The 57343-nt window shown below is 58.8% G+C and carries 49 protein-coding genes, 1 tRNA gene, 1 other RNA gene and 3 pseudogenes (1 of these 54 running past the window's edge); 18 read left to right on the forward strand and 36 right to left on the reverse strand.

Features of this window, described 5'->3' with window-relative positions; genetic code table 11:
- Positions 1-8: 8 nt before the first annotated feature.
- Genes ybeY through miaB form a run of 3 tightly spaced genes read right to left on the reverse strand, consistent with a single transcriptional unit; the run spans position 9 to position 2841 of the window.
- Positions 9-488 carry an rRNA maturation RNase YbeY gene (ybeY, locus tag LG374_RS01670; protein WP_225756082.1) on the reverse strand — a complete coding sequence of 160 codons (480 nt, stop codon included), beginning with the start codon at positions 486-488 and terminating at the stop codon, positions 9-11.
- Positions 485-1468: a PhoH family protein gene (locus LG374_RS01675; RefSeq protein WP_225756083.1), complete on the reverse strand. Its 984-nt coding sequence runs from the start codon at positions 1466-1468 to the stop codon at positions 485-487. The genes ybeY and LG374_RS01675 overlap by 4 nt, the downstream gene beginning before the upstream one ends.
- A gap of 2 nt (positions 1469-1470) precedes the next feature.
- On the reverse strand, positions 1471-2841 hold the full coding sequence (miaB, locus tag LG374_RS01680) for a tRNA (N6-isopentenyl adenosine(37)-C2)-methylthiotransferase MiaB (RefSeq protein ID WP_225756084.1): 1371 nt from the start codon (positions 2839-2841) through the stop codon (positions 1471-1473).
- 106 nt (positions 2842-2947) lie between these two features.
- Between miaB and LG374_RS01685 the strand changes: the two genes are divergently transcribed.
- On the forward strand, positions 2948-3589 hold the full coding sequence (locus LG374_RS01685; RefSeq protein ID WP_225756085.1) for a transaldolase family protein: 642 nt from the start codon (positions 2948-2950) through the stop codon (positions 3587-3589).
- 332 nt (positions 3590-3921) lie between these two features.
- Here LG374_RS01685 and LG374_RS01690 read toward each other — a convergent pair whose 3' ends face one another.
- Positions 3922-5544, reverse strand: coding sequence for a SulP family inorganic anion transporter (locus LG374_RS01690; RefSeq protein WP_225756086.1), 1623 nt, complete (start codon positions 5542-5544; stop codon positions 3922-3924).
- Between the two features lie 94 nt (positions 5545-5638).
- On the opposite strand from LG374_RS01690, the gene ssrA reads away from it, so the two are divergent.
- Positions 5639-5987: a transfer-messenger RNA gene (gene ssrA, locus LG374_RS01695) on the forward strand.
- A 287-nt stretch (positions 5988-6274) separates the two neighbouring features.
- Here the strand turns inward: ssrA and LG374_RS01700 are convergent.
- The 11 genes from LG374_RS01700 to cysE all read right to left on the reverse strand — a co-directional run bounded on the left by LG374_RS01700 (position 6275) and on the right by cysE (position 15694).
- Positions 6275-6814, reverse strand: coding sequence for a DUF4274 domain-containing protein (locus LG374_RS01700; protein WP_225756087.1), 540 nt, complete (start codon positions 6812-6814; stop codon positions 6275-6277).
- Between the two features lie 152 nt (positions 6815-6966).
- A complete protein-coding gene (locus tag LG374_RS01705; RefSeq protein ID WP_225756088.1) occupies positions 6967-7332 on the reverse strand; it encodes a hypothetical protein in 366 nt (121 codons plus the stop codon).
- An 8-nt stretch (positions 7333-7340) separates the two neighbouring features.
- Positions 7341-8342, reverse strand: a complete 1002-nt coding sequence (locus LG374_RS01710; protein ID WP_225756089.1) for a quinone-dependent dihydroorotate dehydrogenase — start codon at positions 8340-8342, stop codon at positions 7341-7343.
- 155 nt (positions 8343-8497) lie between these two features.
- Positions 8498-9574, reverse strand: coding sequence for a 3-phosphoserine/phosphohydroxythreonine transaminase (gene serC, locus LG374_RS01715; RefSeq protein ID WP_225756090.1), 1077 nt, complete (start codon positions 9572-9574; stop codon positions 8498-8500).
- Positions 9575-9622: 48 nt separating this feature from the next.
- Positions 9623-10258: an FABP family protein gene (locus LG374_RS01720; protein ID WP_004142322.1), complete on the reverse strand. Its 636-nt coding sequence runs from the start codon at positions 10256-10258 to the stop codon at positions 9623-9625.
- Positions 10255-11043, reverse strand: a complete 789-nt coding sequence (locus LG374_RS01725; protein ID WP_225756091.1) for a hypothetical protein — start codon at positions 11041-11043, stop codon at positions 10255-10257. The genes LG374_RS01720 and LG374_RS01725 overlap by 4 nt, the downstream gene beginning before the upstream one ends.
- A 186-nt stretch (positions 11044-11229) precedes the next feature.
- Positions 11230-12633, reverse strand: a complete 1404-nt coding sequence (locus LG374_RS01730; protein ID WP_225756092.1) for a DASS family sodium-coupled anion symporter — start codon at positions 12631-12633, stop codon at positions 11230-11232.
- 18 nt (positions 12634-12651) lie between these two features.
- Entirely contained in the window at positions 12652-13128 is a 477-nt protein-coding gene (locus LG374_RS01735) for a threonine/serine exporter family protein (RefSeq protein ID WP_225756093.1), read from the reverse strand.
- The gene (locus LG374_RS01740; RefSeq protein ID WP_225756094.1) at positions 13125-13907 is read right to left on the reverse strand and encodes a threonine/serine exporter ThrE family protein; all 783 of its coding nucleotides are present in this window, start codon (positions 13905-13907) and stop codon (positions 13125-13127) included. Before LG374_RS01740 ends, LG374_RS01735 begins: the two co-directional genes overlap by 4 nt.
- Positions 13894-15042 carry a cysteine desulfurase family protein gene (locus LG374_RS01745; RefSeq protein ID WP_225756095.1) on the reverse strand — a complete coding sequence of 383 codons (1149 nt, stop codon included), beginning with the start codon at positions 15040-15042 and terminating at the stop codon, positions 13894-13896. Before LG374_RS01745 ends, LG374_RS01740 begins: the two co-directional genes overlap by 14 nt.
- Positions 15029-15694, reverse strand: a complete 666-nt coding sequence (gene cysE, locus LG374_RS01750; RefSeq protein WP_225756096.1) for a serine O-acetyltransferase — start codon at positions 15692-15694, stop codon at positions 15029-15031. Before cysE ends, LG374_RS01745 begins: the two co-directional genes overlap by 14 nt.
- Before the next feature lie 190 nt (positions 15695-15884).
- On the opposite strand from cysE, the gene LG374_RS01755 reads away from it, so the two are divergent.
- The 3 genes from LG374_RS01755 to LG374_RS01765 all read left to right on the forward strand — a co-directional run bounded on the left by LG374_RS01755 (position 15885) and on the right by LG374_RS01765 (position 18765).
- Entirely contained in the window at positions 15885-16961 is a 1077-nt protein-coding gene (locus LG374_RS01755; RefSeq protein ID WP_225756097.1) for a tetratricopeptide repeat protein, read from the forward strand.
- A 119-nt stretch (positions 16962-17080) separates the two neighbouring features.
- Positions 17081-17938, forward strand: coding sequence for a 4-hydroxybenzoate octaprenyltransferase (locus LG374_RS01760; protein WP_225756098.1), 858 nt, complete (start codon positions 17081-17083; stop codon positions 17936-17938).
- Positions 17939-18015: 77 nt separating this feature from the next.
- Positions 18016-18765 carry a hypothetical protein gene (locus LG374_RS01765; RefSeq protein WP_225756099.1) on the forward strand — a complete coding sequence of 250 codons (750 nt, stop codon included), beginning with the start codon at positions 18016-18018 and terminating at the stop codon, positions 18763-18765.
- A 404-nt stretch (positions 18766-19169) separates the two neighbouring features.
- On the opposite strand, the gene uvrD is transcribed toward LG374_RS01765, so the two are convergent.
- Positions 19170-21341: a DNA helicase II gene (gene uvrD / locus LG374_RS01770; RefSeq protein WP_225756100.1), complete on the reverse strand. Its 2172-nt coding sequence runs from the start codon at positions 21339-21341 to the stop codon at positions 19170-19172.
- 135 nt (positions 21342-21476) lie between these two features.
- Here uvrD and LG374_RS01775 point away from each other — a divergent pair.
- Both LG374_RS01775 and LG374_RS01780 read left to right on the forward strand, forming a co-directional pair.
- Positions 21477-21553: transfer RNA gene (locus LG374_RS01775), tRNA-Met, on the forward strand.
- 35 nt (positions 21554-21588) lie between these two features.
- A complete protein-coding gene (locus LG374_RS01780; RefSeq protein ID WP_225756101.1) occupies positions 21589-22278 on the forward strand; it encodes a DUF882 domain-containing protein in 690 nt (229 codons plus the stop codon).
- A 58-nt stretch (positions 22279-22336) separates the two neighbouring features.
- Here LG374_RS01780 and LG374_RS01785 read toward each other — a convergent pair.
- Positions 22337-22683 (reverse strand): annotated as a pseudogene (locus LG374_RS01785) (EthD domain-containing protein).
- Positions 22676-23260 carry an alpha/beta hydrolase gene (locus LG374_RS01790; protein WP_225756103.1) on the reverse strand — a complete coding sequence of 195 codons (585 nt, stop codon included), beginning with the start codon at positions 23258-23260 and terminating at the stop codon, positions 22676-22678. The pseudogene LG374_RS01785 and the gene LG374_RS01790 overlap by 8 nt, the downstream one beginning before the upstream one ends.
- 70 nt (positions 23261-23330) lie before the next feature.
- Here LG374_RS01790 and LG374_RS01795 point away from each other — a divergent pair, with 70 nt between their 5' ends.
- Positions 23331-23684, forward strand: coding sequence for a MerR family transcriptional regulator (locus tag LG374_RS01795; protein WP_225756104.1), 354 nt, complete (start codon positions 23331-23333; stop codon positions 23682-23684).
- Positions 23685-23779: 95 nt separating this feature from the next.
- Positions 23780-24556 (forward strand): transferrin-binding protein-like solute binding protein, encoded by a 777-nt coding sequence (locus tag LG374_RS01800; protein WP_225756105.1) that lies wholly within the window; start codon positions 23780-23782, stop codon positions 24554-24556.
- Between the two features lie 66 nt (positions 24557-24622).
- Here LG374_RS01800 and LG374_RS01805 read toward each other — a convergent pair whose 3' ends face one another.
- The 4 genes from LG374_RS01805 to secB form a co-directional block, all read right to left on the reverse strand.
- Entirely contained in the window at positions 24623-26344 is a 1722-nt protein-coding gene (locus LG374_RS01805) for a DUF945 family protein (protein ID WP_225756106.1), read from the reverse strand.
- A 129-nt stretch (positions 26345-26473) separates the two neighbouring features.
- A complete protein-coding gene (locus LG374_RS01810) occupies positions 26474-27094 on the reverse strand; it encodes a pseudouridine synthase (RefSeq protein ID WP_225756107.1) in 621 nt (206 codons plus the stop codon).
- The gene (locus LG374_RS01815; RefSeq protein ID WP_225756108.1) at positions 27094-28089 is read right to left on the reverse strand and encodes an NAD(P)H-dependent glycerol-3-phosphate dehydrogenase; all 996 of its coding nucleotides are present in this window, start codon (positions 28087-28089) and stop codon (positions 27094-27096) included. The genes LG374_RS01810 and LG374_RS01815 overlap by 1 nt, the downstream gene beginning before the upstream one ends.
- Positions 28089-28556: a protein-export chaperone SecB gene (gene secB, locus LG374_RS01820; protein WP_225756109.1), complete on the reverse strand. Its 468-nt coding sequence runs from the start codon at positions 28554-28556 to the stop codon at positions 28089-28091. Before secB ends, LG374_RS01815 begins: the two co-directional genes overlap by 1 nt.
- Before the next feature lie 488 nt (positions 28557-29044).
- Between secB and LG374_RS01825 the strand changes: the two genes are divergently transcribed.
- Positions 29045-29998: a hypothetical protein gene (locus LG374_RS01825; protein WP_225756110.1), complete on the forward strand. Its 954-nt coding sequence runs from the start codon at positions 29045-29047 to the stop codon at positions 29996-29998.
- 188 nt (positions 29999-30186) lie between these two features.
- Here LG374_RS01825 and LG374_RS01830 read toward each other — a convergent pair whose 3' ends face one another.
- Positions 30187-30618 carry a hypothetical protein gene (locus LG374_RS01830; RefSeq protein ID WP_225758031.1) on the reverse strand — a complete coding sequence of 144 codons (432 nt, stop codon included), beginning with the start codon at positions 30616-30618 and terminating at the stop codon, positions 30187-30189.
- 1443 nt (positions 30619-32061) lie between these two features.
- On the opposite strand from LG374_RS01830, the pseudogene LG374_RS12475 reads away from it, so the two are divergent.
- Positions 32062-33300, forward strand: a pseudogene (locus tag LG374_RS12475) (hypothetical protein); the annotation flags it as partial.
- A gap of 75 nt (positions 33301-33375) precedes the next feature.
- The gene (locus tag LG374_RS12450; protein ID WP_304518569.1) at positions 33376-36126 is read left to right on the forward strand and encodes a calcium-binding protein; all 2751 of its coding nucleotides are present in this window, start codon (positions 33376-33378) and stop codon (positions 36124-36126) included.
- Between the two features lie 240 nt (positions 36127-36366).
- Here LG374_RS12450 and LG374_RS01850 read toward each other — a convergent pair whose 3' ends face one another.
- Together LG374_RS01850 and gshB are read right to left on the reverse strand one after the other, a co-directional pair.
- The gene (locus LG374_RS01850; protein WP_225756111.1) at positions 36367-36516 is read right to left on the reverse strand and encodes a MerR family transcriptional regulator; all 150 of its coding nucleotides are present in this window, start codon (positions 36514-36516) and stop codon (positions 36367-36369) included.
- On the reverse strand, positions 36513-37445 hold the full coding sequence (gene gshB, locus LG374_RS01855) for a glutathione synthase (RefSeq protein ID WP_225756112.1): 933 nt from the start codon (positions 37443-37445) through the stop codon (positions 36513-36515). The genes LG374_RS01850 and gshB overlap by 4 nt, the downstream gene beginning before the upstream one ends.
- Before the next feature lie 74 nt (positions 37446-37519).
- Here gshB and gshA point away from each other — a divergent pair, with 74 nt between their 5' ends.
- Together gshA and LG374_RS01865 are read left to right on the forward strand one after the other, a co-directional pair.
- A complete protein-coding gene (gshA, locus tag LG374_RS01860) occupies positions 37520-39037 on the forward strand; it encodes a glutamate--cysteine ligase (protein ID WP_225756113.1) in 1518 nt (505 codons plus the stop codon).
- Positions 39038-39328: 291 nt separating this feature from the next.
- Positions 39329-40570, forward strand: coding sequence for a DUF945 family protein (locus LG374_RS01865; RefSeq protein WP_225756114.1), 1242 nt, complete (start codon positions 39329-39331; stop codon positions 40568-40570).
- 174 nt (positions 40571-40744) lie between these two features.
- Here LG374_RS01865 and LG374_RS01870 read toward each other — a convergent pair whose 3' ends face one another.
- The 3 genes from LG374_RS01870 to cysK form a co-directional block, all read right to left on the reverse strand.
- Entirely contained in the window at positions 40745-42010 is a 1266-nt protein-coding gene (locus LG374_RS01870) for an NAD(P)/FAD-dependent oxidoreductase (protein ID WP_225756115.1), read from the reverse strand.
- A gap of 70 nt (positions 42011-42080) precedes the next feature.
- A complete protein-coding gene (locus LG374_RS01875; RefSeq protein WP_225756116.1) occupies positions 42081-42797 on the reverse strand; it encodes a DedA family protein in 717 nt (238 codons plus the stop codon).
- Between the two features lie 209 nt (positions 42798-43006).
- The gene (gene cysK / locus LG374_RS01880) at positions 43007-43954 is read right to left on the reverse strand and encodes a cysteine synthase A (protein ID WP_006984467.1); all 948 of its coding nucleotides are present in this window, start codon (positions 43952-43954) and stop codon (positions 43007-43009) included.
- A 198-nt stretch (positions 43955-44152) separates the two neighbouring features.
- Here cysK and LG374_RS01885 point away from each other — a divergent pair, with 198 nt between their 5' ends.
- From LG374_RS01885 to LG374_RS01900, 4 genes are read left to right on the forward strand one after another with little or no spacing between them, the layout of a single operon-like run.
- Positions 44153-45127, forward strand: a complete 975-nt coding sequence (locus tag LG374_RS01885) for a LysR substrate-binding domain-containing protein (protein ID WP_006984466.1) — start codon at positions 44153-44155, stop codon at positions 45125-45127.
- On the forward strand, positions 45115-45714 hold the full coding sequence (locus LG374_RS01890; protein WP_225756117.1) for a 5-formyltetrahydrofolate cyclo-ligase: 600 nt from the start codon (positions 45115-45117) through the stop codon (positions 45712-45714). The genes LG374_RS01885 and LG374_RS01890 overlap by 13 nt, the downstream gene beginning before the upstream one ends.
- Positions 45711-47174 carry a pyruvate kinase gene (gene pyk / locus LG374_RS01895; RefSeq protein WP_225756118.1) on the forward strand — a complete coding sequence of 488 codons (1464 nt, stop codon included), beginning with the start codon at positions 45711-45713 and terminating at the stop codon, positions 47172-47174. Before LG374_RS01890 ends, pyk begins: the two co-directional genes overlap by 4 nt.
- 4 nt (positions 47175-47178) lie before the next feature.
- A complete protein-coding gene (locus LG374_RS01900; RefSeq protein WP_225756119.1) occupies positions 47179-47766 on the forward strand; it encodes an ankyrin repeat domain-containing protein in 588 nt (195 codons plus the stop codon).
- Between the two features lie 209 nt (positions 47767-47975).
- Here the strand turns inward: LG374_RS01900 and LG374_RS01905 are convergent, their stop codons facing one another.
- The 8 genes and pseudogenes from LG374_RS01905 to LG374_RS01940 form a co-directional block, all read right to left on the reverse strand.
- Complete coding sequence (locus tag LG374_RS01905; protein WP_225756120.1) at positions 47976-51698, reverse strand: phosphoribosylformylglycinamidine synthase; 3723 nt, start codon at positions 51696-51698, stop codon at positions 47976-47978.
- Between the two features lie 64 nt (positions 51699-51762).
- Positions 51763-52263: a hypothetical protein gene (locus tag LG374_RS01910; protein ID WP_225756121.1), complete on the reverse strand. Its 501-nt coding sequence runs from the start codon at positions 52261-52263 to the stop codon at positions 51763-51765.
- A gap of 19 nt (positions 52264-52282) precedes the next feature.
- Positions 52283-53026 carry a pyruvate formate lyase 1-activating protein gene (pflA, locus tag LG374_RS01915; protein WP_225756122.1) on the reverse strand — a complete coding sequence of 248 codons (744 nt, stop codon included), beginning with the start codon at positions 53024-53026 and terminating at the stop codon, positions 52283-52285.
- Positions 53027-53561: 535 nt separating this feature from the next.
- Positions 53562-53993: pseudogene (locus LG374_RS01920) on the reverse strand (pseudoazurin); the annotation flags it as partial.
- The gene (locus tag LG374_RS01925; protein ID WP_225756124.1) at positions 53990-54796 is read right to left on the reverse strand and encodes an ABC transporter ATP-binding protein; all 807 of its coding nucleotides are present in this window, start codon (positions 54794-54796) and stop codon (positions 53990-53992) included. The gene LG374_RS01925 and the pseudogene LG374_RS01920, both read right to left, overlap by 4 nt.
- Positions 54793-55851, reverse strand: a complete 1059-nt coding sequence (locus LG374_RS01930; protein ID WP_370639321.1) for a FecCD family ABC transporter permease — start codon at positions 55849-55851, stop codon at positions 54793-54795. The genes LG374_RS01925 and LG374_RS01930 overlap by 4 nt, the downstream gene beginning before the upstream one ends.
- 72 nt (positions 55852-55923) lie before the next feature.
- Entirely contained in the window at positions 55924-57021 is a 1098-nt protein-coding gene (locus LG374_RS01935; RefSeq protein ID WP_079540975.1) for an ABC transporter substrate-binding protein, read from the reverse strand.
- A gap of 79 nt (positions 57022-57100) precedes the next feature.
- A protein-coding gene (locus LG374_RS01940; protein ID WP_225756126.1) for an SMI1/KNR4 family protein crosses the window boundary here: on the reverse strand, positions 57101-57343 show its final stretch. The gene runs 342 nt beyond the window's last position; 243 of the gene's 585 nt are visible here — the last part of the coding sequence; the start codon falls outside the window, past its right edge; it ends in the stop codon at positions 57101-57103.

The following is a 57343-nucleotide window of genomic DNA, read 5'->3' on the forward strand; positions in this document are numbered from 1 at the left end:
GGAGGCGGTTAGCAGGCGTCTGCAACCGGGGCATAGGGATCGGCGTAACCGAGACGGGCGAGGATGTCGCGTTCGGCGTTTTCCATTTTTTCGGCGTCAGTGTCTTCAATGTGGTCGTAACCAAGAAGATGCAGGAAGCCGTGGATAGTGATGTGCGCCCAGTGTGCTTCAGCACTTTTTTTCTGTTCTTTGGCTTCGCGGTTGACCACGGCGGCGGCAATCACGACGTCGCCGAGAAGGCGCGGTTCTTCCGGCAGGTCCCAGTCGCAGGGGAAGGAGAGAACGTTGGTCGGCGCGTCTTTGCCCCGGTATTCGCGGTTGAGTTCCTGCATTTCGTCGTTATCCACGAGGCGCACGGTGAGTTCCAGCGCCTCGCTCAGGGCGAGGGCTTCGTAGGCGGTGTCCAGCCAGCGTTGCAGGCGTTTTTCGCTGGGGAAGCGTTCGTCGTTACCGAGTTCTTCGGTCTGGTAGTCAATGGTGAGTGTCATGGTGTGTTGTTTTCCGGTTGGTCAGCGGCAGCGTAGGCTTCGACGATGCGCTGCACCAATGGGTGCCGCACCACGTCTTGCGCTACGAAGCGGGTGAAGGAGATACCTTCGACGTTTTCCAGGATGCGTGCGGCGTGTTTGAGGCCGCTGGTCGTGCCCCTGGGCAGGTCGATTTGCGTGGTATCGCCGGTGATAACGGCGGTCGAGCCGAAGCCGAGGCGGGTCAGGAACATTTTCATTTGTTCGACGGTGGTGTTCTGCGCTTCGTCGAGGATGATGAAGGCGTCGTTCAGGGTGCGGCCGCGCATGAAGGCGAGCGGGGCAATTTCAATGACGCCGCGTTCCATCAGTTTGGCGACGCGCTCACCACCGAGCATGTCGTTCAGCGCGTCGTAGAGCGGACGCAGATAGGGATCCACTTTCTGTGTCATGTCGCCCGGCAGGAAGCCGAGACGCTCGCCCGCCTCCACAGCAGGGCGGACGAGGACAAGTTTGCGCACTTTGTCTTCGGCGAGGTACGACACGGCGGCAGCAACGGCAAGATAGGTTTTGCCCGTGCCCGCCGGGCCGATGCCGAAATTCACGGCATGCTCGAAGATGCGGCGCAAGTAGCGGCGCTGGTTACTGCCGCGTCCGCTGATGGTGCCGCGCCGTGTTTCGATGCGGATATCCTGGCCTTCGCCACGCGCGGCGATTTCACCGGATAGCGTCGCACCGGCATCGCGTAGGGCGAGGTGCACGTCATCCAGGTTGAGCACACCGCCGCCGGTCTGGCCATAAAGATGTTCGATGACGAACCGCGCTTGGGCGCAGCGGCCTTCGTCGCCGATGATTTGGAAAAGGTGGCCGCGACTTTCAATCTGCACATGCAGTTGTTCTTCGATCAGGCGCAGGTGGGCGTTCAACTGCCCAACCAGTTCGCCGAGGCGGCTATGGTCTTGCGGGCTAAGTTGGAAAGCGAGAGTGTAATGATCAGACATAATCAGGCGGTGTAACGGCGCGGCGCGGGCTGGGCTTCGGCTTCCAGCAGGCGGCCACGCAGGGAATTCTTATAAGCAGCGGTGATATGAACCTTGGCGAAGCGGCCAATCAGGCTCGCCGGTGCCTGGAAGTTGACGACGCGGTTGTTCTCGGTGCGCCCACAGACTTCGTTCTTGTTCTTCTTCGAAATGCCGTCCACCAGCACCCATTGCTCGCTGCCGACCATATCGGCGGAAATCTGCGCCGCCATCTGCAAAATGCGCGCCTGCAAGCGGGCGAGACGGGCTTTCTTCACGTCCATCGGGATGCGGTCGGGCATGGCAGCGGCGGGTGTGCCGGGGCGCGGGCTGTAAATAAAGCTGAACGAGGTGTCGTAGAACACATCCTCAATCAGCTGCATCGTCGCTTCAAAATCCTCGTCTTCCTCGCCGGGGAAACCGACGATGAAATCCGAAGAAAAACTGATATTCGGGCGGATTTCCCGCAGCCGTGCCAGCTTCTCCTTATATTCCGCCGCCTTGTGACCGCGCTTCATCAAAGTCAGTATCTTGTCCGAGCCGCTTTGCACCGGCAGATGCAAATGGCTGACGAGCTGCGGCACGCGGCGGTACACCTCAATCAAATTGTCCGTAAATTCCACCGGATGCGACGTGGTGAAGCGGACGCGGTCAATACCGTCAATCGCGGCGACATACTCAATCAACAGCGCCAAATCGGCGGTATCGCCGTCGAACATCGCGCCGCGATAGGCGTTCACATTCTGGCCGAGCAGATTGATTTCGCGCACCCCTTGGGCGGCGAGCGCGGCACATTCGGCAATCACATCATCAAACGGGCGGCTCACCTCCTCGCCGCGCGTATAAGGCACAACGCAGAACGTGCAATACTTCGAGCAGCCTTCCATCACCGAGACAAACGCCGTCGGCCCTTCCGCGCGCGGCTCCGGCAGATGGTCGAACTTCTCGATTTCCGGAAACGACACATCAACTACCCCGCCCCGCTTCTCCTGCGCCTCGCTGATCAAGTTCGGCAAACGGTGCAGCGTCTGCGGCCCAAAGACCACATCCACCGCTGGCGCACGGCGGCGCAATTCCTCGCCCTCCTGCGAGGCGACACAACCGCCCACCGCGATGATGACATGCGGCTTGGCGTCTTTCAGCGGCTTCCAGCGGCCAATCTGCGAAAAGACCTTCTCCTGCGCCTTCTCGCGGATAGAACAAGTATTGAGCAAAAGAATATCGGCTTCTTCCGGCGTCGCGACCGGCGTAATCCCGTGTGATACCTTGAGCACGGCAAGCATCTTGGACGAGTCGTACTCGTTCATCTGGCAGCCGTAAGTTTCAATATAGACGTGTTTCAGTAAAGGCTTCATACACATAAGCGAAGAAAAAAACGGCGGGCATTATATACCGCTTCCCCGGCGCGCCACTGACCGCAGGCGGCGTACAATAGCGGCGAACCCTTCACGGAGCCCCGCCATGTACCTCGACACCGCTAACCTGACCGACATTCAGCATTATCGCGACCTCGGCATCCTCAAAGGCATCACCACCAACCCGACCCTGCTCAAACAGCACCCCGCGCCGCGCGCCGAACAACTTGCCGCCATCCTCCAAACCCACCCTGAGCGGCTCTTTGTGCAAGTGCTGGGCAACGACGCTGCCGCCCTGGTTCATGATTTTGGGCAACTACTCGCCCTTTTTCCTGATGCGCCGCTCGGCATCAAAGTCCCCATCAATACCGAAGGATTACGTGCCGTCAGAGAAATGCGTGCACAGTGGCCGGACATCCCGCTGCTCGGCACCGCCATCTACTCCGCCGAACAGGCCATCCTCGCCGGCATCGCCGGCTGCGCCTACGTCGCGCCCTATGTGAACCGCATGGAAAACAACGGCATTGATCCGTATGCCGTTATCGCCACCGCCCGCCACTACTACGATGAACACGCCATCAACTGCCGCATCATAGGCGCAAGTTTCAAAAACACCCAGCAAATCCTGCACGCCCTCGACGCTGGCGCCCACACCTGCACCATCCCGCCGGAACTGCTGCGGCAAATGCTGGAAAAAACCGTCGCCAACGAAGCCATCCGCGTTTTCAACGCCGACGGCGGCTTATAAATTCACCGCATCTCTTCTCGCGCCAAGCGGCGTAAACACTGGGCCCGTCAAGCGGTGTAAACACTGGGCCCGCCAAGCGGCGTAAATACTGGGTTCGCCAAGCGGCGTAAATACTGGACCTACCAAGCGGCGTAAACACTGGGCCCGTCAAGCGGTCACAGGTATCTACCTATCTCAGTAGTTGTAGAAATAGCTGCGGAAACAAAGGGCAAATACCTCTCCGTCTGCGGGACTGGGACAGCTCGCCCCGCTAGGACGAGGCGAGGCTGAAATCACTCGCATCGGCGACGAATCCTGCCCATAACACCCGTATTTATCCCGCTTGGTGGCCGTTACTCCTGTGCCTGTTTCAGCGCCGCCACCGCCGTATCAAAATCGCGCATGAAGTTCTCTTCGCCAAGCAGGGTCAGTACGCCGCTGCGGCTCAGACTGGCACGGACTTGTTCGTTTGCCCCGGAGATGAGGACGCGGATGCCGCGTTTGTGGAAGTCGGTGATGACGCGTTCCAGGGTGAGGATGCCGGTCATGTCAATGTACGGCACCCAGCGCATACGCAGGATAACGGCGCGCGGCTGGGTGTTGATGTCGGCAAGGGTTTTTTCGAATTTTTCCATCGCGCCGAAGAAGAAGGGGCCGTTGACGATGAACATTTGCACGTCTTCTGGTAGCGCTTTGCTATCGCTGCTGTGCTCGCCTTTTTTGACTTCGACCGCTTTCGCCATTTGTCCGAGGAAGTGCAGAGTGGCGAGGATGACGCCGATGTTGACCGCGACGACAAGGTCCACAAAGACGGTGAGAGCGAAGGTGATGAGGAAGAGGGCGTTGTCGGCGCGCGGGGCGCGACGCAGCATGTTGAGGCAGCGTTTCGGCTCGCTCATGTTCCAGGCGACCTGGAAGAGGATGGCGGCCAGCGCGGCGAGCGGGATGTTGGCGGCGAGCGGTGCGGCGACCAGCAAGATGAGGATGAGGGTCAACGCGTGAACGATACCGGCAAGCGGGCTGTTGCCGCCCTGACGAATATTGGTCGCGGTACGGGCGATAGCGCCGGTCGCAGCAAAACCGCCGAAGAAGGGGGTGATGATGTTGGCAAGCCCCTGGCCAACGAGTTCCTGGTTGGAGCTGTGGCGCGTACCGGTCATGCCGTCGGCGACAACCGCCGAGAGCAGCGATTCGATAGCGCCAAGCATGGCGATGGTGAAGGCGGGCAAGATGAGTGTGGTGATTTTCGTCCAGCTGAAATCCGGCAGGGCGAAGGTTGGCAGTTTTTGCGGGATGCCGCCGTAGGCCGAGCCGATGGTGGCAACGCCGTCAAACTGGCAGAGGCTTTGCAGGACGGTTGCCGCGATAAGTACCCACATCGGCGACGGGATGCGGCGCAGCAGGGCGATTTTCGGCACGATGATGAGCAGCGCCAGCGACATCAACGCGAGACCAGTGGTGGCAAGGTGCATCTGCGGGAAGCTGCGCAGTAGTGCCCAGATTTGTTCGTGGAAATGCGCGCCCGTCGCTTTCGGCAGACCAAAGAAGGAAGCCCATTGCCCGACCCAGATGACGACACCGATGCCGGCGGTGAAGCCGAGGATGACCGGCATCGGGATAAAGCGGATCATGGTGCCGAGGCGGAAGAGACCCATAAAAAACAGCATCACGCCGGCGAGGACGGTGGCAATTTGCAGGCCGTCGAAGCCGTATTGCGCGGTGATGCCGGCGAGGATGGCGATGAAGGCGCCGGTGGGCCCGGCAATTTGTACGCGTGAGCCGCCGCAAACCGAGACGATAAAACCGGCGACGATAGCGGTATAGATGCCCTGTTCCGGTTTGACGCCCGTTGCGATGGCAAAGGCCATGGAAAGCGGCAGGGCGACGATGCCGACGATGATGCCGGCGATGATGTTGCGTAACCAGTTCTGGGGGGCGAAGAGCCCGGCACGACGGGCTTCTATCCAGGCAAACATGAAATCTTCCTCAAAAAATCACGGATTCTACGCCGCGCGCGGGCCTACGGCTACTGGATTTCCCGCCTGACGCTGTCTATAATCGCGCGCACTTGGGGGCGTTCCTGGATTCGACGGGGATGACAAGACTCCAGGTGCATGTCGAGGATGAAAGAACCTCGTAAATCCCTTTCAAATCAATAGTTGCAAACGACGACAACTACGCTTTAGCGGCTTAATTCCCGCTGACGCTCACTTGAATGTGTCTGTACGTTCAAACTGAGTGGCATTTTTACAGAACCGCTGCTTATCGCGTCCGCCGGTAGGCAGTCAAATCAAGCGGAATCGTGTGCGGGTTGCCTGGCCGTTGGCTGCACGCCCATTAAATTAAAAACGTGCCTAAACATGTAGTACCGAAGGTTGCGTGTTTCCGGACGGGGGTTCAAATCCCCCCGCCTCCACCATTACAAATGCTTATACCGTCCTAAAACCGCTGAATATCCAGCGGTTTTTCTTTATCTGCCGTCCTATACCATCCAATAAAATCCTGTTGCATCCAGCCCAATCTGTGGGGCAGAACGTGGGGCATCTGCCCTACCCTATTTTTAGCCCCACAAATGCTTACCAATGTCAAAGTGCGCGCTGCGAAGACACGGGAAAATCGCTACCGTCTGCATGACGCCGACGGTTTGTCGTCAGAAGTACGCCCGAACAGCAGCAAGTTCATGGAAGCTGCGCTACGCAGAGGACATCAATCCTTGTCATAGAGTGCCCACACCGCTTCCGCAACTGCTAGCGGCAAGCCTTCGTCATAGTCGGGGAAATCGGCATCGACATCAACGTGCTGCTCACCCGCAATGGTTTCTAGCATGGCAGGTGGCGTTTCGCGCTGGCGCGTGATGTTGTCGTACTCAAACGGATAGGCGCCGTCTGTTTCATAGGGATTGAAATACACGGCAGCGTGGGGATAGAAGCCGCTGGTATAGCGCGCTTCCAGCAGGCGGCAAAACTGCCAGGACGCGCGCTCGTAATCAGGCACATCCGCCTCGGCGGCAAACTGCATCAACCAGTCCGCGCCCAGGTTCCAGTACATGGCGAGTATCGCGGCGCGATCGGTCTCAGGACGGTCGGCAAGCCAGCGCAACGCGCGGGCGTTGCCATCGTAATTCGAGCGCTGCACAAAGCAGAACTGCTCGGCGGGCGACGCCTGCGCGAGATGGGCGATGATTATTTGATGCGCACGTTCGTCGCGGGTGTCTTCAAATGGCTCCAAGCCAAATCCGGTGTTCATGGCGGGGGCTCCTGAAAAGGAAAGCAGAGGGTGCGGCACGGTGTTATTCAATAGTCGCCCAGCGGTCTAGCGGGGCAGATATGTCAGCGATTTTTTGATGAGTGATCACCCTCACGCCGGTGATAAGGGCGACGATGCGCACCTATTTGCTGTCATGCATCAGCCCCGTCAGATGGGTTTTCTTGTTCATATTGCCCTTCATAAAAGTAGGCGTAGGCGGCGGCTTCCAGATCACCGTTTCCCGTCAGCAGGTTATCTGCTTCGTCGTAGAGCCGGTAGGTTTGCTGTTCGGCATCGCCAATGGGGCAGCTGCCGTCCAGCCCCAGCAGGAGGGTGTAGTAGGCATCGGTCAGCAGCAGGGATACGGCTTCTTTGAGGAGCACGGTTTGTCTGTCGTCCAGGTGCAGGTCGCGGATTTTGGTATTCGCCGCGCTGGGGCAAGGACCCTCGGCAAAGGTTTCCTGCGTCATGCGCTTTTTTTCGAGGTAGCAGTGGCGGGCGAAGGTGGCGGCGTTCATGGGCGTCTTTAGCCGAGTTGGCGCAGGCAATCGCGGATGAGCTGCGGGCCGTGGTAGATGAGGCCGGTGTAGATTTGCACGAGGTCGGCACCGGCATCGAGTTTGGTTTGCATGTCAGCGGCGCTCATTACGCCACCGGCGGCGATAAGCGGGATGCTCGGCAGACGGGTGCGGATTTTGGTGAGGATGGCAGTCGCGCGCGTAGTGAGCGGCGCGCCGGACAGCCCCCCTTGTTCGCTGCCGTGCATATGGCTGGCAACGGTGCTCTTGTCGAGGGTGGTGTTGGTGGCGATGATGCCGTCGATGTCGCAGGCGGCGATGGTGTCGAGCAGGTCGTTGAGCGCGTCGTCATCGAGGTCGGGGGCAATTTTGACGACGATGGGGACGTGTTTTTGTGTGGAGGCGGCAAGGCGCTGTTGTTCGCTCTTGATGCCTGTCAGCAGGGTACGCAGGGCAGCACCGTGTTGCAGGTCGCGCAGGCCGGCGGTGTTGGGTGAGGAGATGTTGATGGCGAGGTAGTCGGCGTGTGCCCAAGCTTTCTGGATACCAATGAGGTAGTCATCCAGCGCCTGTTCGTTCGGGGTGTTTTTATTTTTGCCGAGGTTGATGCCGAGGATGGCGCGCGGACGGGGCGTGGCGGTAACGCGCGCGATGAGGGCGTCGATACCGTCGTTGTTGAAGCCCATGCGGTTGATGATGGCCTGGTGTTCGGGCAGGCGGTAGAGGCGTGGGCGGTCATTGCCCGGCTGCGGGCGCGGGGTAACGGTGCCAATTTCGATGAAACCCAGTCCAGAGCGGTCGAAGGTGCTGATGGCGACGCCGTTTTTATCCAGCCCGGCGGCGAGACCGAGGCGGTTCGGGAAGGTCAGCCCCAGCAGTTCGGCGGGCTGGCCGCCTTGTCCTTTCGGCATGATGGTCGGGAAACGGGCAAGCGCGCCGAGGGTGAGGTCGTGCGCTTTTTCGGGGTCAAGGCGGAAGAGTAAGGGACGGGCGAGGTAGTAGGGGTTCATGTGGGGGTTCCGGTTTTTATGGGAGCGGCGGGGTTGCTGGGCTTTGTCGCTACTGCGTTTTAGCCAACCCTCCGCTGTTTCCCGCTAAAACGCTCGTTTTTATCGGGAAACGGCCACGGAGGGAGGGGCTTTTGTCGTCTAGGAAGCCTTTCTCTTTATGCGTTTTTTGCCGCGAAGGTTTGCATGTAGTTAATGAGCGCTTCTACGCCTGCTATCGGCATGGCGTTGTAAATGCTGGCACGGATGCCGCCAAGCAGTTTGTGCCCTTTGAGGCCGGCGAAGCCTTGTGACTCGGCTTCTTGCCAGAAGCGGGTATCGAGTTCGGGTGAGGGGGTGCGGAAGGTTACGTTGGTACGCGAGCGGTAGGCAGGCGGCACGTCGTTCTGGTAGTAGTTGCTGCGGTCGATGTAGTCGTAGAGCAGGCCGGATTTGGCGATGCTTTCCGCTTCGAAGTGGGCGATGCCGCCGCTGTCTTTAATCCAGTGCAGGACTTTGTTCAGCATGTAGATTTGCCAGGTCGGCGGGGTATTGAACAGGCTGTTCGCCGCCGCATGTGCCGCGTAGGTGAGGAATTTGGGTACGCGCGGGTGGTCTTTGATGAGGTCGCGGCGGACGAAAACGAGGGCGAGACCCGCCGGCGCAAGGTTTTTCTGCACGCCGCCATAGACGATAGCGCAGCGTTCCCAGGGGATGGCGCGGGTGTAATAGTCGGATGAGGCATCGATAACCAGCGGCACAGCGGCGGTCGGGTAGTCGCGATATTGCACGCCGCTGATGGTTTCGTTGCTGGTGAGGTAGAGGTAGCGGCAATCGGCGGGCAGCGGCGGCAGGGCATCCGGCAGGGTGGTGAAGCCGCTATCGCGCCCCGTCCAGATTTCGCGGGCATCGCCAACACGTTGCGCTTCTTTCAATGCTTTTTCCGCCCAGATGCCGCTGTTGATGTAGGCAGCGCTGCCGCCGTCGGCGAGCAGGTTGAGCGGGATCATGTCGAATTGTTGGTGCGCGCCGCCTGCAAGCAGGAGCGGCTGGAAGTCGGCGGGTGCGGCGATGAGTTCTTGTGCGAGTGCCAGGGTTTCTTCATGCACGGCTTCGAAACGTTTGCTGCGGTGGCTGATTTCCAGCACGGACATGCCGCAGCCCTGGAAGTCGAGCAGTTCGGCCTGGGCGGATTCGAGGACGGCTAGCGGCAGGGTGCAGGGGCCGGCGGTGAAGTTGTAGATGCGGTGGGTCATGGATGCCTCTCTTGGGGTTTTAGGGGATGGTTCAATGTTTGCGACGGTTTATTTTATCGCCGCGCGGGCGGTCGGATTGGGGGTGGGTTCGGCGATTTTGTAGAGGGTGTTGCGGTCAGTGTGATGGAAGGGTTGTGCCCGGTCGGGAATGATGAGCACGGTGTCCTGTTCATAGCTCCAGCTACCGTCGGGATGGTGGGTGACGGTGATGGTATAGCTCTCGGTTTTGAAGGCGTGTTCGAGGAAGGGGTTGGAAAGGATGCCGTTTTCAAGGCTGCCGCGCCCGGCACGCAGGGTGAAGGTGGTGGCGTCGGCAGCAGCATTGCCGACAGCCATCGCGGTTTGCCCGCGCGGAATGGCCAAGGTAAGGATAACGTTGCCAGTGGCGGGTTCCCACAGCCAGTAACCGACCTGGTCGTGGAAGGTTTCGACGCCACCCGGCTGGAGGATATGGGTGTGATAGCGCAGGCCGTAGTAGAGCTGCGGGCCGTTGGTCTGGGCATCAATGGGCTGGAGTTCGTAGTGTTCGATGTAGGGGTCATGGTGCGCGCCGTCGGCTTTGGGATTGGTGTCCATGCCTTTTTCGCCGCGCCAGATGCCCGCCATGCGGGCAAGCGGGCCGAGATGGGCAAGGGTGTCAGGATCAACGGCAGCTTCGGTATAGACGTCTGTGGGGTATTTCATGCGTATGTTCGGTGTTCGAGGTGAATCAGTTCGGCAAGGGCAGCGAGACGCAACGGGTCTTTGCCCCAGCGGGGGTGATGCAGGCAGCGCATCCACAGCAGCGGACGCACGGCGGCCTGAATGTCGTGCACGACGGTGGGCGACAAGGTGCGAGTGTGGGCGTGCCACAGACGGACGGCAGCATCAAGGTGGCCGCGCTGTTTGAGGATGATGGCGGTGGATTGCAGGTAGCAGAGGTAGTCGCGGCTTTCGCAGGCGGTAAAGGACATGTACTGCCCGGGGTCTTCTTCGAAATCAATGAATCCCGTACTGCCGTCGGGGCAGGCGATGATGTTGCGCGCGAAGGGCTCGCTCAGGTATTGCCCGTGTTCATGCACGGCGCGGATGGCATCAAGGCCCTGTTGCCAGCGGGTGAGGTCGTCAGTTTCGTGCTCGATGCACTCAAGCAGGGTGTGTTCACCAAGATGAGTAAACATGATGCCGTCCGCGCTGCGCGCGAGCAGGTGCGGCACATGGACGCCGTGCGCTTCCAGGATTTGCAGGCGCTCGGCCTCGGTCGCGATGACGGCGCGGCCGCCGGGGTTGGGCACGGGTTTGAGCGCATTGAGGTGGAAAATGGCGGCGAAGTAGCCGATTAGGGTATAGCGCCACTGCGGGATGCTTTTCCCTGCTTTACGTACCCAAACGGTTTCACCGCTGGCGAGGGTATGACGAGCGATATTGGTGGCTTGTCGGGGCAGGATAGCGGCGAGCGCCACCTGATAGGGGTTGTTGTTCATGATCATGATGGCGGTTGGTTTGTTGTTGTTATGAGTGGCACGGTAGCGCGCGCGGTTATGCGGTGCAAGTTTTTGTCATGAGGAGATTTTTGCAGCTGTAGGGCGGGGATTTTTATGCACCTTGCTGTTTTGCGCGTTAAGCGGGGTCGTGTGATAAAAAACCGCGCCGGAGCGCGGTTTTTTGTTGGGTCTTTACAGCAGGTTCACGGTAAGCAGGGTCCAGAGGATGATCAGCGCGGGACCGATTAGGCCGACGCTGACACCGCCCAAGCGGAATTCGGACTGTTTGAGCAATCCGGTGCTGTACGCGATGGCGTTCGGCGGGGTGGAAACCGGCAGGAAGAGGGCACACGATGCCGAGAGGCCGATAACCAGCGGCAGGATGAGCGGGTTAGCGTCACCAGCGAGTGCCGCTGAGGACAGGGCAACGGGGACGAGGATGGCGGTCGCCGCCGTGTTACTCATGAAGTTGGAGAGGCCGACGGTAACGAGGGCGAAGAGCACAACCAGCAGGTAGAAGTTGACGTGAATGTGTTGCAGTTTTTCAACGTAGTAGTTGGCGAGGTGGTGTTCTTCGATGGCAAGACCGAGGGCGAGACCGCCTGCAACCAGCATCAGGGTATCCCACGGCAGGGCGCGCACGTCTTTGCCGTTGAGGATACCGGTGAGCGTCAAACCGGCGATGGGGATGCCGGAAGCAACAGCGATCGGCATGCCGAATTGTTTGGCGGTTAGCCACAGGAAGAGGGTCAGCACGAGGATGAAGATCATCAGGGCTTCTTGCAGTTTGCTGACTTCTTTCGGCGTGTCGGGTTCGGCATAGAGGAAGGCGGTGTCGAGTTTATCGCTGCCGATTTGGTAGGTGCTGGTGAGGATGCGCCAGAAGGCCAGGGTAAGGATGATGGCCAGCGGCATGCCGACGATCATCCAGCCGAGGAAGGAGATGTGGATGTCTTTGGCGGCCAGCGCACCGATGGTGATGGCGTTTGGCGGCGAGCCGACCGGTGTGCCCATGCCGCCGATGGAAGCGGCGGCGGGGATACCGAGCAGAAGGGCGCGGGCAAAGTTGCCTTTGGCGTTGCCGTACAAGGGTGCTGCGGTCGCGATCATCATCGCCGTGGTCGCGGTGTTGCTCATTAGCATGGAGATGAACGCGGTGGCGAGCATCAGGCCGAGCAGGACGTATTTGGACTGGCGCCCGAAGAGCGGCAGGAGTTTTTGCAGCAGTTTGTAGTCAAGGCGGGTTTTTTTCATGCCTTCGGCGAGGAAGAAACCGCCGAGGAAGAGCATGATGATGCCGTCCGACCAGGTGCGCACGTAGATACCAACGTCAAGGCCGTCTTCTTTGCCAAGCGCGAAAACAAGGTAACCGACGATGAAGATGCCGACGGCAAAGGGTGCGGCGGCTTCGGTGACCCAGAGGAGGATGGAGAAGTAGAGGAGGAAGAGGACGCAGTGCTGCGCGTAGGTGAAGTTTTCGCCGGCAGTCACGAGCATCAGTACCAGGGCAAGGGCCAGCGAAGCGGTGAAGAGGAAGATTTTCTTCGTCGCCTCCGGCGGCAGGATAAAGATGCTGTCGGGGTTGCGGGGTTTCATAGGGCCTCCTAAGGGTGTTTAGACAACGGGTTTTTGACGGTAATAGAGCAATCCGGGTAACGCCAGGCCGAAGACGAGCGCGGCGAGCAGGAAGCCGGTTTGCACGAATTGTTCGACCATCGTCGCGAAGCGTTCCGGCGAGTAGCCTTCTTTTTCGATGAGCACCAGCGACAGCATGGCGCGGTAGGCAGAGAGGCCGGGGAACATCGGGATGACGGCGGCGACGGTAAAGACTTTGGGATGGGCGCGGTGGTAGCGCCGCGCCAGCCACACGCCGAGCGCGCCGATGAGGCTGGCGGCGAAGAAGGTGGCGAAGACGGGGCTCAGTTGCAGCATTTGCAGCACGGTGCGCGTTGCGTGCCCCAGCGCACCGAGGGCGGCGCAGTATTTGAGGGCGCGCGGCGGCACGTTGAACAGGAGGGCAAAGCCGACGGCGGGGATGGCGGCGAAGAAGGCGTCGTTCGCGAGCAGCCACAGGATTTCCAGCACTTTCATACGCCGCTCCAGTTGTCGATACCGAGCAGAGCCAGCGCCGAGACGATGCCGAGGCAGGTGCCGAGGGTGAGGACGGTGGCGAGCGCCCAGCGGCCAATGCCCATGTTCATGTAGCCTTTCAGTACGTCGGAAAGCGAGTTAATCAGCGGGAAGCCGGGAACGAGCATCAGCACGGCGGCAGCCATGGCGATATGCGGGTCGTTGCCGATGTGGTAACGCACACCGAGGCCAGCAATCAGGCTGGTGAGGAAGGCGGTCACCATGAAAACGAGCGCCATGTTGAAGTGCAACCCGGCCAGCCATTGCCGCAGCCGCATCCCGCACAGGCTGGCGGCGAAGGTGAGGCCGCACACTGCCCAGTCACCGCCGGAAAGGCGCGCGAAGCAGGCGCAGGACAGCGCCACCATGACGAGCACGAGCTGCGGCGGGTAGGGGCGCGGTTGCAGGTTGGCGAGTGCCTCGCGCACCGCGTGGCGATCCATTTGCCCCGCCTCACAAGCGAGCATGATGTGCTGCACTTCGCTGACCACCGTCATGTTCACGCCGCGATCAACATTGCGCCGCGCGGTAGTGATGCAGAACTGGTTAAAGAGGGTGGTGAAGACGATGGAATTGGCGGTGAGGGCGCAATCGACACGCGTCGCGCCGAGGGCATAACCAAGGCGGGTCGAGACATCCACCACCACTTTGCTTTCCGCACCGTATTGCAAGAGCAGCAGCGCCGCCTGGATGCATAAGCGGGTGACTTCGTGCTGCGCTTCTTCATCAAGAACGATCATGGCCAAGTTCCTCCAGATAAGCCGCCAAGCGGGATATTTCCCCGCTTGCGGTGGTATGCGACAGGCTGATACGCAGGCTGTGCGCCGCTGCGTCATGAAGCCCCATCGCCTGCAAGACGTGTGAACCTTCGGCGGCAGAAGTGCAGGCCGAACCCGCCGCCAGCGCAATCCGCGCCGCGTCTGCCTGACGCAGCGCCTCGCCTGAAGGCACACCGGTAAAGAGATTCACGATATGCGGCACTTGCGGCGTCTGCGGCGGCACGTTCACATGCATGGACGCAGGCAGGGCAGCGAGCAGTTGCGCGCGCCTGGCGGCAACCGTTGCCCCGTTCGCCTCACGCCCCGCTTCCGCCTGCGCGGCAGCGGCGGCAAAGGCGCGTATCAACGCCAGCGGTGATGTACCGCTGCGGCGGTTGCGTTCCTGCCCGCCGCCGTGGGCCAGCGCCTGCAAACGCATCTTCGGCAGGCGGCGCACAAACAGCGCACCGATGCCCTGCGGGGCACCGCATTTATGCCCGGAAAAACTGACCAGGTCGGCATCCCAGGCGCGCACGTCCACCGGCAACTTGCCCAGTGCCTGCGCCGCGTCCACATGGAATTTCGCCCCCGCCGCATGGACACGGGCGGCAATCGCGGCAAGCGGCTGCACCACGCCCGTTTCATTATTCACGGCCATGACGCTGACCAGCGTCGGCGCGGTTTGCAAGGCGGCATCGAGGACGTCCATATCCAGCAGGCCGTCGCGCTGCACCGGCAGCACCGTCACCTTCGCCGTTTTCGCCAGCGCCGCTGCCGTATCCAGCACCGCCTTGTGCTCCGTCTGCACCGTGAGCAGATGCGGCTGCTTGACGCCGTGGTACCACAGCGCACCTTTCAGGGCGAGGTTGTCCGCCTCCGTTGCACCGCTGGTGAAGACTATCTCGCGCGGGTCGGCGTGGATGACCGCCGCAAACTGCGCCCGCGCCGCTTCCAGCGCCTGTTTGGCGGCAAGACCGGGGGCATAGGTCGCGCCGGTGTTGGCGGGGAAGCGGGATAACGTCTCGACGAATACCGCGAGCGCCGCCTCAGTCACCGGCATCGTCGCGGCAAAATCAAAATACGCCCAGCCGTCGAGGCTGCCGTCAATCGCGGCCATGGCTCTGCCTCAGCGCCGCGTTTTCCGCTTCCAGCTTCGCCACGCGCTCGCTTAACTGCTCCAGCATCGTCATCACCGGATCGGGCGCATCATGCCCGACCGCATACGCCTCGAATTTCTCGCCGTCTTCATTGCGGATACGCACCGCACAGGCCGGCACGCCGACCACCGTCGTGTACGACTCCACATCCTTCACTACCACCGCGTTGCTGCCAACGCGGGCATGGTCATGCACCGTGATCGCGCCGAGCACCTTCGCGCCTGCGCCGAGGATGACATTCGAGCCAATAGTGGGATGACGTTTGCCTTCGTTCCAGGTCGTGCCGCCGAGCGTCACCCCCTGATACATACTGACATCATCGCCAAGCTCCGCCGTCTCGCCGATGACGATGCCCATGCCGTGGTCAATAAAAAAACGGCGCCCGACACGCACCGCCGGATGAATCTCTACCCCCGTCGTCCAGCGCGACCACAGCGACAGCCAGCGCGCCAGCCAGTGCAGGCCGATACCCCACAGCGCGTGCTGCATGCGGTAATGCACCACGGCGCGGAAGCCCGAATGCAAAGTCAGCACCGCCCAGCGGCTACGCACCGCCGGATCACGCGCAAACACCACGGAAAAATCCTCACGAATCAATTGGAACCAGTTCATATCGCCTCAATGTATCGGAATCAGAAAAGCGGTCGTCCGCTTGAGAAAAACAGGGGCGATTATAGCGGCGTCTCGCGCGGGCGGGGCGGCGAAGGCGCAAACGGCGGGCAATTAGACGTATAGCGGTCATTGAATGGCATGGGTACCCTGCCCTACTATCCTGCCCATCATCCACCCAACGGAGAACACCATGAAAAAACAGCGCCTTTTCAGCCTGCTTCTCGCCTGTGCCGCAGGCAGCGCGTCTGCCGCCATCCTCTGGCAAGACCCGCAGGAGGCTTACACAGCGGGCTATTTCCACTACGCCAATGCCGACTATATTCAGGAGTTACCGCACGAACCGCAGGCAGCGGCAAAACTGGGGCAGTTATGGGGCCTCTTTGCGAGTGAAGCGGGTGAGGCGCTGGCCTCGCCACAGTGGCGGGGCTGGCAGCGGGCGGAGCAGCTGTACCGCGACGGCAGCTATCAGGAAGCGCTACAAGCCTTCCTGCCGCAGGCGGAAGCGGGCAACCTCCTCGCACGCCTGCGCGTCTATCAACAATACATGGACGGTAAAGGCACGATAAGCGATGACGCCCAGGCACGACGCTGGTTTGAAGAAACCGTTACCCAATCGCGTGCCCAGGCCTATCCGCTCTATGACGCCTTCCTGCACAGCGACGACACGGAAACCCACTACCAGCTGGGGCAGATGTACCTCTGGGGCGCGGGCGTGCGCGAAGACTACAACAAGGCGGCGGGCATCATGCAGGTGCGGGCTGCCGCCGGACACGCAGAAGCGATGGATACTCTCGCCGATTTATACACAGACGGCTGGGGCGTGGCAGCCGATCCCGCGCAGGCTATCCACTGGCGCGAACAGGCAGCGACACACGGCGATGCGGCAATACGCTACGCCACCGCTTCCTGGTATCGCGACAACGCCAAAAACGACGGCCGCGCCCGCTATTGGTACGAGCAAGTGGCGGCAGACGGGAAAGACCCGCTGCTGACGGCGATGGCCCTAGACGATCTGCGCGCCCTCGCCACCCTGCGCGGCGACACGGCGCAAGCACAAACATGGCGCGACCGGGCGATTACCGCTTGGCAGCCGCTGGCGACGAGGGGCGACCTTTATGCCCAATCCCGCTTGGGCGAACTACTACTGCAACGAGGCCAGGCCATCGATTTGCCACAGGCGCGGGAATGGCTGGAAAAAGCCGCCGCGCAGGGCGATGCGGCAGCGGAAAAGCACTTGCAGGAATGGCACGACGGGACAACACCATAGTGTTGAGCCGCTTGGCAATCCGCAAAGGCGCAAGCGGCATTAGCCCCCCGCCTGATGGCGATCGCTCATCGTTGTGGTAAAAATGCCCTCACCGCAAAAGAACCGGAGGAAAAATCATCATGTCCACCCGCCCCATCATCGCCTGCATCCGCCTGATGCGCCTGGACGCCCCTATCGTGCCATTACTGCTCGCCTGGACCTGTCTGTGGGGGCTGTGGCTGGCAGGCAGCGGCCGCCCGCCCGCGTACACCGTCTGCATTTTCCTGCTCGGCGCCTGGCTGACCCACTCCGCCGGCTGCGTCTTCAACGACCTCGCCGACCGCAACTTCGACGGCCATGTCGAGCGCACCCGCAACCGCCCGCTGGTGCGGGGAGAAATCAGCGTCACCGCCGCCGTCGCCCTCGGTATCATCCTGATGCTGCTTAATTTTCTGCTCGTCCTGCTGCTCAACTGGCAGACCATCCTGCTGGCCATCGTCTGCGGCATCGTCATGCTGCTTTACCCGCTCAGCAAACGCTGCTTCCCCGCGCCGCAACTCATTCTGGGCATCGCCCTTGCCAGCCCCATCCTGCTCGCGCAAACCGCCCTCCTCGGCACCATCACCCTGCCGGGCGTGCTGTTATACGGCGCGGGCATCTGCTGGACGCTCATCTACGACACCTTCTACGCGCTGGTGGACCGCAACGACGACCTGAAAATCGGCCTGCGTTCCAGCGCCATCACCATGCGCGGCCGCGAACACCGCTTCCTCGCCGCAATGATGACGCTGATGCTCGCCCTGCTGCTCTCCGCCGGATACGCCGCCGCGCTGAATGTCTGGTACTACGCGGGCATCCTTGGTGCCACCCTGCTCTTTGCCTGGGAATTGTGGGATACCCGCCACTTTGAGCGCGAACGCTGCTTCCGCGCCTTCCTGCATAACAACTGGGTCGGCGCCGCCGTCTATCTCGCCCTGGTACTCGCCTATCTGCCCTAGCGTGGGGGTTGCGACAAACGCCATCGGGCGGAATTTGCCGTCAAACGGCGGCTCTCATGCATTTATTGGAGGATTTCATGACTTGGTTACGTCAATGGCTGGCTGCGTGGTTATCAAAACGGGAACGGGCGGCACCGGATGCATGTCCGGCTTTTGCGTTGCGCATCCCCGCTGATCATCCCCCGTTGGATGACACCCCCGATCATCCGGCAGATTTTGGTCTTAAAGCTTGCTGGCTAGCGGTGAAGACGGCAGAGCCGGAGCAGGTGCTGACGCTGCTCAAGGCGCAGGATGTACGCCGTGCCAACTGGCAGAGCGGCATTGATGCGGCGTACTGGGCATGTCACGAGAAATATCAGGAAAACATCTATGTACCGTTCATCTCGCCACCTGTACGGGGCTGGGTATTCGTCGTCGGCGTACCGCCGCTGGAAGCAGCGCACTTACCCACTACGCAACACTTCGAGACGCTGACCGCGCCGCTTGTTGCCCATTTTCCTGAGGTGCAGGCTTTTGGCAGCTATCGCGTGGTGGATTATGTCGCTTGGGCCAAAGCCGTTGATGGGCAATGGCTGCGTCGTTTTGCCTACGCCGACGGTGAGATTTTGCAGAATGAGGGCGCACAGACAGCGGAAGAGCGGCAATTGGGGCTGACTGAGCTGCACGGACTGGAATTTGCGGAAGGGGAATTTGAAGCCTGGGTAGATTGCGACGGCAGTGATGAGTTCATGCCGCTGAAACTGGCGGGGCTATGGAGTGTCAATCCGGACGACTTGCCGGAGATGGATATCGCACCGGGTATCGGCTGGGTTGGGCGGATTTTCTGAAATGCGCCGCTGGGCGGGATATAGTTGAATAGATAAAAAAGCGTAACAAGGCGCGTCGCCGCAGACAGTACAGGTAGTACGGCAAGGCGACGCAACGCCGTTACGATTTTTTAGATGTTTAACTATAAAACCTGGACTCGCGTCAAGCGGCGTAAATACTGGGCCCGTCAAGCGGGATAAATACTGACCCTGCCAAGCGGCGATTTCGCCGGGTTCGTGGATACGTCGCCTGCAATGTCTCAAAGACAAAAAATCGCATCGTTTCCCCACTTGTGGCCGCGCTTTCCCAAAACGCAAAAAGCAGGCTGCGGCCTGCCCGGCGGGCTGAAGCCCGCCCTACGCCCGCTGGGCTCGCCAAGCGGTGCAAACACTGACCCCGCTAAGCGGGATAGTTGCCGGGCGCATCAGGCTTTTTCCAGTTTGGCGTAGGCCAGTACCAGCCATTTTTCCCCGGCATCGGTGAAGTTCACAAGGATGCGGCGGTGTTCGCCGCTGCCTTCGAGTGCGAGTACGCAGCCTTCGCCGAATTTGGGGTGGCGCACGGTCGTGCCAAGGGGAAAGGGGGCGTCGTTTGTGGCACTGGCGGGCGTCGCTACGCGGCTTTGCCGCATTTTGCTGATGCCGCTGTACACCATCGGGCGCACCGCTTCGGTCAGTTCCGCCGGGATTTCGTGGATGAAGCGCGAGGGCTGCGGGTAGGTGTCCTGCCCCTGGAAGCGGCGGCGTTCGGCGAAGCAGAGGGTGAGGTGCTGTTCGGCGCGGGTCATGCCGACGTAGGCGAGGCGGCGTTCTTCTTCGAGTTTTTCCGGGCTTTCGCAGGCGCGCTGGGTCGGGAACAGGCCTTCTTCCATGCCAACGATGTACACGTTCGGGTATTCGAGGCCTTTGGCGCTGTGCAGGGTCATGAGCTGGACGCTGTCCGTGCCTTCTTCTGCCTGACCGTCGCCTGCGTCCAGCGCAGCATCGGCGAGGAAGTCCATGATGCGGTCGCTGTCGGGATCGGTGGTAAGGTCGATGTAGCTGCCGGCGTTGATGAGTTCGTCGAGGTTGTCGCGCCGCGCTTCGGCCTGTTCGCTGTGTTCGGCTTCAAGGGCAGCGTAAAGGCCGCTATCGTGCACGGTGTATTCGAGGGCTTTTTTCAGCGAGGGTTCGTGATTGATTTTGTGCGCGAGGTCGTCGATGAGGCGGACGAAGTCGCGCAGGACGTTTTTGGCGCGGGCGGGGTAATGGCTGTTGATAAGGGTGTCGTTGGTGAGGATTTGCCACAGGCTGACGCCGTGCTGTTGCGCGTGCTGGCGCAGGTCGGCCAGGGTTTTCTGGCCAATACCGCGCGGCGGGGTGTTGATGATGCGTTCGAGGGCACCATCGTCATCGCGGTAGCGGGCGAGACGCAGGTAGGCGAGCGCGTCTTTGATTTCAGCGCGCTCGAAGAAGCGCAGGCCGCCATAGACGCGGTAGGGCAGGCGGTGCTGCAAGAGCATTTCTTCGAAGACGCGCGATTGGGCATTGGAGCGGTAGAGGATGGCGCAGTCGTCGTAACGGCCGCCTGCCGCCTGCCAGCGCTGGATTTCGGCGCAGATGTAGCGCGCTTCGTCGTGTTCGTTAATGGCGGGATAGATACGCACGGCCGCACCGCGCGCGCCATCGCTCCACAGGGTTTTGCCGAGGCGCTGGCTGTTTTGTGCAATGACGGCGTTGGCGGCATCGAGGATGGTCTGGGTTGAGCGGTAGTTTTGTTCGAGGCGGATGGTGGCGAGGCCGGGGTAGTCGTGTTCGAGTTGCAGGATGTTTTCGACGCGCGCGCCACGCCAGCCGTAGATGGACTGATCGTCATCACCAACGACGAAGAGTTGCGCGCCGCCCGCGCTAAGTTGCTGGACGAGACGGTATTGCAGGGCGTTGGTGTCCTGAAATTCATCCACGAGGATGCTCTGGAAACGCTGCTGGTAGTTACGCAGCACGTCGGCGTGGTGGGTAAAGAGTTCGACGGTGAGCAAGAGCAGTTCGGCAAAATCCATCGCGCCTTGCTGGCGGCAGAGGCGTTCGTAATCGGCGTAGAAATCGCGCACGGCGATGTTGGTCGGGTGCGGATTGGGCGGGATATCGGCCGCGCGCAGGCCGTCTTCTTTCCAGGCGTTGATTTGCCAGACTAGCGCTTTTGGCTTGATGTGGTTTTCGTCCCACTGCCGCGCGCGCATCATGCGCTTCACCATGCGCAGCTGGTCATCGCTGTCCATGATGATGAATTGTTCCGGCCAGCCGAGCAGCGTGGCGTGGCGGCGCAGCATACGGTGGCAGATGCCGTGGAAGGTGCCCATCCACAGTTGTCCAAGCGGACGTTCCAGCGCGGCTTCGAGACGCTGGCGCATTTCGCGTGCGGCTTTGTTGGTAAAAGTGAGCGCCAGCAGACCGTAGGGCGAGATGTCTTCAACCGCCATCAGCCATTGCATCCGCTGTACGAGGACACGGGTTTTGCCGCTGCCCGCCCCGGCGATGATGCGCAAGGCGCGCGCCGGATGGGTGACGGCTTCGCGTTGGCGTTCGTTCAAGCCGTTCAGGATTTCGCTGACATCCATATGTGTTCTCCGCAAAAATGCGGGCATTATAGTGGCTGTCTGCGGCAGCTTTGGTAATGTTTGCCGAAAGGGCTTGACACCCCCCTGCCCACTCGGCATAATCGCGCGCCTTGTTTCTTCCTCTTTCTCCATTAAGGCTACGTAGCTCAGTCGGTTAGAGCACATCACTCATAATGATGGGGTCCCCTGTTCGAGTCAGGGCGTAGCCACCAAATCCTCTCTTTTAACTCCCGTTTCCGGCGCCTATTTGTTGCAAATTCATTGCAATTACTTTAGTATCCGCCGCCTCAAACACGAAACGGTAAATCTCAATATGTTTTTCAAAAAACCCGACACTGAACGGGCAGTTACTTTTGCCGATTTTGAACACGGCGAAGATTGCCCCTGCTGCACCCGCAATTCCCGACGCACTTTCCTGAAAACTGCTGCGATCGCGACTGCGGGTCTTTTGTTACCTGCTGACTGGGCCAAAGCGGCCATCAGCCGCGAGCGGATGATCAAGATGCACAATCCGCACACCGGCGAAAATATCCGCGCTGTCTTTTGGTCTCCGGAATATGGCTATATTCAGCCTGCCATGGATGAAATCAGCAATTTCTTCCGCGATTTCCGCCAGAATCAGATTGTTTCTGTGGATATTGACCTGCTCAATATCCTCCACTACATGCAAAGCAACGTCGGCAATAATGCGACAATCGAATTGCACAGCGGCTACCGCTCACCGGCTACCAATTCCATGCTGGCGCGTCGCTCCAAGAATGTCGGCAAGCAGAGCTATCACATGAAAGCCCAAGCTGCCGACATTTCCATTCAGGGTTATACCTCGCGGCAATTGCGTGCAATGGCACAACGCCTCAATGCGGGTGGTATCGGCATTTATCGCGGTTCGAATTTTATTCACGTGGATTCCGGTCCGGTACGTACTTGGTACTACTGACAGATGAATACGAAAAAGCGGGCGTCATGCCCGCTTTTTTTATTTTTCCCCATCTGCTTCAGATAACGCGTTCTTCCGCTCCAAACCACATCACCGATTGCGTCATATCAACGAAGCGCAATTCATCCGCGCGCAGTTCGGCAAGTGCCGCCTGTCCATCGGGCGTGTCGCGGGCGCGGAGGAAACATCGCAGCTGTCGTACCACAATTCACCCATGGCGTCGTAGGCGAAGGGCTGTGTGCCGCGCAGGGTGTCAGCTACTTCTGGCAGGGTTTTGGTGTAGCCACGAATGCCCAGCGCCGCTTGGTAGCGTAAGACTTTAGCGGAATGTTCGCGCCAACAGGCGAGGAATTCTTCCGTGCTGAGTTCGGCGCGTTTTTTCACCAGCATAATGATCTTAAACATGATCTTCTCCGCTGAAACAGCTCTGCAAGGCTTCCCATGCGGCAGGCAATTCGGTAATGCCATCAGCACTTAGGAAATGACCACATCGCGGCAATGCATGTACCGTGCCGCCGAGCCGTGCGGCAAGGGCATGGCTGTTAGCAGGAGCAACAACGTAATCGTTGTCGCTGATGAGGTGATGCATTTGCGCCGCATAGCGGCGCAGGACGACATCATCCAGACGGGCATGGTCAATGTAGGTGTCAATATCAAAGCCACCGATAATCGGCAGTTCCGGCAGACGTGCACCAAAACCTGCCACCAGCACGAGGCCACCCACCGCAGTGGGACGAGTCGTACTCAGGTAATGCAGCAGGCTGATGGTGCCGAGGCTGTGCGCGATAAGCAAAGTGTTGCGATCGGGCGTGCTGATCGTTTGTGTGAGTGTCGCCTGCCAAGCGGCGAAATCGGGATGCTCACTGTCGGGCAGTGGCGGGATGGTGGTTGGTATGCCCGCTGCCTGTAAACGTGCTTGCAACCAGGGAAACCAGTGATCGCTCGGGTTTGCGCCATAGCCATGGATGATGTAAGCGTGCATGGGATGCTCCTGTGTGAATGACGATGCAAGGGTAGACTATGACACTTTGTCAGGGTCAAGCGGAGGACGCATGAAAATAGGGGAATTGGCGCAGCGCACGCAGGTCAGCGTGCGGATGCTGCGCTTTTATGAATCACTGGGGCTGCTCACGCCTTCGCGCAATACTGCCGGGTATCGCTTCTATGGCGAGGAAGATGTGACGCAGGTGGCGAAAATTCGCCTGCTGCAACAAGCAGGGCTGGCATTAAAGGATATCGCGCGGCTACATGATTGCCTGCACGACCGCCCACAAGCATTCTGCCCTGCACTGCGCGACAAACTGCGCGCCTGTCAGGCAGAAACCGCAACGCGCATCACGCTGTTGCAAGAGACACAAACACTCTTGGCGCGGCTTCTGCACGAAGAGGATGCCAAGATTAAATAATGCCTCCCAGCCGTTCACTCCTTGTTCATTCGTGCTAATAGATAATAGGGCGTAAGCGGCAGCCGCCGCTTTTCTGCTATTAACGGAGTTTTCTGATGAACAAATCTTCTCTCGCACTTATGATCGCCACAACCCTGCTGCTGGCCGCTTGCGGTGGTGGTAAGGACGACAAAAACAATACCCCGGTTGATCCGCAGCGTCCGTCAAATGACAACAGCGGCCGCTCCAATAATGACGCCTATCATGGCACCGCGTTCGCCATCCCCAACGGCGCAACATTTAACAGCGCCCATCACGCCAAAGCCCTGAATAGCACCCGTCTTGGTGTAGTACACATTGACGGCAAACACCTCGCTGCACAGCAAAGTGGTATTTACGTCGGCGGTCTTCCCAACATCCGCAGCAATTCAATACAAATTAACGGCGTCAGCTACAAGAATTTCCTAGTCAGCGGCCACAATTACCGCAACAGCCGCTTCGGCTACATCACGCATGATAATACCGACTACATCTTCAGCCAGGGTGCCTTCACCACTAATATGCCGAATCAGGGCATCGTCGAATACGATGGTGATGCGGCAGTTGGCCGTAATGGTGTTGCCGGCGTCGCTGATGCCGATTTCACTGTCAACTTCGGCAACAAGACTGTGAGCGGGCGCATCAAAGCGGAACGGGACAGCAATATTCAATTCAACCCAATCTATCTGACCGCCACCATTAACGGCAGCCATTTCTCCGGCAGTGCCAACAGTGCGGGGGTCAGCACCGCCGGTCATTTCTACGGCGACAACGCCCGCGAATTGGGCGGCATTTTCCACGACAGCACGCAGAACCTGAGCGGCAGTTACGGTGCTGTGCGTGATAACGATTAAGGACGCCGCCTGATAAAAAACCCCGCTTACGCGGGGTTTTTTTCTGCAATGCAATGACGGCAGTAATCAGAAGGGCAGCGGGTTGCCATTTAGTTCGATTTTGCCTTCTTTGCCCTCGATTTTGACGCGGTATTCGTCACCTTCAAGCGTGACGAACATGGCGCCTTGCTGTTCAACCATTTCGCTGAAACCGAGCTTATCTACCAGCGATTTGCTGACACGGAGTTCGGCATGCAGGTCAAGGTTGTTTTTCAGCAGGTCTTGCAGCGGCAGCGGGTTCTCCTGCGCACCGTCAATGGCTTTTTGCCATTCTTCTGCTGTGACCGGGCTGTCGCTGCGGATACCAACATTGGCGGTCAGCTGTGCCTTACCGCTGTCAGTCTGCGCTTCTATCTCAGTATTGAAGCGGGTTTTGTTTTTGATGATCTCGTTCGCGGCGGCCTGGAACTTGGCCACCGCTTCCGGCGGCAGTTCGGTATTACCAGCGGCAAAATGCGGATTGAGCAGTTGCAAGCCTTCAGTCAAAGAGGTGTTGGCAGCAGCCGAGAGTTCATTCAGGCCGACATGAAGGCGCAGGCTTTGCGGCTCGACCGATAAGTTCGGGATAGCCTGTTTCAGCGAGGCACCATCGAGTTTGAACACAAAAGTCCCGGCGGTGTCGTAGTTGCCCGCAGCATTTTTCTTGGTGTCCGCCTTGATGTTGATATCACCCAGATTGATGGCTTCATTGTTGCGGCTGACACGGATACCGTTGGCATTGATGTCAACATTACCCAAATAAGATCCCAGCGCGCTATCAAATTTTAGGCCTTCCCCTTTGCCGTCAATGCCTGCGATCTCGAAAGTAGAAAGACCATGGGTATTGGTGGTTTCGGTTTTGATCGGATCAACTTTAAGCGAGAAGGTGCCGTCTTCCTTGATATCCATCGCGCCTTTGACGGGAGCGATACTGACCGTTGCGCTGTCGCCGTCTTCTTTATCAGTGGCGGTGAACGTCAGCGGTTCGAGAGCGAAATCAAGGCCATAAATGCCTTCCGCCAGTGTTTTATTGTTGTAGCGGACGTTGTAGTTGAGGCCTTTGAAATCGATGCTGTCATCACCTTCCTGGTACTGGAAGGGTGTGATGGTCGCGCTGGCAACGGCATTGTCATCAGTAAGCAGGTCGGTGCGCAGTTGCAGATGTTCAAACACGGTATTGATGCCACCACCGGCAGCCGTTGCCTTGTCGCCCGGTTTCTCCTCAGCCGGTTTTTCCTCGCCTGTCTTCCCGTCAGCGGTTTCTTCCCCAGCTGTCTTTTGCTCGGCGAGGCTAGCGAAATTATCAATGAACGTCTTGATGGCTTCCGGGTTGTCGATTTTGTGTTCGACCTGCGCCACGATGCCTTTATCCAGCAATTCTTTGTTGTAGGTGATCGTATCGGTGAAATTCAGGATAACGGGCTGGACATTTTCGCCATAAACCGCCGGGTTGAGATCCAGCGTCAGGCTCGCCTTGGCAGTCGCGCCCTGCTCATTCTTCTGATAATCACTGACGCTGTAATCGTACTTGCGGAAAAGATTGGCATTTGGACCACTCGCATAGAACTTTTCATAAAGCGCATTGGCTTGTGCTGCATCTTCTTTATAACGCGCCTCAATCTGCTCGGCGTTTTGCGCTGCGGGAGCAGCCTTGTTTTCAGCCGCTTGTTCGGTAGCAGCGCCTTTTTCTGCCGGTTTCTTCTGATCGTCGCAAGCACTAAGCAGCGCCGCAGCGGTAAGGATGGCAAGCGCTAGTTGATTCTTTTTCATCGTGTTTTCCTGTGGTTGTGGGTGAAAAGTCAAGGGGATTATAACGATAGCTGTGTTTCTATGGGCATACGTTATGGTTATTTTTCACCAGCCAAGCGGGGCAAGGGCGCCACCTGTTTTATGGCAGGTTCAGAAAGAAGCGGCGAGATGGAAGGTTTGCCAGATGCCGTGCAAGTTGGCGGCAGCGAGGGTTTCGGCGTGCAGCATCAGGCGTGGTGCGGGAGGGAGATGCTCGTCGGCATAGAATTCGTCGCCGAGGATGGGGTGGCCGATGGCGGCGAGGTGGACGCGCAGTTGGTGGCTGCGGCCGGTGTGCGGGGTAAGGGCCACACGGCTATTGCCATTTTCTTCGGCGAGGACCTGATAGCTGGTGTGTGCGTTTTTGCCGTGTTCGTAATCGATTTTTTGCCGGGGGCGGCGTTCCCAATCGGTGATGAGCGGGTAGTGGATGTCGCCGCTGGTTTGCGCGAGGACGCCGTGGACGAGGGCGATGTAGCGTTTTGTGACGCGGCGTTCAGCAAATTGTTGTTTGTAATGGCGTTCGGCGGCCTTGTGTTTGGCGATGAGCAGGAGGCCGCCGGTCGCCATGTCGAGACGGTGCGCGGCCATGGCTTCCGGCGCGATTTCTTGGCAGCGGCTTTGTACGCTGTCGTATTTGTCTTCACCCCGGCCAGGGACGGATAGTAAACCCGCCGGTTTGTTGATGACGAGGATGTCAGGGTCTTCGTAGTGAATGTCGAGGTCGGGCATCAGTGCCGTTCTTGTTTGATGTCGCGTGCGAGGAGGCTGGCGATGGTGTCGTGCAGGCTGGCCTCGCCGGCAAGCATATGATGCAGGTGGGTAGTGATGGGCATGCGGATGCCGTGTGCCTGCGCGAGGGTATAGGTATCGTGGGTAGCACCTTCGCCTTCGACAGTCTGGCCGATGGCGGCTTTGGCGTCTGCCGCACTTTCTCCGCGTCCGAGGGCGAGGCCAAAGCGGCGGTTGCGTGATTGGTCATCCGTGCAGGTGAGGACGAGGTCGCCCATGCCGGCTAGGCCCATCAGGGTTTCTTCATGGGCGCCGAGGGCGGTCGCCAAGCGGGTGATTTCGCGCAGGCCACGCGTAATGAGGGCAGCACGGGCGTTTGCACCGCAGCCGAGACCGTCAGCGATGCCGGTTGCGATGGCAATGACGTTTTTCACGGCACCACCAACCTGAATGCCAATAAGATCGTTACTGGTGTAGCAAAGGAAGTTACTGCCGTGGTAGTAGTGGGCGATGTGTTCTGCGAGGGCGTTATCGGCAGCGGCGATGGTCACAGCGGTAGGTTGCCCGGCGGCGACTTCTTTGGCGAAGCTGGGGCCGGCCAGGATGGCGTGTGGGTGATCGGCGCCGATTGTGTCATGGAAAACGTCGCTGAGTAGGCGCCCGCTGCCCGCTTCGAAGCCTTTGATGGCCCACATCAGCGGGGTATCGCGCAAATGCGGTTTGAGATCCACGAGTAGTCCCGCGAAGGCACGACTGGGGACGACGGCAAGGATAAGCGCAGCGTCGCGCACGGCAGCGGTAAGGTCGTCGCTGATGCCGAGATTGTCCGGCAGGGCGATGCCGGGCAGGTAGCGGCTGTTTTCACGCGCTGAAATGAGCGCCGCCGCATGTTCGCGGCGGTGAGCCCAGAGGGTGATATCGTGCCGGTTGCGGGCAAGTTGCAGGGCCAGTGCGGTGCCCCAGCTGCCCGCACCAAGGACGGTGATACGCGCCATTATTGTGTTGGCTGTCCGTCTTGTTGTTCGGCAGCTTGTTGCAGGCGTTGCTGATACATGATGTCGAAGTTGATGGGCTGCAAGTAGAGGTTGGGGAAACCGGCGCGGTTGATGGCGTTGCTGATGGCTTCGCGCGCATAGGGATAGAGGGTGGTCGGGCAATAGACGTTCAGCGCGTGGTGCAGTTGAGCATCCGGCAGGCCGCTGATTTCGAAGACGCCGTTCTGCGCAACTTCCACGAGGTAGATAACACGTTCACCGTCTTTGGCGGTGATAGTCAGGCGCAGCTTGATGTTGTAGTGGTTATCTTCCGGCAGCTTCTGGATTTCGTGGGCAACGCCGAGGCTGATTTCCGGGTTGAGTTCTTGCTGGAAGATTTCCGGAGCGTGGGGGACTTCCACCGAGATATCGCTGACATAGATTTTGCGGATATCAAGGACGATCTGGGTTTGTTGTTCTTCGCTCATCAGGAGACTCCTTAAATGTATTTTATTTAGCGGATGGGAAGGCAGCGCAGGATGCACTGCCAAATGAGGCGTGCATTGTACGGCTTTTGCCGCAAGCGGCCTAATCGGGCGAGACCGTGACCTAGCGCGGCTCATGCATGCAACACGGACAGCCACCCTTCTATACCGAAACACCGCCTGCGATCAACAGCCCGCCTGACTGCTACTGCGCACAACGCATCGGCAACGAACACCGTGGCCGAGCAGACAAAAAAATACCCAAAGCAACAAAAATAAACACTAAACATGAATAAATGATGTAAACATCGTAAGAAAAACACATTGACGCAACATTGTCTTAAAGGAATAATCAAGAAATTCAATCGCAAGGAGGCGTTCATGCAACAGCTCACCGCCAACACCGCATCTCCGCTACTGCGGATACCCTGCGCCACTCGGCAGCATCTCCACGCTCAAACTTCCATCCCTCGTAGTGGGAGAAATACCCCATGCTGACCCCCGCCGATATCTTCAAAGCACTGGCCCTGCTGGGCAATATTCTGTCCTTCGTCTATTTGGCCGTATTCCTGCTATCCCTGCGGGCGGCATGGAAATTTGTCGGTAAAACGATGGCAGATCATAAACAACGCTGCCTGCTACAAAGTGCTGCCTGCCTTGCTGTTACCGCGTTATTTATGTTCCCCATCGGCAAAGACTATATGGAGCGACGAGCCTATATCCGCGAGCAGCAAGCCAAACGGGATGAATTTCAGGCGCGCTACAACAAAGCCAAAGCCATTTTTGATGAACGCTGCAAAACCGCAGGAGAAAAGATTTATTACACTGTGGAAGGCGTAGAGGGAATTACGCTATTGAATGTGCCGCAGGAATACAGGCATAAGTTTGGTTCTGACCCTATGTGGGAAGGAGCAGCGTTACCTTATTCTAATGATGGAGATGATTATATTAGGTCTTTTTTAAACTGGGAAATCTATCAAAAAAACGAAAGAATAAAACGTGGATTACATCCCAATCCTGTAATGATGAGACCGGGCAGTTATGATGCGGTTTATCCCGGCTATCAATATGTAGATGTCAGGCAAAATGATAATACCTATCTGCGTTATCGTTATCCTGCAGACGAAGATAGAGAAGATTATCGAAAAATGATAACAGAACAAGTTAACGAACACCCTGCCCGCTATGCGGTAGAATTCAAACCCATTATTGATCCTGCTGACCGGCAATATTGGGTAGCAGGATTGACAATCAATGTGTACGACACCAAAGAAAATATCCTGATGGCAAGTGAAACGTGGTACAGCATGGAGCCCGGCCAAGGGAATAGTAATCAACGCGTACCTTGGGCATCTGCCGATATTTGCCCGGAATTTGAATTGGATCAAAGAGATCTTATTGTATTTTTTGTCCGACAAGCAGTTAAACCCAAGCAAGGAGATTAATCATGTCAAGCAATCAATCGCAAAATATTCCTTCTGCTGCTGAAATGCTGGAGATGGCCAAACTACAAATCGTTGCTGAGGCCTTTTTGGAAGGACCTCTTAAAGAGAATGGGAACAGGGTGCCTACACCTAGAGAAAAACCTTATATGAAGGGAGATAGAGAATTACCTAGTATAAATAAAAAATTATTAACTATTGGCAATGACCATACAAGTAAGTTGACTGAAGCTCAAGCTGAACAATTTATGCAGGATTGGGAAGTTATTTCCTATATGCCGATCACTGATACCGGCTTTTCCGGCACCCTGTTTAGGGCAAAGCAGCCTATTGAGGATGATAAAGGTAACGTGATTGTTAAAAAAGACCAGTTGGTCATGTCTTTCCGCAGTACTGAATTTATTGATGATAGTGCGCGTGATAATCAGGCAACCAACACGCTGGAAATTAAAGAGAAAGGCTGGGCGTTTGGCCAGATTGATGATATGGAACGTTGGTATCAGTCTTTGCGTGAAAGCAAGATTATTGGTGATGGCGAACAAATCAGCCTGACCGGGTATAGCCTGGGCGGACACTTGGCTACAGCGTTCAATATCCTGCATCAAGATGAAGATCTTATTCATAAGACTTATACCTTTAATGGTGCCGGTGTAGGAAAGAAAGCGGATGACTCGCTAATGGATAAGGATACTTTGCAGCAGATTATAAAAACATTTGGTGAGAATCGCAGGGCGGAAACTTTAGAAAGCCTACTTAATGTAGAAGCAAGATCTTACTATCAAAGTTTGAAAAAATCATATCAGGAACTAAAGGACACTATAAATCATAAAAATAGCAAGGAAGACAACAATAAAGTCATAAAGATTATAAAAGATAAAGAAGATAATTTTATCAAAACAGCAAATGGTTTTACTAATGCTCTTTCTCAGACAGAAGCTGGTGATCAGCAAGCTGAAAATAAAGAATTTATTAATGATATGAACCTCCTCGCAGAGGCAATTACTAGAGCTAGAATCGTATTAGAGGAGAATAAAAGAGTAAGTGAATTAACTAGCGGCGAAGGTTCTACTCCCCCTTTGGTAAATTATAGTGATATTGCAGCTGCGAATTTTGACTACCAAGTCGCTGTGCTTTTAGCAGCCAGAAAAACTAAAGCCTATTCAGCTTGGAATGTCTTTAATGGAGAATCTGGAGCAAATAACCTTATATTTGATGAGCGCAATGTTATTAAACAACCATATGAAGGTTTTTATGATATTTATGCTAAAAATCCACCTAGTATGGTGGCGTCTTCTCAGCTTCATTACGGCACGGATGTTCCAATTTTAGTGGAGAATCAGCCATTAGGACGAGGGAAATACGTTAATGGGGTTGCCGACGCCAGTAATGAATATGGTGATACGAAACTATTGGTTGATCAGTATTTTTTCACAGATTTCGGAGATACACATAGCATTGTACTGCTGACTGATTCATTAGAAGCACAGAAAACTTTATCTGACATTAGCAGCTCTCTATCGAAAGAGGATTTTTACAAGATACTTGCTTTATCATCTAATAAACAAACGCTAATGGATGAACATTTAATTGATGGTGCTGTAAAATATGCTCTTCAACAAGGATGGCAGGAAGTTCTAATAGCGCTTGTAGCTGCTTGGGCTGTTGGTATTCCTGGTGGCGTCATTACTAAGTTGGTGTCAACAGGAATTGTTGGTGGAAAAATATCCATCGATAAAAAACTGCAAGAATGGGGGCTCGGCTGGACAAAAGACAGTCCCAACGCTCAAGGCTATGCAGAAGGCGATATGCTGGATAATTTTATCAATGCGCTTGCGCACACATTTGGCATTGAATCCGACCTAAAAGGAAATCCCAACGGCAACACATGGTGGGAAATGGATAGTAATGGCACAGATAAGGACGGCAATAAGCATGCCTACAGTGGTCGTAACGATGTACATAATAAACTGCAAGAAATCGCCAAACTTTTCTCCGGCGAAAATGCCAAATACAAATTGGGGCAGGACTTCTCCATCAAACCGCTGGATCTGCAAGCAGTTAACAGTATGAGTGTAGATCTGGTGCGCAAGGATTTTGGCTACCTCGTTGCCCTCGAAACACTTTCTCCATTTGTGCTAGCCTCAGAGAACGAGAATGGTAGTCTAAATAAGGTTTGGGAAGAGGCTTGGAAAGAAAAATATCAGCAATGGCAAGAAGATAATAAGGCTATTGCTGAAGGTAAAGAAGCAGCCTATTTTTCTGACAACTGGATCAATGACAAGATTGCCTTACTTAGTGTTAGGAACAATTACAATGAAAAAAATGAGGTAGCCAAACTTGATGTCGATCTTTATCGCAACTACAAAGAGACATATGCTGAATATAAGAAGAATTATCCCTTTGCACAAGGAAAAAGCCTCAAATCTCTTGATAGTGAGATAGATATTAAGTTTAATAATAGAGAATCATCTTATGTAGGCTCAGGACAGAACACTATAGGAACAGTTCAGTTTGGTCATGTAGATAAAGAAAATATTCTGGAAGGCGCAATAGGTGTTGAAAATCATCTTTATGGTGGAAAAAAGGCTGATGAATTGCATGGTAGTGTAGGCCAAGATTATTTCGAAGGAGGCATTGGGCTTGATACATACTTTATCCAAAATAAAGATACGGTCTTTGACTCTGATCGTGAGGGCAAACTGGTATTTGTTAGTATGGGTAAGAGTGCAGACGAAACCCCTGTCTATTTTGCGCGAGTTGCTGCGGATCAAAATGATTGGATCAGCGTGGATGAGAAGAAGAACAGGGATAACAAGTTCACCGCTACCCGCATTAATGATGACCTGGTGATTTCGCAGGTGGGTTCGGATAATCAGGCAACCATCAAGCAGTATTTCAAACAGAAAGAGCAGGGGCCCGTTCTCGGTGTGCAGCTGTTTGATGATGACGAACCCGTTGCTCCCGATATGGGGGATGGGTTTATCACGGGTATGCCCGGAAAAGAAAATGTGTACAGCTTTAATAGTTCCGGCAGTTTCAAAATCAAAGGAACCGATACGCGCGACAGCATCAATGCAGGGCCATTGAAAGCGAAAGATGAAAAGGACTTTGCACTGGTTGCGTACACCGGTGCGGGCAATGATTCGGTTTTCGGCAGTTTTGAGCGCGACTGGATCGATGGCGGCGATGATGCTGATCTTCTGAACGGCAGTCCGTTTGTGCTGCCAGGAAAGGACTGGCGTGATCCAATCAAGAAAGCGAAAGACAGCGACACCATCATCGGCGGCGGCGGTGGGGACTTCATCAACGGCATGGCCGGTGATGATGTGCTTTACGCCAATATGCAAACAAGCCATTTGGAGAAAGGCAATGTTGTCAGCATGGAACAGGGCGACTGGGTGCTGGGCGGCGAAGGCGATGACCGTCTTTACGGCAGCGCCAATCAGGATTTCCTGCAAGGCGGCGAAGGCAGCGATACGGTCATCGGCGGTGCCGGCAACGATATTATCCTCGGCGACGGCGTGATGCGCGCCGATGTACAGATGAAGCGGATGTTCCATAGTCTGGCGGATGAAGATCCGGATATCATGAGATACGTCCCTCATCTCTTACCCGGCGGAGTCACCCATTTTGCCCCCGAGCTTTTAAAAACCCTGACCCGTTACCCTACTTGGGAGCATACGTTTGACACGGAAGGCAAGTGGGAGCACAAGGGCAACCAGAATACCGCCAATCTACCCGCAGAGCTCGTCAGCTGGAGCATCAAAATTTTGCGCGAACAGGGCGACTATGAGATTAATGCCCCGTTCGGGCATAAGGACAAGGAGGAACACCGCGCTGCCAGTGGTGGCGCCCAGGATTTCCTCTACGGCGGCGATGGGGACGACCTCATCATCGGTCAGGACGGCGGCGACACCCTGCATGGTGGCGAGGGGGACGATATCCTCTGGGGCGACGACAACGGCCATGCGGGCAGCGGCGATATTGCGCCTGCTGAAGGGGCTGATAATGACGATACCCTCTATGGTGATGCCGGCAACGACACGCTTTATGGCGGCATCGGCAAGGACAAGCTGATAGGCGGCGCAGGCAGCGACATCCTTCGCGGTGGTGCCGACAGCGACGATTACTACTTTACAAGCAGCGAGCTGGACGAAAACACCACGGATACTGTGGACGACGACGGCAAGACTGATCACATCTATCTGGACAGCAGCCGTGCCGCCAATTTGACCTGGCGCAAGGTTGACGAGCACCACTGGGACAGCGGTCAGGGCTGGAAACTGGCGTGGTATGGCGACCGCGCGCAGATTACCTACGCTGACAAACCCGGCATCATCAGCATCCCCGTTTTTGCCAATGGTCTCTACGGGATAAATCTGGCCGATAGCAGCAGTGACGATCCGGTGAATCCGAAACCCGTTGACCCGAATCCCGTTGACCCGAAACCCGTTGACCCGAAACCCGTTGACCCGAAACCCGTTGACCCGAAACCCGTTGACCCGAAACCCGTTGACCCGAAACCCGTTGACCCGAAACCCGTTGACCCGAAACCCGTTGACCCGAAACCCGTTGACCCGAAACCCGTTGACCCGAAACCCGTTGACCCGAAACCCGTTGACCCGAAACCCGTTGACCCGAAACCCGTTGACCCGAAACCCGTTGACCCGAAACCCGTTGACCCGAAACCCGTTGACCCGAAACCCGTTGACCCGAAACCCGTTGACCCGAAACCCGTTGACCCGAAACCCGTTGACCCGAAACCCGTTGACCCGAAACCCGTTGACCCGAAACCCGTTGACCCGAAACCCGTTGACCCGAAACCCGTTGACCCGAAACCCGTTGACCCGAAACCCGTTGACCCGAAACCCGTTGACCCGAAACCCGTTGACCCGAAACCCGTTGACCCGAAACCCGTTGACCCGAAACCCGTTGACCCGAATCCCGTTGACCCGAATCCCGTTGACCCGAATCCCGTTGACCCGCAACCAGTAGAACCCGAAGCGGGCCGCACGCTGTATGGCACGAACGGGGACGACACGCTCCTCGGCGGTAACGGCGATGATCAAATCTTTGCCGGCGCGGGTAATGATCTCGTCTTTGGCCGGAACGGCAATGACAAGCTCTACGGCGACGAAGGCAATGATGAATTGCAGGGCGGCGACGGTGAAGACGAACTCTACGGCGGCAACGGCGACGATATCCTCTTCGGCCAGAACGGCAACGACAAACTCTTTGGCGACAACGGCAACGACAAAATGGTCGGTGGCGCGGGCGAAGACGAGCTCTTCGGCGGCCACGGCGACGACCATCTCTTCGGCAATGAAGGCAATGACAAGCTCTACGGCGATGAGGGCAATGATGAATTGCAGGGTGGCGACGGTGAAGACGAACTCTACGGCGGCAACGGCGACGATATCCTCTTCGGCCAGAACGGCAACGACAAACTCCTGGGCGATGCCGGAGATGACGCTCTTGTCGGCGGCGCGGGCGAGGATGAACTCTACGGCAGCCTGGGCAATGACCGTCTCTTTGGCAATGAGGGCAATGACATCCTCTGCGGCGAAGCCGGCAATGATGAATTGCAGGGTGGCGACGGTGAAGGCACGCTCTATGCCGGCGAGGGGGATGACATTCTCTTCGGTCAGAACGGCGACGATGTGCTCATCGGCGGTGCCCGCCACGACTACCAAAGTGGCGGCGCAGGGAATGATACTTACCGCGTCAGCAAAGGACACGGACAGGATGTCATCCACGACCGGGGCAACGATACGGATAACGACACCTTGCAACTGGAAGATATCCGCCTGGCCGAGGTGCAATTCCGTCAGGAGGCGCAAGACCTGCTGCTCTACGGCTACAACGGCGAAGATTCACTGCGTATCCGTGATTATTTCGCTGCCGATGGCAGCAGCCGTATCGAGCGTTTTGCCTTTGCCGACAAGACGATCTCGCTTGACGATATCCGGCGGCAATCCGGTCTGGATGCGCGCAGTGCGGTACAGGCACAGCAGCTGATTAACGCAATGGCGGCATTTACCGGCGCTCAGGCGGCTCCTGCGCAGATTGAGCCCCATAGCAGCAACCTGCTAACCCCGCCTCTTCTCATCAACCCATTGCAAATGCCGTAAGGCACGGCAAAGACAAACGCCCACCATCGGTGGGCGTTTTGATTGGTGGATTGCTTCGTGTACGACAAAATTAGCCTCCGCCGTGCCTACAAAACGCTTGTATTTCGGGATACGACGGAGGGGATAAATGCGCGAAGTGACGAAATCTATTCCACGAAGTCAGTGTTTACCTCGCTTGGCGCGAGCTTGGCGTTTATCCCGCTTGGCGACTGACGCAGCATTTTCCTCGCTTAGCAGCCATCAGCGCTGCTCATTCATGCAACAAGGACAGCCCGGCGAATGTTCCTCGCCGTCATCGTCCTCGCTGCGTTTCGCATAGCGCCACAACAGCGTCTCGCCCTTGTCCTCTTCCTGCGGCGTGTCAGCCGTCTGTGTGCGCGGCGGCGTCATTCTTCCAGCCCCTGCCAGAAGCGTTCGGCAATCTTCTGCCCCGTCGCCTTTTCAATCTCGCGCATACAAGTCGGGCTGGTCACATTCAATTCCGTCAAATAACCACCGATGACATCCAGCCCGACCAGATAAAGACGTTCAGCGGCGAGCAGCGGCTGCACCTGCTCGACAATCCACCATTCCCGCTCGGTAAGCGGCTGTACCACGCCGCGCCCACCGGCGGCGAGATTGGCGCGAAACTCTCCTTCGGCGGGCAGACGGGCGAGGCCGTGATCGACCGCTTCGCCGTTAATCACCAAAATCCGCTTGTCGCCCTCGGTAACCTTGTCGAGATAGCGCTGCACCATCAGCGTTTGCAGGCCGTCGGGATTCATCGCATCCAGAATGGCATTGGTGTTTTTGTCGCCGAGGGTAAGCTTGAACACACCGCTACCACCCATGCCGTCCAGCGGTTTTGCCACCACCTCGCCAAACTCGCGCAGAAACGCCAAAATCTCGTCTCGCGACTTGCTAATCAGCGTTTCCGGCGTGCATTGCGGCAGACGGGTAATCGCAAACTTCTCATTCATATCGCGTAGTGCTTGCGGCGGATTGACCACCCGCACGCCCTGTGCTTCCAGCAAATCCAGCATATAACTGTCGTAGATATAGCGCAGATTGAAAGGCGGATCCTTGCGCTGCAACACCACATCCACATCGCACAAATCGATCACCTCTTCATTGAGCACGCGGAAAAAATCCTCATCCTGATCAACGAGCCGCACCGTGCGCACATAGGCCTGCACATTGCCGTCGCGCACCTGCCAGTCACCCTGGTCGAACACCATCACCCGGTGCCCGCGCGCCTGCGCCGCCAGCATCAGGGCAAACGTCGTGTCCTTATAAGGCTTGATTGACGCCAAATCATCCATCAACACCGCTATATCCATCACACACCTCACACAAAAAAACAGAGACCACATCATACGCTATCATGCCGCCGAACCCCTACGGACCAACCACCATGCACACCCTGCCCCTTGCTCACGGCAACATCGGCATCGAACGCGAAACCCTGCGCACCAATCCTGATGCCACCCTCGCCAGCACCACCCACCCCGCCGCCCTTGGCAGCGCCTACACCCACCCGAACATCACCACCGACTACGCCGAAACCCTGCTCGAACTCGTCACCGACCCGCACCCCACGCCGGACGCCGCCTATGCCCAACTGCTCAGCTTGCACCGCTACTGCGCGCAGCATATCGGCGACGAACAACTGTGGCCGGGCAGCATGCCCTGCATCCTGCCGGCAAGCGACGATGCCATCGCCATCGGCTACTACGGTACGAGCAACGGCGGCAAAATGCGCCGCCTCTACCGCGAAGGCCTGGCGCACCGCTACGGCAAAACCATGCAAATGATCAGCGGCATCCACTACAACTACTCACCGCCCGCCGCCCTGTGGCAGGCGCTCGCCGCGCGTGACGGCGAAACCGTGACGCAGGACTACATCAACCGCCGCTACATGGGCGCATTGCGCGCCAACAGCCGCCACGCTTGGCTCATCAACTACCTCTACGGTGCCAGCCCCGCCGTGCATGACAGCTTCCGCCCCGCGCACAACATCCTGGAACCGCTTGCCGTACACACCCTCGGCTGGCGCGGCGCAACCAGCCTGCGCATGAGCGAACTCGGCTACCAGAACAAAACCGCCTTCACCGTGAGCAATAACGACCTCGCCACCTATGTGCGCGACCTTGCCAGCGCCGTCGCCACCCCCGCGCCGCGCTTCGAGCACATCGGCCTCTACCACGCCGACGGCAGCCGCAAACAAATCAGCACCCACATCCTGCAAATTGCCAACGAATACTACGCCGCTGCCCGCCCCAAACAGCCACTGCGCAACAACGAACTGCCGACGCTGGCGCTTGCCACACGCGGCATCGCCTACCTCGAACTGCGCCTGACCGATATCAACCCCGAAGACCCCTGCGGCATCAGCCCTGCGCAGCTGAATGTCCTCGAAACCTACCTGCTCTACTGCCTCCTGCACCCCGAAGGACCACAGAATCATGCCGTGCGCGACGAAAACGACCACAACCGCCTGCGCACCGCCTGCTGCGGCCTGAGCAACGGTTTCACTCTCAAACAGACACGCCGCGACCGTCCCATCCAGGACGCCGCCCTCGAACTGCTTGCCGCCATGCAGCCCATTGCCGCCCGCCTTGATGCCGAACGCGGCGGCAGCGCGAGCAGCGACGCTCTCGCCGCACTCACCCGCGAAGTCGCAGACAAAACCCACCTGCCCTACCGCGCCCAAGCGGGTAACCGCGAAGGCTTCCTCGCTTACCACCTCGCCTGGCGTGACAAACACCACGCCACCCTGCACCAGCCACTACCGGTAGCCGAAGAAATGGCGCTTGCCGCCCAGGCCGCCGCCAGCCTCAGCAAACAGGCGGAAATCGAAGCCCGCCCGCAGGAGGATTTTGAGACCTACCTGCGCGAACACTTTGCCCCGCTGCAACAGTTGCTGGATTGATAGCTGGCGTGCTTTGTGCACGACCTTCGTACACAGCAAAAAACGCCGCTTGGCGAGCCCAGTACTTACGTCGCTTGGCGGGCCCAGTACTTACGCCGCTTGGCGGGCCAGTCACTACGCCGCTTGGCGGGCCCAGTACTTACGCCGATTGGCGGGCCAGTCACTACGCCGCTTGGCAAGGCCAGTCACTACGCCGCCTTGTCTCATTCCTATTTAAACGGTGACCACATAATAATTGTCGAAACCCCATAAAAACCCTACACTTAGCCCATCGCCACCCGCAAAAACACCATGCAAAATATCACCCAAAACCGCCTCACCAAAATCCTCGCCTTCGTTGCCATCGTCTGGTTGCTCATCGCCCTTGCCGCGCCGTCCTTCCTGGCGCCGGCACTCGAAAAGCACACCCGCGCCTTCTTTAACAGCGCCGACATCCAACGCCTGCACGACAAAGGCATCGAACTCAGCCTGGAAAACTACCAGCGCAACTACTTCAGCAGCAGCGCCGACATCCGCCTCAGCATCCGCCCGTTCAGCGGCCAGCCGACCTGGTACAGCACCACCCTGCACGCCCGCATCCATCACGCACCGCTGGTTAACAGCGGCATCAACCTTTTCAGCGCCACCCTGACCAACAGCGCGACCGACGGCAGCCTCGCCGCTTACATCCCCGATAACCACCTGCATATCAAGGCCAGTCTCGCCGCCCTCGGCCAGCTGCACCAGACCATCCGCATACAAAAAAACGAAACCCCCAACCTCAGTAGCGAAGGCATCAGCCTCAGCTGGCACAGCCATATCCGCCATCCCAACCAGGGCAACGGCGAATGGCTGCTCGGTAGCCAACAATGGCAGAAAAACGGCGCCCGTCTCAGCATTGCACGCAGCGGCGGCACCTACCGCAGCGACGGCGACAGCCTGCGTCTGAACGCTGCCCAGATCAACCTCAGCTACACCAACGCCGTCCAGCAACAGCAAGACATCGTCCTCTACAACCTGCAAGGCAACCTGACCCGCGAAGAAAGCCGCTACAGCATCGAAGACCTCACCATCAAAAGCAAAAACGCGCAGGGTGCGACCCAGACCCAGCGCCTGCAACAAAGCCTCATCACCGCCCACCGCCGCGAGAACGGCAGCCTGCGCAATCTCGAAGCCCAGGCTACCACCACCTTCGACCTGCCGCTGCTCAAAGCCTACAGCGGCGACCGCCTCTACCTCTCGCTACAACAAGAATCTGGCGGTAACCGCCTCATCCTCACCAGCAACAAAGAGCAGACCACCCATTTAAGCGGCAGCCTGCTCTTCCCGCTGCTTTTCCCGCCGCCGTACAGCACCGCCCAGTTGAACGGCACGCGCGGCGAATTCCTCCTCTACGGCGGACACGCCCGGCAAAGTGGCCTGCTGCCCGTACTGGCCCTGACCCTCGGCAACGACCGTCTGCGCGCCGATGCAGACGGCAACTACCCGCTGCACGTGGACATCAACGGCAACGAAGTCCGCATCAACGGCAAGACGGTTGCCCTGTTGCACTGACCGCCTGAAAAACGCGCTGCCATCGGTCGCGTTTTCATACGCTCGATAAAAAAGCGTAACAAGGCGCGCCGCCGAAGACAGTACAGGTAGTACGGCGGGTTCCCATAAAAATCGCGTAGCGATTTTTATGGGGCCCGGCAAGGTGACGCAACGCCGTTACGATTTTTTAGATGTTTAACTATATTCCCCGCGTCGCCCTTTCGGCGGACTCGGCTGGATATTCATCCGCATCGCCTGGTTCTTGGTGAGGAAGGCGATGCTCCAGTCGTAGGTGGCAGCAACGCGGTTCTTGAAGGTCACGAGGGCAAGGATGTGCACGATGACCCAGATAATCCAGGCGATGACACCATGCACGCTGCGCCCGCCCGGCAGGTCGGCAACGGCGGAGAGGCGGCCGATCATCGCCATGTCGCCCTTGTGCTTGTAAGCGAAGGGTTTGCCCTCGCGTCCGAAGTATTTGCCGAGGTATTTGCCCTGCGCTTTGGCGACTTGTCCCAGTTGCGGGTGACCGTTCGGATAGTCGGGATCGCCTTCGACCAGGGCACAGTCGCCAACGGCATAGACGTTTTCCAGACCCTGCACGCGCAGTTGCCTGTCCACACGCAGACGGTTGCCGCGTCCGTAGCAGCTTTCCGGAATGCCCGCGAGCTTGACTGCCGTCACTCCCGCCGTCCAGATGAGGCTTTTTGCGGCGAGGGTAGCGCCGCTTTTCAGGGTGATGGTCTGGCCGTCGTAAGCGGTTACGGCGTCGTTATAGATGATGTCCGCGCCGAGTTTTTTCAGCGCGGCCTCGGTGTAGCGCTGCGAGACTTCGCGCATCGGCGGCAAGAGGACGGGGTCGGCAGTTACCAGTGTCAGGCGGCCATGATCGCCTTCAAGTTCGGGATAGTCCTTGCTGAAGATGTCGCGCCGCATTTCGGCGAGGATGCCGGTCAGCTCAACGCCGCTTGCGCCACCACCGGCAACGACAAGGTGCAAGTACGGGGCACGCGCGTTTTTGTCGATGCTGCACGCTTCTTCCAGCTGACGCAGGATGGTGTTGCGGATGGCCAGCGCGTCGCCGAGGGTTTTCATGGTGTAGGCATTCTGCTCGACTTCGCGGTTGCCGAAATAGTTGGGCTGGCTGCCGAGGGCGATGATAAGGGCGTCATATTCGACGCTGCCGCCCTGTTCGAGAAAAACGTGGCGCGCGTTGCAGTCCACGCGGGTGACGGTGCCCTTGCGGAAGCGCACGCGCGGATGGCGGTTGAAGAGTTTGCGGAAGGGATAGCTGATGTCTGACGGCGACATAAAGCCGGCGGCGACTTGGTATATGAGCGGCGGGAAGAAGTTGTAGTTATTTTTGTCGATGAGGGTGATGCTGTAAGCGGGGTTGCGACCAAGATCGCGGGCAATATTCACACCGGCAAAGCCACCGCCGATGACGACGATTTTTTTCATGCTGTCCTTGTGGGGTTGATTGGGGGGCGCGGATTATAGGGCGTTGCGACCCATCTGTACTTCTCCTGCATCAAGCGGCACGACGGCGCTGGCGGATAATTTCAATGATGGCGGGCAGGATGGAAATGACGATGATGGCGGCGAGAACGAGGGTCAGGTTCTGTTTGACCACAGGATGCTGACCGAAGGCATAGCCCGCATAAGCAAAGAGCATGATCCAGGCGATGCCGCCCAGCATGTTGTAGCGCAGGAAGCGGCGGTAGTGCATATGCCCCATCCCGGCGACGAAGGGCGCAAAGGTGCGCACGATGGGGACGAAGCGGGCGATGATGATGGTTTTGCCGCCGTGTTTGGCATAGAAGGCTTCCGTGCGGTGCAGATATTCGCGGCGGAAAAGACGTGAGTCGGGATTGGCGAAAAGGCGGTCGCCGAGATGTTTGCCGATGGCAAAGTTGGCGGCGTCCCCGAGGACAGCAGCGGTGATGAGCAACGCCACCATCAGGTGAATGTTCATCTCGCCAAGTGCGGCAATGCTGCCGGCGGCGAAAAGCAGGGAATCGCCGGGCAGGACGGGGGTGACGACAAGGCCGGTCTCGCAGAAGATGATGAGGAAGAGGATGGCGTAGATGAGCGTGCCGTAGCGGGCGCTGAGTTCGCCGAGGTGACGGTCGATGTGCAGGACAAAATCAAGGATGGGGCCGAATGCGCCGCTGGCATGCAGGATAAAGACTAGGGCGAGGAGGACGGCGGCGGCGCAGGCGGCGAGGAAAAGGGCTTTTTTGTGCATGATGAAACCGGTGAACGTGACAGGGCGGGCAGTATAGCGGCCACCGGGGTCTGTTGGCATTTGGCTTGTGCAGCGGATTTCGCGCCTAACAGCCGCCGCTATGTTGACGCTCAACACGCGCTGGCACACAAGCGGGCAGAAAAAACCGCCGGTGCTTGCGCGTCCGGCGGAACCTGTTGTTTTAGGTAGATTGATGTCAGCAGATGGCATCAGGGCAAGAGGTGGTCGTCCGAGCCTTCATTAATGCTTTCGAAGAGGAAGGTGGACATATAGCGTTCGCTGCCGTCCGGCAACATAGCGAGAATGACGGAACCGTCCGGTGCCTGTTGCGCGAATTGCAGCGCCGCGTTGAAGGTTGCGCCGCCGGAGATGCCGGTGAGGATGCCTTCCTGGGCGGCAAGCGCCAGGGCGGTATCGCGCGATTCTTCGTCGCCGACCGGGATGAGGTAGTCGTAGATGTTCTGGTTCATGGTGCCGGCGATGAAATCCGGCGTCCAGCCCTGGATTTTGTGCGGACCCCATTCTTTACCGGCGAGCAGTTGCGCGTTCACCGGTTCGGTGGCGACGATTTTCAGATCAGGCCGTGCGGCTTTCAGCACTTCGCCAGTGCCGGAGATGGTGCCGCCGGTGCCGTAGCCGCTGACGAAGTAGTCAAGGCGTTCGCCGGCGAAGTCGCGCAGGATTTCGGCGGCGGTGGTTTCGCGGTGGTATTGCGGGTTGGCGGGGTTTTCAAACTGGTCGGCGAGGAACCAGCCGTTTTTCTCGGCGAGTTCTTTGGCGACGCGCACCATGCCCACCCCGCGTTCGGCAGCAGGGGTCAGGATAACTTTGCCGCCGAAGCTGCGGATGAGTTTGCGCCGCTCAACGGAGAAGGTTTCGGTCATCACGGCGACAAACGGATAGCCTTTGGCGGCGCAGACCATGGCAAGCGCGATGCCGGTGTTGCCGGAGGTGGCTTCAACCACGGTTTGCCCCGGTTTCAGCACGCCGCGCCGCTCGGCGTCGTTGATGACGGCGTAGGCGAGACGGTCTTTGACGGAGCCGCCGGGGTTGCGCGATTCGGTCTTGACGTAGAGCTGAACGTTTTTCGGCGCGAGACGGTTGATGCGGATAATCGGGGTGTTGCCGATGGTATCGAGTACGGAGTTGTATTTCATGGATATTCCTGTGGGGTTTATGAATGCGGGGCATGGTAAGGCGGCGTCACAGCCTGGGGAAATAGCACTTTGGCATGTGAGCCACTTTTTTAGTTATACCCCCTTTCCGTCACGCAAGCTAATATGCGTGCGGCATTTTGCGAGATTGGTATAAAAACTGCTTCTGGTTAGGCCCGCAGCATCAGGTAGAAAAACATTATGAAATTAAAACAGTTGGAGTGCATCGCGGCGGTGGCTCGCTCCGGTTACAACGTGACCGCAGCGGCGGAGAAACTGCATATGTCGCAGCCGGCGGTGAGCAAACACATCAAGCTCGCCGAAGAATTACTCGGCCTGCCAATTTTCCGGCGCAACAGCAAAACCTTTGTCGGCCTGACCGAAGTCGGCGAGGCGATCATGCCCGACATCGAACGCATCATGGCTTCGGTGGAAAACATCCTCAACCTCAGCCAGCACCACAACATCGCCGCCCTCGCCCAGCTCGGCATCGCCACCACCCATACCCTATCGCACTACCGCCTGGTGCAAATCCTGCCGGCGATGCAGCACGAATACCCGAAACTGCCGATGAACATCATCGAAGGCACGAACACGCAAATCCTGCAAATGGTGCAGGAACGCGATGCCGATTTTGGCTGGTTTTCCGCGAGTGACCTCACCCCCTACAGCCTGCAACTGCGCGGCATCTTCATGCTACCGGCGGAAAGCTGGACCTCCGTGCTGGTGGTACCGCGTGACCACGAACTGAACAACAAGCCCTTCGAAGGCCTCACCAGCCTTGCGCCCTACCCGCTCATTACCTACATCACCTCGCACAAAGAACCCTCGGCGCTGGTGCGGGCGATGGCAGGACGGGGCCTCGCCGCCCGTGTCGTCCTCACCGCGCGCAACGCCGAACTCATCAAGAATTACGTCCGCCAGGGTTTGGGTCTCGGCATCATCGCCGACATGGCCTACGATCCCGAGCGCGACAGCGATCTCGCCATGTACCCGCTTGACCGCTGGATGCCGCTTTTCAACACCTACCTCGTCTGGCACAGCGACCTGCGCCTGCGTGCCTATCACTACGATTTTATCGACCGCATCGTGCCGGGGGCGACTCGCGACGCCGTCGAACACTACGTCCGCCACCAGCAAAGTATCAACGGCGGGGAACAGGGATGGGCAATCTAGACCTCGCCCAACTGCGCCGCGAAATCCGTGCTGCCCGTTGCGCCGTATCCCCCGCCGAACGCACCCGCATCAGCCATGCAACCGCCACCACCGTGTGCGACTGGCTGCAAACCCGCCCTGCCCTGCGCCGCATCGCTACTTTCCGCTCGCTGCCCGAAGAAATCGACACCGACCCGCTGAACCGTTTGCTATGGCAAAACGGCTATCACCTCTACCTGCCTTACGTTGCAGGCAAAGACCTGCCGCTCACTTGGTATCCCTACACCGAAAGCACCCCGCTCGTCCCCGATGCCGCCTGCATCCCCACCCCCGATCCTGCAGCAGCCCCCGCTATCGCTGCTTTTGATCTCGATGTCGTCATCACCCCGCTTGTCGCCCATGATGCACATGGCACCCGCCTCGGCATGGGCGGCGGGTTTTATGACCGTACCTTTCAGCGTAAAATACCGCGCGCCAGGCCGTGGCTTATCGGCATTGCCTACCCTTGTCAAGCGGTCGCGCATCTACCGCGCCGCGCCTGGGACATCCCCCTTGACGCGCTCGCCAGCGCCCACTCCCTACATACCTACGAACAGGAACACTCATGACAAAAGAACACCGCGATCTCACCCGCATCAGCCACCACACCAAAATCGTCGCCACCATCGGCCCGGCCAGCAGCGACGAAGAAATGCTCGAACACATGATCCGCGTCGGTCTGAACGTCGTCCGCTTCAACTTCAGCCACGGTGACGCTGCCTTCCACGGCGAAAACGCCCGCAAAGTCCGCGAAGCCTCAAAACGTGCCGGTCGCGAAGTCGCTATCATCGCCGACCTGCAAGGCCCGAAAATCCGCGTCGGCCTCATCGAAGGTGGCAAAATGGAACTCAAGCGCGGCGACAGCCTCATCCTTGACGCTGCCTACGAAGGCGAAGGCAAAAACTACCGCGTCGGCCTCGACTACCGCGAGCTGCCGAACGACGTCAAAGCTGGTGACATCCTGCTGCTCGATGACGGCCTGCTCACCCTCAAAGTCGAAAAAGTCATCGACGCCGAAGTCCACACCACCGTACAAAACCCCGCCGTCCTCAAATCCCGCAAAGGCATCAACAAACAAGGTGGCGGCCTGACCGCGCCGGCGCTCACCGAAAAAGACTATCAAGACCTCAAAACTGCCGTCGCTATCGGTGCCGACTACATCGCCGTCAGCTTCGTCAAATCCGCAGCCGACCTCCAGCTCGCGCGCCAGCTCATCAGCCAGGCTGAAGGCAGCGGCGAAATCCTGCCCGGCATCATCTCCAAAATCGAACGCGTCGAAGCCATCGACAACCTCGAAGAAATCGTGCTCGCCAGCGATGGCGTCATGGTGGCGCGTGGCGACCTTGCCGTCGAAGTCGGTAATCCCGCTGTTCCGGCCCTGCAAAAACGCATCATCAAAACCGCGCGCCGCCTGCGCCGCTTCTCCATCACCGCCACACAAATGATGGAAAGCATGATCAACAACCCCGTGCCAACCCGTGCGGAAGTCTCCGACGTCGCCAACGCCGTACTCGATGGCACCGACGCCGTCATGCTCAGCGCCGAATCCGCCGCCGGCAACTACCCCTTCGAAACCGTGCGCACCATGGCGCAAATCTGTGCCGCTGCCGAACAGGCGCAAAACAGCTCCCCCTTCGATGCGCACCGACTCGACGAAATCCCGGTCGAACGCCTTGACCAGGGCATCGCGAACAGCGCCGTCTTCAGCGCCGAAATCCTTGGTGCCAAAGCTATCGTTACCCTCACCGAAAGCGGCACTACCCCGTTCCAGATCAGCCGTTTCGGCATCAACATGCCTATCCATGCACTGACCCCAAGCCTCGGCGTGCAACGCAAAATGGCGATTTACCGCAGCGTCCGCCCCAACCGCCTGGATACCAGCAAAGACCATAACGATGCCATCCGCGAAGCAGAAGAATACCTGGTGCAACGCCGCCAGCTGAAAAGCGGAGACCTCTACGTCATCACCAGCGGTGCCATCGGCGTCAGCGGTGGTACTGACACCCTGCAAGTCCGTCGGGTTCGCTAAGCACATGAAAAAACGGATCATTCTGACCCTTGCCGCCATCCTTGCGATGGCGGCAAACACATACGCCGCCGACACACCTGCCGCAGCCACTGCCCCGGCAACCGCAAACGAAGCCAAACCTGCCGCTCCGGCAAACAACGGCGCCGCCCAAGAAAAAACTGCTGCCAACCCGATGGCCGACCTCGAATACAGTGACGCCAAAGAATGCCACTTCAAAACACCGGACGGCGGCAAACCACTGCCTGTCATCCACGCCCTGCTCGCCTCACGCGGCATGAACAGCAATAACCAGGCACAACTGCTGATTGCCCTCGGCACCACGATCGCAAACGGCTGCGACATCAACGAACCCGACGCCGCCGGTCTGCAACCGCTGAACGCCGCCATCCTCTTCAACGACGCGGAAGCGGTGAAAATGCTGCTGGAAAAAGGTGCCGACCCCTATAGTCCTATCCACAAAGCAGACAGCCCAATTGACGGCATGAACAGCTTCCAGTTCCTTGAAAAAATCCAGGAAAAAGAAAAAGCACGGAAAAACGGCAGCCCGCGCGATTACGGCGAAGTGGCAACCGCCCTGCAAAAATACCGCTGAGCGGACAGCACAAAAACGAAGGTGGGCTTGCCCACCTTCTTCATATCCGCCCGGCGACAAACTTCTAGCCCGCTTAGCGGCTCCCACAAACCTGGTGCTTACGCCGCTTGGCGCGATTCCAAACCGTAAGGTGACTTTAGCCCACCGAAACGCCCCCGCCCAAACCCGCAATAAAGCAATCCCCCGCAAGCGGGGGATTTTTTGTGGGTTTATTTGAAGGCCTTGATGCCTGCCGCGATGATGGGTTGGGCGCGGAAGTCGGGGTAGTTCTGCTGGCCGAATGGCTGGTGGCGTTCGCTGTGCCCCATTTTGCCGAGGATGCGGCCGCAGGTGCTCGTGATGCCTTCGATGGCGTGCAGGGAGCCGTTCGGGTTGTGCTGCGGTTTCATGCTCGGCATGAGGTCGCTGGGCGAGGCGTACTGGAAGGCGATTTGTCCGTTTTTGATGAGGGTTTTCAGCACGGCGTCGGAGGCGGCGAAGCGGCCTTCGCCGTGCGAGAAGTTGACGTCGTGCGCTTCGCCGATTTGGCAGTCCGCCAGCCACGGGCTGTGGTTGTTGGCGACGACGGTGGTCGCGACGCGGGCGATGTGGCGGCCTATGCGGTTGTGGGTAAGGGTGGCGTCGCCCGGCTGCGGTGCGGCAATGACGCCGTTCGGCAGCAGGCCGCTTTTGATAAGCGCCTGGAAGCCGTTGCAGATGCCGAGGATGAGGCCGTCGCGTTCGAGCAGCGCCATCACGGCGTCGGCGATGCGTGGGTTGGCGAGCAGGTTCGCCATGTATTTGCCGGAGCCGTCCGGTTCGTCGCCAGCGCTGAAGCCGCCTGCGAGTACGAGGATTTGGCTCGCGGCGAGGTTATCGGCAAGGGCATCCAGGCTGGCGGCAAGCGCGTCGCGGTTGCGGTTGCAGATGACGGTTTCGATGACTTCGCCCCCGGCACGGCGGAAGGCGCGCGCGGTGTCGAGTTCGCTGTTGGTGCCGGGGAAGACGGGCAGGCAGACGCGCGGGGTGGCGAGGCTGCTATGGTTGCGTGGCTGGCGCTGCGCGTCTTTGGCGGTGGCAAGCGGCGGGCGGGTGCTGTCGTTGTCGGCGGGGTTCGGCGGGTACACGTCGGCAAGGACGCCGCTCGCGATGGTGTATAGGTCTTGGATGGCGGCGGTTTGACCGTTGATGGTGAGGTTGCCGTCGTCGGTGGTGTAGCCGAGGTGGTGCAGGTGTTCGCTGATGCCGAGGCCGCCGTCGCTGGTGATGAGGTAGCCGCCGTATTCGGGCTGGATGGGGTCGTCGAGGCGGTCGATGTGTACGCCGATGTGGTTGCCAAGCGCGCTTTCGTAGAGCGCCTGGATGATGCCGCCGTGGCGCACGGCGCGGATGCTTTTGATGTTGCCTTCGCGGATGGCTTCAAGGATGAAGCGGTTGTTGGCGGCAAAGGCGGCGAGGTCGGGGCGACCCAGCGCGTCTTGCGGGCAGCGCAGCCAGTAGATTTGCTGGTTTTTTTGTTTGTATTCGGGGCTGATGACGTGGCGCACGTCCACGGTGCCGACGGCGAAGGCGATGAGGGTCGGCGGGACGTGCAGGTTGTGGTAGCTGCCGCTCATGCTGTCTTTGCCACCGATGGCAGCGCGACCCAGGGCGGTGAGGGCGTGGTGCGCGCCGAGCAGGGCGGCGTAGGGTTGGCCCCAGTTGGCGGGGTCGTCGCCGAGGCGGCGGTAGTATTCTTGCAGGGAGTAGTGGGCGCGGTCGGCATCACCGCCGCAGGCGACGAGGCGGGCAGTGGCATCAACGATAGCAAGCAGGCCGCCGTGGTAGGGCGACCAGGCGCTGACGGCAGGGTTGTAGCCGTGCGCGAGGATGGAGGCGGTGTGGGTTTTGCCGTCGGTCGGCAGTTGGTACACGCTGGCCTCAACCGGGGTGCGCTGGTGTTTACCGCCGTAGGGGAGGAGGACGCAGGAGGCACCGACGCTGTGGTCGAAGCGGTCGCCGAGGCCTTTTTGGTCGGCATGGGCGAGGCTGGCGAGTTGGGTTTTGAGCGCGTCCACCCAGTTGTCGGTTTTCGCGACGTTAAGCGGGTTAGCAGCGGGATCGGGTTCGGCGGGGGCGACGCCGTACTGGTGGTTTTCCGCGCCGTTGCTGTCAAGCAGGCTGCGTTTCAGGCTGACGATGGTATCGCCCTGCCAGCGCATGGTGAGGGTGTCGTCGGCGGTGACGGTGGCGACGTGGGTGGCGTCCAGGTTTTCGGCGGCGGCGTGTGCCTGCATCACGGCGAGGTCTTCGGCGGCGATGACGATAGCCATGCGTTCCTGGGATTCGCTGATGGCGAGTTCGGTGCCGCTGAGGCCCTGGTATTTGACGGGGACGGCGTCGAGGTTGATGTCGAGGCCGTCCGCCAGTTCGCCGATGGCAACGGCGACGCCGCCCGCGCCGAAGTCGTTGCAGCGTTTGATGCGGCGGGCGAAGTCGGGGTTGCGGTAGAGGCGTTGCAGTTTGCGTTCTTCCGGCGGGTTGCCTTTTTGTACTTCAGCGGCGGATTCGTGCAGGGAGTCGGTGTGCTGGGCGCGGGATGAGCCGGTGGCGCCGCCGCAGCCGTCGCGCCCGGTCGCGCCACCGATGAGCAGGACGAGGTCGCCCGCCTGCGGGGTGTCGCGGCGCACGTTTTCGGCGGGGACGGCTGCGACGACGGCCCCGACTTCCATGTGTTTGGCTTTGAAGCCTTCGTGGTAGTACTCGACGATTTGTCCGGTGGCGAGGCCGATCTGGTTGCCGTAAGACGAGGCGCCCGCCGCCGCGCCTTCGGCGATGACGGCCTGCGGCAGTTTGCCGGGCAGGGTGGCGGCGTAGGGTTCGCGCGGGTCGGCGCTGCCGCTGATGCGCATGGCCTGATAGACGTAGGCGCGGCCGGAGAGCGGGTCGCGGATGGCGCCGCCGATGCAGGTCGCCGCGCCGCCGTAGGGTTCGATTTCGGTGGGGTGGTTGTGGGTTTCGTTTTTGAATTGCAGCAGCCACGGGCGGGGTTTGCCGTCTTCGTCCACGTCCACGTAAACGGAGCAGGCGTTGATTTCCGCCGAGACTTCCACGTCTTGCAGACCGCCGGTGGCGCGGCGGTGTTTGGCGTCAATGGTGGCGAGTTCCATCAGGGTGTCGGGGCGAGCAGCCGCCGCCTCGCCATAGACGGCTTCACGCTGGGCGCGGTAGTCGGCGTAGTCGGCAGCCAGTGCCTGGCCGAAGGCGCTGTCAGGGAAGCGGATGTCGTGCAACTGGGTGGCGAAGGTGGTGTGGCGGCAGTGATCCGACCAGTAGGTGTCGAGGACGCGGATTTCCGTTTCGCTGGGGTCGCGCCCTTCCGCCTGGTAGTAACGCTGGATGTGGGCGAGGTCGGCGGGCGTCATGGCGAGGCCGTGCGCGGCGTGCCAGGCGGCGAGGCCGTCGCCATCCAGCGCGCGGAAGCCGTCGTAGCGCGGTACGGGGGATGCGGTGTGATACGGCGGCAGGCTGGTGTCGGCGAGGTTCTTTTCGCGGCTGTCGATGGGGTTGATGAGGTGGGCGCGCAGTTTTTCCCGCGCAGCGTCGTCCAGGTTGCCTTCAAACAGCCAGGCGGTGGCGCTGGTAACGACGGTCGGCGCGAAGGCATCGTCCAGCAGGCGCAGGCATTGTCCGGCGGAATCGGCGCGCTGGTCGTACTGCCCGGGTAGCGGTTCGATAACGAGGGTGTAGTCCGCTTCCGGCAGGGCGTCGCGGGTGCGGTCGGTCACCGGGTCGGTGAAAACGCGGCTGACGGCGAGGTCAAGCAGTTCTGCCGGGCAGTCGTAGAGGTCATACACCGCAAGCCGACGCACCCGCTGCAAGCCGGCGAGGTCGAGGCGGGTTTTCAGGCGTTCGGTGAGGGCGTGGTCGTCGGCATATTCGGGGCGTTTTTCGATGTAGAGGCGCTGGTGCATGGCGGTGTCCTGTGAAGGGGAAGTGGCGGGGATTGTACTGCGGCGGGGGGAATCTGCGGCTTTCTTAACGCAGCGGCGCGTTGTCGGCAGACGTGGTAAAGGTTTGCAGGCTGTAGTAGCACTGGGCGGCGGTGCAGGAGGCCATGATGACGCTGGCGCGATATTTGCCGCTCACTGTCGGGGTGTAGTGCAGCACAGGGGCTTTGCTGCCGCCGCTGGTGTCAGCGGCAAGCGGTTGGCTGAGGTTATCGCTGCGGGTCAACGCCAGGTCGAGGTCGTGGCAATCTTCGGTGCAGTTGGCGAAGAAGGTGTAGGGTTTGCCGGCGTCCAGTTCGATTTCGATATCCGCCTGTTCGCCGGGAAAGAGTTGGCTGATCACGGGTTTATGCGAGAGTTTGCCCGGCTTCATCCGCTCGCGGTTGGCTTTCATCAGGTGGTGCAGCTGGGCGAGGTTGACGTCGTCGGGGATATGCTCGATGACGGCGTCTTCTTCGTTCATGGGCGGCTGGAAGAGTTGGCAGGCGGCGAGTTGCAGGCTGAGGAGGATGAGGAGGGTTTTGTGCATGGACGTTCCCTGCATAGGTTCAGTAAATGACTTCTTTGCCGTAGCTTTTGACGATGTCGGCGATGTGGGCAACGGTTTCTTTCGGCGGCGGGTGCACGCCTTCGAGCTGGTAGGTATCGCCGCACAGCGCCCATTTGTGTGCGCCGAGTTCGTGGTACGGCAGCAGCTCGACTTTTTCGATGTTGTCCATCGGCGCGATGTATTCGCCGAAAAGGTGTGCAGAGCGGTCATCGTCGGTGTAGCCGGGGACGATGACGTAGCGGACGCGGGTAAGCTGCCCGCGCTCTTGCAGGTGTTTGGCGAACATCAGGGTACGGGTGTTCGGCACGCCGACGAGTTTTTTGTGGATTTCGTTATCGAGCTGTTTGAGGTCGAGCATGACAAGGTCGGTGTGATCCAGCAGTTCTTTCAGGGTATCGTCGTAGTGGCGGGCGTAGCCGTTGGTGTCGAGGCAGGTGTGGATGCCGTAAGCCTTGCAGGCGACGAACCAGTCGCGGATGAATTCGGGTTGCAGCAGGGATTCGCCGCCGCTGGCGGTCACGCCGCCGCCGGTGGCTTTCAGGTAGAAGCGGTACTGGATGACCTGCTGCATCAGTTCGTCCACGGTGACTTTGCGCGATTTGTCGGTTTCCATGTCCCAGGTGTCGCGGTTGTGGCAGTAGAGGCAGCGCATCAGGCAACCCTGGGTGAAGACAACGAAGCGCAGCCCGGGGCCGTCCACGGTGCCGCAGGTTTCGATGGAGTGGATGATGCCGTAGCGCATGGGGAAATCCTCGGGTGGGGAATGGCGTAATTTTAGCGGATTACGCGCCGGACGGCTGTCCTCTCGCCACCGCGACGGGTGATGCGGGGCGAGCCAAGCGGGAAAACACTGGGCCCGACTAGCGGCGTGGTTGCTGAATTTCGTAGAGACGTTGCCTGCAACGTCTCAAAATCAAAAACGCGCAGTTTTCCGCTTGGCGGTTGCGCTTACCCGAAATGCAAAAAGCAGGCCACATCTGCTTGATGGGCTAAAGCCCGTCCTGCGCCCGTCAAGCGGCGTAAATACTGGGTTCGTGAGACGTTGCAGGCAACGTCTCTACGTTTTTCTTTCTTTGTCGCGCCATTGTGCTGGAAAGCCACCAAGCGGCGTCATTGCTGGGTCCGGCAAGTGGGCATGAGAAAGGCGGGCAAGCCCGCCTTTTTTATTTTGCTGTCGCTTTGTTGTCGCCGGAGGCAGGTTGGGATTCTGTTGTTGTCGCTGCGGCGGGTTTGTTTTCCGTTGCCGTCGCTTCAGCGGGTTTGTCGGCGCTGTCGCCTTTGAGTTGTTCGATGTATTTGCTGAGGCGGCCTTTGTTGCTCATCGCGCGTTTTTCCAGTTTGGGCAGGCGGCTGTTGACGGCGTCCATGTTGGTCGCCTCGCCGACCTGGATGACGCCGACCATATTCATCATGCTGTGTGGCGGGCAGACATAGATGTACACGCCTTCTTTGTCGAGTTTGACGCTGTATTTTTCGTCCAGCTCGCTTTTGAAGGCTTCCGCGCCGTCAGGGACGAGTTTGCTTTCGACGTTGTGGCCGCGTGTGGTCGGTAGGAAGGTGACGGTGTCACCCGGCGCGATTTTCAGCACGGCGGGTTCGAAGACCATCGGCTCTTTGTCGGCGCCGATGTCGAGCATTTTTACTTCGTGTTCGGCAGCGTGGGCGGAGGCGGCGGCAAGCAGGACGAGAGTCAGGAGGGGATTTTTCATGGTGTTGTCTCCGTGGGTGGGTGAGGTTTTGGGTCGCGGATGGCGCGGCGCGGCATGACGACAGCCGGGGCACCGTCGGGGTCGTTGTACACGGCGGCTTCGACGCGGTAGATGCGTTCGATGGTTTCTTTTTGCAAGACGTCGCGCGGCGTGCCTTGTGCCTGGATTTTGGCGTCCGCCAGCAGGATGATTTCGTCGGCGAATTGGGCGGCGAGGTTGAGGTCGTGCAGGATCATCAGGGTGATGAGGTCGCGTTCGCGGGTGTGGTGGCGCACGGCTTCGAGCAGGACGCACTGGTGGTGCATGTCGAGCGCGCTCACCGGTTCGTCAAGCAGGAGGATTTCCGGATCGCGCAGCAGGACTTGCGCGAACATGACCATTTGCCTCTGCCCGCCGGAGAGGGCAAGGACGTCGCGTCCGGCAAGGTGAGCGATGCCGAGGGTTTCCATCATGGCGGCGGCGCGGGCGAGTTGTTCGTCCGAGACGCGCATGGTGAGATTGCTCATTTGGCCGAGCAGGACGATTTCTAGCGCGGTGAGCGAGGCATCGACGACGGTGTCCTGCGGCATGTAGCCGATGGGTTTGCGCCAGGCCATGTGGTGGCTGTGGCTGAGGGTTTTGTCGCGATAGCGGATCTGTCCGCTGTAGGGCAGTTCGGCAAAGAGGGTTTTGATGAGCGAGGATTTGCCTGCCCCGTTCGGCCCGAGGATGGCGTAGGTTTTGCCATGGTGCAATTCGAGCGAGATGTTGTCGGCGACGCAGAGTTGGCCGCGATGGATGGTGAGGTGGTCTATCTGCATCATGTGTTGGCCTTGCGCGAGAGGATGATCCAGAAGAAGAACGGCACACCGATGAAGGAGGTGATGATGCCGATGGGAAATTCCGCGCCGGGGTTGATGAGTTTGGAGAGGACGGAGGCGGCGGAGAGGAAGGCAGAGCCGGCGAGCATGGCGGTCGGCAGGAAGTAGCGCTGGTCTTCGCCGACGAGCATCCGCGCGACGTGCGGGGCGACGAGGCCGATGAAGCCGATGGTGCCGACGAAGCTGATGACGGTCGCGGTCATGACAGCGACGATGACCAGCACGCGCATTCTGAGCGCGGCGAGGTTCACGCCCATGCTGGCGGCGCGCGCTTCGCCGAGGCGCAGGGCGGTGAGTTGCCAGACGTTGGCAAAGAGCAGCAGGATGCAGATGAGGGTGACGGCGGCGGTGATGGCGAGGGTCTGCCATTTGGCTTTGCTGAGGGCGCCGAAGAGCCAGAAGAGGATTTTTTGTGATTCTTCCGGGGTGGCGATGTATTGCATGAGCGAGGAGGCGGACTGGAAGATGAAGAGCAGGGCGATGCCGACCAGTACCAGGGTGGATGAGGAGAAGCGGCGCATGGAGGCGAAGATGAACATGATGCCGGCGGCGAGCATGGTCATGAGGAAGGCAGAGAGTGGCTGGGCGACGTACACGGAGAGGCCAAAGGTGCCGAAAACGACGACAAGCGAGGCGCCGAAGCCGGCGGCAGCGGCCATGCCGAGGGTGTAGGGGCTGGCCATGGGGTTATTCAGCAGGGTCTGGATTTCCGCACCGCCCGCGCCAAGCGCCGCCCCGGCGACGAGCGCCATCAGGGCGATGGGCAGGCGCAGGTGGTTGACGATGATGTGGGTGATGTTGTCCACACCGCCGATGCCGAGCCATTGCTGGAAGCTGTACCAGTGCAGGGCGAGGCTACCCGCGCCCGCTTCCGGCGCGGTGTCGCGGAATTGCAGCAGGGCGTAGAGCACGTCTTTGGCGCTGATTTTGCCGCCAGCCGCGCCATTGGTGAGATCAAGAATGAAGGTGATGAGGCAGAACACGATGAAGAGCAGCATGATGGTCCACCGCCGCTTTTCGCGGCGGCGGTGGGCGGCAATCGTGTCTTGTACGATTTGCTGCGGCACGGATTACTCCGCTTTCAGGAAGAAGGTGCCTTCCGGGGTGACCGGCAGATACTTCTTGTGGAAGTCGAGGTAGGTGGCAAGCGGGTCAACGTCCTTGAATGCGTCGGGGTAGAGCGCCTTGGCGATGTACTGGATGGAGGCGGCATCGGCCAGTGTGCGCGAGGCGCCCTGATAGATGCCGTAGAGACGGCCATCTTTGATAGCCGGCAGTTCTGCCCAGCCTTGGCGCGTCTTGTAGCCATTCAGGCGTTTCAGCGCTTCGTCTTTGGCGATGTTGATACCCATCACCAGCGCCTGTTCGTTTTTCTTCAGCTCGGTTTCGCGTCCGCTGATGACGACGACTTCAGGTTTATCGACGATAACCTGTTCGGGGTTCATCGGGCCGGCGTATTCAACATGGCCAACGGCGATGTTGCTGCCCATCGCCTGCTCGGCGAGCGGTCCCCACATGGTGTTGCCGAAGCTGTTGCCGTATTCCGCCGGGCCTTTGTTGCCGAATTCGAGATAGATTTTCGGCTTGGGCTGACCGGATTTTTCCACACGGCTGTGCACGTCTTTCACCACGCCTTCGTACCAGGCGGCGATTTCTTTGGCACGCGCTTCCTGGCCGGTAATTTCGCCAAGGACGCGGGTGCTTTCCAGATGCAGCGGCAGCTGTTCTTTGTTGTAGTCAAGGACGACGACGGGGATGCCCGCTTTTTCCAGCGGTTCGAGGTCGTCTTCAATCGCCTGCCATTGCCAGTCGGCAAGGACGACCAGATCCGGCTTCAGCGCCAGCACTTTTTCCACCGAGAAGGTGCCGACTTCAACTTCGCCCACATCGGCGAGTTCGTTCAGTTTCGGCAGCGCCTTGCTGTACACCTCCCAGCTGGCGGGCGTCCAGTCCGTCCACACGGCTTTCGAGAAGCCAACGACGTTATCCAGTGCTTTTTCACCGCCAACGGCGAGGTAATCGGTGTAGTAGAAACCCAGCATGATGCGCTTTGCAGGCACATCCACTTTCACTTCGCGGCCAAGCACATCTTTGATGGTCTTCACCTCGGCGTGGGCGGCGGTCATGGTCGCCGCGACGACGGCAGCGGCAAGCAGTTTTTTCAGCATATAAGCTCCTGTTGTGGGGAAAGTGCGCCCGTGGGTAAAACCCGCCGCGCCCGGACGCAAGGCGCGATGGCTCGGAAAATCAGGCGGGGTGGTAAGCGGCAATGTCCCAATAGGCGACATCGTAAAAACGCTGCATAAACGTGACAGGATCGGTGCAGAGCAAATCAAGAAAGCCGGCGACGCTGTCGGCAATCCGCATCGAGCATTCTTCATGGTTGTAATAAAACACCTTGCCGCGATGCGCACCGGCGGTTGCCAGATAAAAACGTTCCGGTGCCTGCCCGAAGCCGGCAAAGACGACTGCGCTATCCCACCAGGTCGG

It is taken from the genome of Cardiobacterium sp. Marseille-Q4385 (assembly GCF_916618745.1).
Taxonomy (GTDB): Bacteria; Pseudomonadota; Gammaproteobacteria; order Cardiobacteriales; family Cardiobacteriaceae; genus Cardiobacterium.

Excerpts from the sequence above, each read along its gene's own strand:
- ybeY (WP_225756082.1), bottom strand. The coding sequence starts at position 488 with ATGACACTCACCATTGACTACCAGACCGAAGAACTCGGTAACGACGAA.
- LG374_RS01675 (WP_225756083.1), bottom strand. The coding sequence starts at position 1,468 with ATGTCTGATCATTACACTCTCGCTTTCCAACTTAGCCCGCAAGACCAT.
- miaB (WP_225756084.1), bottom strand. The coding sequence starts at position 2,841 with ATGAAGCCTTTACTGAAACACGTCTATATTGAAACTTACGGCTGCCAG.
- LG374_RS01685 (WP_225756085.1), top strand. The coding sequence starts at position 2,948 with ATGTACCTCGACACCGCTAACCTGACCGACATTCAGCATTATCGCGAC.
- LG374_RS01690 (WP_225756086.1), bottom strand. The coding sequence starts at position 5,544 with ATGTTTGCCTGGATAGAAGCCCGTCGTGCCGGGCTCTTCGCCCCCCAG.
- LG374_RS01700 (WP_225756087.1), bottom strand. The coding sequence starts at position 6,814 with ATGAACACCGGATTTGGCTTGGAGCCATTTGAAGACACCCGCGACGAA.
- LG374_RS01705 (WP_225756088.1), bottom strand. The coding sequence starts at position 7,332 with ATGAACGCCGCCACCTTCGCCCGCCACTGCTACCTCGAAAAAAAGCGC.
- LG374_RS01710 (WP_225756089.1), bottom strand. The coding sequence starts at position 8,342 with ATGAACCCCTACTACCTCGCCCGTCCCTTACTCTTCCGCCTTGACCCC.
- serC (WP_225756090.1), bottom strand. The coding sequence starts at position 9,574 with ATGACCCACCGCATCTACAACTTCACCGCCGGCCCCTGCACCCTGCCG.
- LG374_RS01720 (WP_004142322.1), bottom strand. The coding sequence starts at position 10,258 with ATGAAATACCCCACAGACGTCTATACCGAAGCTGCCGTTGATCCTGAC.
- LG374_RS01725 (WP_225756091.1), bottom strand. The coding sequence starts at position 11,043 with ATGATCATGAACAACAACCCCTATCAGGTGGCGCTCGCCGCTATCCTG.
- LG374_RS01730 (WP_225756092.1), bottom strand. The coding sequence starts at position 12,633 with ATGAAACCCCGCAACCCCGACAGCATCTTTATCCTGCCGCCGGAGGCG.
- LG374_RS01735 (WP_225756093.1), bottom strand. The coding sequence starts at position 13,128 with ATGAAAGTGCTGGAAATCCTGTGGCTGCTCGCGAACGACGCCTTCTTC.
- LG374_RS01740 (WP_225756094.1), bottom strand. The coding sequence starts at position 13,907 with ATGATCGTTCTTGATGAAGAAGCGCAGCACGAAGTCACCCGCTTATGC.
- LG374_RS01745 (WP_225756095.1), bottom strand. The coding sequence starts at position 15,042 with ATGGCCGCGATTGACGGCAGCCTCGACGGCTGGGCGTATTTTGATTTT.
- cysE (WP_225756096.1), bottom strand. The coding sequence starts at position 15,694 with ATGAACTGGTTCCAATTGATTCGTGAGGATTTTTCCGTGGTGTTTGCG.
- LG374_RS01755 (WP_225756097.1), top strand. The coding sequence starts at position 15,885 with ATGAAAAAACAGCGCCTTTTCAGCCTGCTTCTCGCCTGTGCCGCAGGC.
- LG374_RS01760 (WP_225756098.1), top strand. The coding sequence starts at position 17,081 with ATGTCCACCCGCCCCATCATCGCCTGCATCCGCCTGATGCGCCTGGAC.
- LG374_RS01765 (WP_225756099.1), top strand. The coding sequence starts at position 18,016 with ATGACTTGGTTACGTCAATGGCTGGCTGCGTGGTTATCAAAACGGGAA.
- uvrD (WP_225756100.1), bottom strand. The coding sequence starts at position 21,341 with ATGGATGTCAGCGAAATCCTGAACGGCTTGAACGAACGCCAACGCGAA.
- LG374_RS01790 (WP_225756103.1), bottom strand. The coding sequence starts at position 23,260 with ATGCACGCTTACATCATCCATGGCTATGGCGCAAACCCGAGCGATCAC.
- LG374_RS01795 (WP_225756104.1), top strand. The coding sequence starts at position 23,331 with ATGAAAATAGGGGAATTGGCGCAGCGCACGCAGGTCAGCGTGCGGATG.
- LG374_RS01800 (WP_225756105.1), top strand. The coding sequence starts at position 23,780 with ATGAACAAATCTTCTCTCGCACTTATGATCGCCACAACCCTGCTGCTG.
- LG374_RS01805 (WP_225756106.1), bottom strand. The coding sequence starts at position 26,344 with ATGAAAAAGAATCAACTAGCGCTTGCCATCCTTACCGCTGCGGCGCTG.
- LG374_RS01810 (WP_225756107.1), bottom strand. The coding sequence starts at position 27,094 with ATGCCCGACCTCGACATTCACTACGAAGACCCTGACATCCTCGTCATC.
- LG374_RS01815 (WP_225756108.1), bottom strand. The coding sequence starts at position 28,089 with ATGGCGCGTATCACCGTCCTTGGTGCGGGCAGCTGGGGCACCGCACTG.
- secB (WP_225756109.1), bottom strand. The coding sequence starts at position 28,556 with ATGAGCGAAGAACAACAAACCCAGATCGTCCTTGATATCCGCAAAATC.
- LG374_RS01825 (WP_225756110.1), top strand. The coding sequence starts at position 29,045 with ATGCTGACCCCCGCCGATATCTTCAAAGCACTGGCCCTGCTGGGCAAT.
- LG374_RS01830 (WP_225758031.1), bottom strand. The coding sequence starts at position 30,618 with ATGAATAAGATCTTCATCTTGATGCAGGATATTGAACGCTGTAGCCAA.
- LG374_RS12450 (WP_304518569.1), top strand. The coding sequence starts at position 33,376 with ATGGAACAGGGCGACTGGGTGCTGGGCGGCGAAGGCGATGACCGTCTT.
- LG374_RS01850 (WP_225756111.1), bottom strand. The coding sequence starts at position 36,516 with ATGACGCCGCCGCGCACACAGACGGCTGACACGCCGCAGGAAGAGGAC.
- gshB (WP_225756112.1), bottom strand. The coding sequence starts at position 37,445 with ATGGATATAGCGGTGTTGATGGATGATTTGGCGTCAATCAAGCCTTAT.
- gshA (WP_225756113.1), top strand. The coding sequence starts at position 37,520 with ATGCACACCCTGCCCCTTGCTCACGGCAACATCGGCATCGAACGCGAA.
- LG374_RS01865 (WP_225756114.1), top strand. The coding sequence starts at position 39,329 with ATGCAAAATATCACCCAAAACCGCCTCACCAAAATCCTCGCCTTCGTT.
- LG374_RS01870 (WP_225756115.1), bottom strand. The coding sequence starts at position 42,010 with ATGAAAAAAATCGTCGTCATCGGCGGTGGCTTTGCCGGTGTGAATATT.
- LG374_RS01875 (WP_225756116.1), bottom strand. The coding sequence starts at position 42,797 with ATGCACAAAAAAGCCCTTTTCCTCGCCGCCTGCGCCGCCGCCGTCCTC.
- cysK (WP_006984467.1), bottom strand. The coding sequence starts at position 43,954 with ATGAAATACAACTCCGTACTCGATACCATCGGCAACACCCCGATTATC.
- LG374_RS01885 (WP_006984466.1), top strand. The coding sequence starts at position 44,153 with ATGAAATTAAAACAGTTGGAGTGCATCGCGGCGGTGGCTCGCTCCGGT.
- LG374_RS01890 (WP_225756117.1), top strand. The coding sequence starts at position 45,115 with ATGGGCAATCTAGACCTCGCCCAACTGCGCCGCGAAATCCGTGCTGCC.
- pyk (WP_225756118.1), top strand. The coding sequence starts at position 45,711 with ATGACAAAAGAACACCGCGATCTCACCCGCATCAGCCACCACACCAAA.
- LG374_RS01900 (WP_225756119.1), top strand. The coding sequence starts at position 47,179 with ATGAAAAAACGGATCATTCTGACCCTTGCCGCCATCCTTGCGATGGCG.
- LG374_RS01905 (WP_225756120.1), bottom strand. The coding sequence starts at position 51,698 with ATGCACCAGCGCCTCTACATCGAAAAACGCCCCGAATATGCCGACGAC.
- LG374_RS01910 (WP_225756121.1), bottom strand. The coding sequence starts at position 52,263 with ATGCACAAAACCCTCCTCATCCTCCTCAGCCTGCAACTCGCCGCCTGC.
- pflA (WP_225756122.1), bottom strand. The coding sequence starts at position 53,026 with ATGCGCTACGGCATCATCCACTCCATCGAAACCTGCGGCACCGTGGAC.
- LG374_RS01925 (WP_225756124.1), bottom strand. The coding sequence starts at position 54,796 with ATGATGCAGATAGACCACCTCACCATCCATCGCGGCCAACTCTGCGTC.
- LG374_RS01930 (WP_370639321.1), bottom strand. The coding sequence starts at position 55,851 with ATGCTGCTCTTCATCGTGTTCTGCCTCATCACCTTCATTCTTGATCTC.
- LG374_RS01935 (WP_079540975.1), bottom strand. The coding sequence starts at position 57,021 with ATGCTGAAAAAACTGCTTGCCGCTGCCGTCGTCGCGGCGACCATGACC.